The organism is Alteromonas lipotrueiana (assembly GCF_019249245.1).
In the GTDB taxonomy this organism is placed as follows: Bacteria; Pseudomonadota; Gammaproteobacteria; order Enterobacterales; family Alteromonadaceae; genus Alteromonas; species Alteromonas lipotrueiana.
Genome location: NZ_JAESDK010000007.1, coordinates 57672 through 115342, shown reverse-complemented (window position 1 = coordinate 115342; position 57671 = coordinate 57672). Strand labels below are relative to the sequence as shown.

The 57671-nt window shown below is 46.7% G+C and carries 52 protein-coding genes and 1 pseudogene (2 of these 53 cut by a window edge); 23 read left to right on the top strand and 30 right to left on the bottom strand.

Features of this window, described 5'->3' with window-relative positions:
- The 5 genes from JK130_RS06930 to JK130_RS06910 all read left to right on the top strand — a co-directional run.
- Window positions 1-1524, top strand: partial view of a carboxyl transferase domain-containing protein gene (locus JK130_RS06930; protein ID WP_218353587.1) — the 3' portion only. It extends 84 nt beyond the left edge of the window; only the last 1524 of its 1608 coding nucleotides appear in the window; its start codon lies off the left edge, out of view; it ends in the stop codon at window positions 1522-1524.
- Between the two features lie 14 nt (window positions 1525-1538).
- A complete protein-coding gene (locus tag JK130_RS06925) occupies window positions 1539-2348 on the top strand; it encodes an enoyl-CoA hydratase/isomerase family protein (RefSeq protein WP_218353586.1) in 810 nt (269 codons plus the stop codon).
- Window positions 2345-4345, top strand: coding sequence for an acetyl-CoA carboxylase biotin carboxylase subunit (locus tag JK130_RS06920; protein WP_218353585.1), 2001 nt, complete (start codon window positions 2345-2347; stop codon window positions 4343-4345). The genes JK130_RS06925 and JK130_RS06920 overlap by 4 nt, the downstream gene beginning before the upstream one ends.
- Window positions 4338-5237 carry a hydroxymethylglutaryl-CoA lyase gene (locus tag JK130_RS06915; protein WP_218353584.1) on the top strand — a complete coding sequence of 300 codons (900 nt, stop codon included), beginning with the start codon at window positions 4338-4340 and terminating at the stop codon, window positions 5235-5237. The genes JK130_RS06920 and JK130_RS06915 overlap by 8 nt, the downstream gene beginning before the upstream one ends.
- A gap of 616 nt (window positions 5238-5853) precedes the next feature.
- Window positions 5854-7734 carry a DUF885 domain-containing protein gene (locus JK130_RS06910; RefSeq protein WP_218353583.1) on the top strand — a complete coding sequence of 627 codons (1881 nt, stop codon included), beginning with the start codon at window positions 5854-5856 and terminating at the stop codon, window positions 7732-7734.
- A 156-nt stretch (window positions 7735-7890) separates the two neighbouring features.
- Here the strand turns inward: JK130_RS06910 and JK130_RS06905 are convergent, their stop codons facing one another.
- Window positions 7891-8601: a hypothetical protein gene (locus JK130_RS06905; protein ID WP_218353582.1), complete on the bottom strand. Its 711-nt coding sequence runs from the start codon at window positions 8599-8601 to the stop codon at window positions 7891-7893.
- 178 nt (window positions 8602-8779) lie between these two features.
- Window positions 8780-9313: an SRPBCC family protein gene (locus JK130_RS06900; protein ID WP_218353581.1), complete on the bottom strand. Its 534-nt coding sequence runs from the start codon at window positions 9311-9313 to the stop codon at window positions 8780-8782.
- A gap of 396 nt (window positions 9314-9709) precedes the next feature.
- Between JK130_RS06900 and glgC the strand changes: the two genes are divergently transcribed.
- On the top strand, window positions 9710-10999 hold the full coding sequence (gene glgC, locus JK130_RS06895; protein WP_218353580.1) for a glucose-1-phosphate adenylyltransferase: 1290 nt from the start codon (window positions 9710-9712) through the stop codon (window positions 10997-10999).
- A 4-nt stretch (window positions 11000-11003) separates the two neighbouring features.
- On the opposite strand, the gene JK130_RS06890 is transcribed toward glgC, so the two are convergent.
- Window positions 11004-11834: an alpha/beta fold hydrolase gene (locus JK130_RS06890; protein WP_218353579.1), complete on the bottom strand. Its 831-nt coding sequence runs from the start codon at window positions 11832-11834 to the stop codon at window positions 11004-11006.
- 87 nt (window positions 11835-11921) lie between these two features.
- On the opposite strand from JK130_RS06890, the gene JK130_RS06885 reads away from it, so the two are divergent.
- On the top strand, window positions 11922-12737 hold the full coding sequence (locus JK130_RS06885; RefSeq protein ID WP_218353578.1) for an acyl-CoA thioesterase: 816 nt from the start codon (window positions 11922-11924) through the stop codon (window positions 12735-12737).
- On the opposite strand, the gene JK130_RS06880 is transcribed toward JK130_RS06885, so the two are convergent.
- The gene (locus tag JK130_RS06880; RefSeq protein WP_218353577.1) at window positions 12734-13573 is read right to left on the bottom strand and encodes an HDOD domain-containing protein; all 840 of its coding nucleotides are present in this window, start codon (window positions 13571-13573) and stop codon (window positions 12734-12736) included. The genes JK130_RS06885 and JK130_RS06880 overlap by 4 nt on opposite strands.
- A 309-nt stretch (window positions 13574-13882) precedes the next feature.
- Between JK130_RS06880 and JK130_RS06875 the strand changes: the two genes are divergently transcribed.
- Window positions 13883-15037, top strand: coding sequence for a glycosyltransferase (locus tag JK130_RS06875; RefSeq protein WP_218353576.1), 1155 nt, complete (start codon window positions 13883-13885; stop codon window positions 15035-15037).
- A 78-nt stretch (window positions 15038-15115) separates the two neighbouring features.
- On the opposite strand, the gene JK130_RS06870 is transcribed toward JK130_RS06875, so the two are convergent.
- Window positions 15116-15511, bottom strand: a complete 396-nt coding sequence (locus JK130_RS06870) for a SufE family protein (protein ID WP_218353575.1) — start codon at window positions 15509-15511, stop codon at window positions 15116-15118.
- A 3-nt stretch (window positions 15512-15514) separates the two neighbouring features.
- Window positions 15515-15955, bottom strand: coding sequence for a DUF2750 domain-containing protein (locus JK130_RS06865; RefSeq protein ID WP_218353574.1), 441 nt, complete (start codon window positions 15953-15955; stop codon window positions 15515-15517).
- Window positions 15956-16118: 163 nt separating this feature from the next.
- Here JK130_RS06865 and JK130_RS06860 point away from each other — a divergent pair, with 163 nt between their 5' ends.
- Window positions 16119-17009, top strand: a complete 891-nt coding sequence (locus JK130_RS06860; protein WP_218353573.1) for a hypothetical protein — start codon at window positions 16119-16121, stop codon at window positions 17007-17009.
- On the top strand, window positions 17009-17461 hold the full coding sequence (locus JK130_RS06855) for a hypothetical protein (protein WP_218353572.1): 453 nt from the start codon (window positions 17009-17011) through the stop codon (window positions 17459-17461). The genes JK130_RS06860 and JK130_RS06855 overlap by 1 nt, the downstream gene beginning before the upstream one ends.
- Window positions 17462-17497: 36 nt before the next feature.
- On the opposite strand, the gene JK130_RS06850 is transcribed toward JK130_RS06855, so the two are convergent.
- Window positions 17498-19867, bottom strand: coding sequence for a GGDEF domain-containing response regulator (locus JK130_RS06850; RefSeq protein WP_218353571.1), 2370 nt, complete (start codon window positions 19865-19867; stop codon window positions 17498-17500).
- A gap of 13 nt (window positions 19868-19880) precedes the next feature.
- On the bottom strand, window positions 19881-22466 hold the full coding sequence (locus JK130_RS06845) for an HWE histidine kinase domain-containing protein (protein WP_218353570.1): 2586 nt from the start codon (window positions 22464-22466) through the stop codon (window positions 19881-19883).
- Between the two features lie 75 nt (window positions 22467-22541).
- Between JK130_RS06845 and JK130_RS06840 the strand changes: the two genes are divergently transcribed.
- Genes JK130_RS06840 through JK130_RS06830 form a run of 3 tightly spaced genes read left to right on the top strand, consistent with a single transcriptional unit; the run spans window position 22542 to window position 24654 of the window.
- Window positions 22542-23129: a biliverdin-producing heme oxygenase gene (locus tag JK130_RS06840; protein WP_218353569.1), complete on the top strand. Its 588-nt coding sequence runs from the start codon at window positions 22542-22544 to the stop codon at window positions 23127-23129.
- A 49-nt stretch (window positions 23130-23178) separates the two neighbouring features.
- Entirely contained in the window at window positions 23179-23988 is an 810-nt protein-coding gene (gene xthA / locus JK130_RS06835) for an exodeoxyribonuclease III (RefSeq protein WP_218353568.1), read from the top strand.
- 18 nt (window positions 23989-24006) lie between these two features.
- Window positions 24007-24654, top strand: coding sequence for an energy-coupling factor ABC transporter permease (locus tag JK130_RS06830; protein WP_218353567.1), 648 nt, complete (start codon window positions 24007-24009; stop codon window positions 24652-24654).
- Between the two features lie 101 nt (window positions 24655-24755).
- Here the strand turns inward: JK130_RS06830 and JK130_RS06825 are convergent, their stop codons facing one another.
- Entirely contained in the window at window positions 24756-25316 is a 561-nt protein-coding gene (locus tag JK130_RS06825; RefSeq protein WP_218353566.1) for a phosphoribosyltransferase, read from the bottom strand.
- Window positions 25317-25451: 135 nt separating this feature from the next.
- On the bottom strand, window positions 25452-26684 hold the full coding sequence (locus JK130_RS06820; protein ID WP_218353565.1) for a lipoprotein-releasing ABC transporter permease subunit: 1233 nt from the start codon (window positions 26682-26684) through the stop codon (window positions 25452-25454).
- Window positions 26685-26896: 212 nt separating this feature from the next.
- Between JK130_RS06820 and JK130_RS06815 the strand changes: the two genes are divergently transcribed.
- The 4 genes from JK130_RS06815 to JK130_RS06800 are packed head-to-tail and all read left to right on the top strand — an operon-like array spanning window position 26897 to window position 32953.
- Window positions 26897-27496: a PilZ domain-containing protein gene (locus JK130_RS06815; protein ID WP_218353564.1), complete on the top strand. Its 600-nt coding sequence runs from the start codon at window positions 26897-26899 to the stop codon at window positions 27494-27496.
- A 53-nt stretch (window positions 27497-27549) separates the two neighbouring features.
- Window positions 27550-31041, top strand: coding sequence for a transcription-repair coupling factor (gene mfd, locus JK130_RS06810; protein WP_218353563.1), 3492 nt, complete (start codon window positions 27550-27552; stop codon window positions 31039-31041).
- A complete protein-coding gene (locus JK130_RS06805) occupies window positions 31042-32400 on the top strand; it encodes a CsiV family protein (RefSeq protein ID WP_218353562.1) in 1359 nt (452 codons plus the stop codon).
- 1 nt (window position 32401) lies between these two features.
- The gene (locus tag JK130_RS06800; protein ID WP_218353561.1) at window positions 32402-32953 is read left to right on the top strand and encodes a cob(I)yrinic acid a,c-diamide adenosyltransferase; all 552 of its coding nucleotides are present in this window, start codon (window positions 32402-32404) and stop codon (window positions 32951-32953) included.
- Window positions 32954-33011: 58 nt separating this feature from the next.
- On the opposite strand, the gene JK130_RS06795 is transcribed toward JK130_RS06800, so the two are convergent.
- Window positions 33012-34382, bottom strand: a complete 1371-nt coding sequence (locus JK130_RS06795) for an SLC13 family permease (protein WP_218353560.1) — start codon at window positions 34380-34382, stop codon at window positions 33012-33014.
- Window positions 34379-35383: a beta-N-acetylhexosaminidase gene (nagZ, locus tag JK130_RS06790; protein WP_246587716.1), complete on the bottom strand. Its 1005-nt coding sequence runs from the start codon at window positions 35381-35383 to the stop codon at window positions 34379-34381. Before nagZ ends, JK130_RS06795 begins: the two co-directional genes overlap by 4 nt.
- A 76-nt stretch (window positions 35384-35459) precedes the next feature.
- On the opposite strand from nagZ, the gene JK130_RS06785 reads away from it, so the two are divergent.
- Together JK130_RS06785 and ybaK are read left to right on the top strand one after the other, a co-directional pair.
- Entirely contained in the window at window positions 35460-37748 is a 2289-nt protein-coding gene (locus JK130_RS06785; RefSeq protein WP_218353559.1) for a penicillin acylase family protein, read from the top strand.
- A gap of 52 nt (window positions 37749-37800) precedes the next feature.
- On the top strand, window positions 37801-38271 hold the full coding sequence (ybaK, locus tag JK130_RS06780) for a Cys-tRNA(Pro) deacylase (protein ID WP_218353558.1): 471 nt from the start codon (window positions 37801-37803) through the stop codon (window positions 38269-38271).
- Here the strand turns inward: ybaK and JK130_RS06775 are convergent.
- Together JK130_RS06775 and JK130_RS06770 are read right to left on the bottom strand one after the other, a co-directional pair.
- Entirely contained in the window at window positions 38245-38631 is a 387-nt protein-coding gene (locus JK130_RS06775) for a rhodanese-like domain-containing protein (RefSeq protein WP_218353557.1), read from the bottom strand. The genes ybaK and JK130_RS06775 overlap by 27 nt on opposite strands.
- A gap of 19 nt (window positions 38632-38650) precedes the next feature.
- Complete coding sequence (locus tag JK130_RS06770) at window positions 38651-39406, bottom strand: sulfite exporter TauE/SafE family protein (RefSeq protein WP_218353556.1); 756 nt, start codon at window positions 39404-39406, stop codon at window positions 38651-38653.
- Between the two features lie 90 nt (window positions 39407-39496).
- Here JK130_RS06770 and JK130_RS06765 point away from each other — a divergent pair, with 90 nt between their 5' ends.
- Genes JK130_RS06765 through JK130_RS06750 form a run of 4 tightly spaced genes read left to right on the top strand, consistent with a single transcriptional unit; the run spans window position 39497 to window position 41518 of the window.
- Window positions 39497-40372 carry an MBL fold metallo-hydrolase gene (locus JK130_RS06765; RefSeq protein WP_218353555.1) on the top strand — a complete coding sequence of 292 codons (876 nt, stop codon included), beginning with the start codon at window positions 39497-39499 and terminating at the stop codon, window positions 40370-40372.
- On the top strand, window positions 40359-40772 hold the full coding sequence (locus tag JK130_RS06760; protein WP_246587715.1) for a YeeE/YedE family protein: 414 nt from the start codon (window positions 40359-40361) through the stop codon (window positions 40770-40772). Before JK130_RS06765 ends, JK130_RS06760 begins: the two co-directional genes overlap by 14 nt.
- A 12-nt stretch (window positions 40773-40784) precedes the next feature.
- A complete protein-coding gene (locus JK130_RS06755; protein ID WP_218353553.1) occupies window positions 40785-41201 on the top strand; it encodes a YeeE/YedE family protein in 417 nt (138 codons plus the stop codon).
- 14 nt (window positions 41202-41215) lie between these two features.
- Window positions 41216-41518, top strand: coding sequence for an ArsR/SmtB family transcription factor (locus tag JK130_RS06750; protein WP_218353552.1), 303 nt, complete (start codon window positions 41216-41218; stop codon window positions 41516-41518).
- Between the two features lie 850 nt (window positions 41519-42368).
- On the opposite strand, the gene JK130_RS06745 is transcribed toward JK130_RS06750, so the two are convergent.
- The 16 genes and pseudogenes from JK130_RS06745 to thrS all read right to left on the bottom strand — a co-directional run.
- Window positions 42369-43628, bottom strand: coding sequence for an MFS transporter (locus tag JK130_RS06745; protein ID WP_218353551.1), 1260 nt, complete (start codon window positions 43626-43628; stop codon window positions 42369-42371).
- 194 nt (window positions 43629-43822) lie between these two features.
- Window positions 43823-44674 (bottom strand): universal stress protein, encoded by an 852-nt coding sequence (locus tag JK130_RS06740; RefSeq protein WP_218353550.1) that lies wholly within the window; start codon window positions 44672-44674, stop codon window positions 43823-43825.
- Window positions 44675-44684: 10 nt separating this feature from the next.
- On the bottom strand, window positions 44685-46175 hold the full coding sequence (locus JK130_RS06735; protein ID WP_218353549.1) for a SulP family inorganic anion transporter: 1491 nt from the start codon (window positions 46173-46175) through the stop codon (window positions 44685-44687).
- A gap of 335 nt (window positions 46176-46510) precedes the next feature.
- Entirely contained in the window at window positions 46511-46921 is a 411-nt protein-coding gene (locus JK130_RS06730) for a hypothetical protein (protein ID WP_218353548.1), read from the bottom strand.
- A gap of 75 nt (window positions 46922-46996) precedes the next feature.
- Window positions 46997-47302, bottom strand: coding sequence for a hypothetical protein (locus tag JK130_RS06725; protein ID WP_218353547.1), 306 nt, complete (start codon window positions 47300-47302; stop codon window positions 46997-46999).
- Window positions 47303-47585: 283 nt separating this feature from the next.
- Window positions 47586-48305, bottom strand: coding sequence for a hypothetical protein (locus JK130_RS06720; RefSeq protein WP_218353546.1), 720 nt, complete (start codon window positions 48303-48305; stop codon window positions 47586-47588).
- Window positions 48306-48428: 123 nt separating this feature from the next.
- Window positions 48429-48812, bottom strand: a complete 384-nt coding sequence (locus tag JK130_RS06715; RefSeq protein WP_218353545.1) for a VOC family protein — start codon at window positions 48810-48812, stop codon at window positions 48429-48431.
- Between the two features lie 372 nt (window positions 48813-49184).
- Window positions 49185-49517, bottom strand: coding sequence for a YnfA family protein (locus tag JK130_RS06710; RefSeq protein WP_218353544.1), 333 nt, complete (start codon window positions 49515-49517; stop codon window positions 49185-49187).
- A 537-nt stretch (window positions 49518-50054) separates the two neighbouring features.
- Window positions 50055-50636, bottom strand: a complete 582-nt coding sequence (locus JK130_RS06705) for a hypothetical protein (RefSeq protein WP_218353543.1) — start codon at window positions 50634-50636, stop codon at window positions 50055-50057.
- A 195-nt stretch (window positions 50637-50831) separates the two neighbouring features.
- Window positions 50832-51131, bottom strand: a pseudogene (gene ihfA / locus JK130_RS06700) (integration host factor subunit alpha).
- Between the two features lie 3 nt (window positions 51132-51134).
- Window positions 51135-53522 carry a phenylalanine--tRNA ligase subunit beta gene (gene pheT / locus JK130_RS06695; protein ID WP_218353542.1) on the bottom strand — a complete coding sequence of 796 codons (2388 nt, stop codon included), beginning with the start codon at window positions 53520-53522 and terminating at the stop codon, window positions 51135-51137.
- An 18-nt stretch (window positions 53523-53540) separates the two neighbouring features.
- The gene (gene pheS, locus JK130_RS06690; protein WP_218353541.1) at window positions 53541-54521 is read right to left on the bottom strand and encodes a phenylalanine--tRNA ligase subunit alpha; all 981 of its coding nucleotides are present in this window, start codon (window positions 54519-54521) and stop codon (window positions 53541-53543) included.
- A gap of 336 nt (window positions 54522-54857) precedes the next feature.
- Window positions 54858-55214 carry a 50S ribosomal protein L20 gene (gene rplT, locus JK130_RS06685; protein ID WP_218353540.1) on the bottom strand — a complete coding sequence of 119 codons (357 nt, stop codon included), beginning with the start codon at window positions 55212-55214 and terminating at the stop codon, window positions 54858-54860.
- A gap of 18 nt (window positions 55215-55232) precedes the next feature.
- A complete protein-coding gene (gene rpmI / locus JK130_RS06680; RefSeq protein WP_108566247.1) occupies window positions 55233-55430 on the bottom strand; it encodes a 50S ribosomal protein L35 in 198 nt (65 codons plus the stop codon).
- A 115-nt stretch (window positions 55431-55545) separates the two neighbouring features.
- Window positions 55546-56088, bottom strand: coding sequence for a translation initiation factor IF-3 (gene infC, locus JK130_RS06675; protein ID WP_218353610.1), 543 nt, complete (start codon window positions 56086-56088; stop codon window positions 55546-55548).
- A gap of 84 nt (window positions 56089-56172) precedes the next feature.
- Window positions 56173-57671: the 3' portion of a threonine--tRNA ligase gene (thrS, locus tag JK130_RS06670; protein WP_218353539.1), read on the bottom strand. Its footprint extends 418 nt past the window's final position; the window shows 1499 of its 1917 coding nt (coding positions 419-1917); its start codon lies off the right edge, out of view — the gene reads right to left on this strand; the stop codon is at window positions 56173-56175.

Genomic DNA, 57671 nt, shown 5'->3' with positions numbered 1-57671 from the left:
CTTAATGAAAAAGTTACGCAAATTATGCAAGGTGGCGGTCAGCAGTCGGCTGAACGGCATATCTCACGGGGAAAATTACTTCCGCGCGAACGCATAGAAGCCCTACTGGACCCCTGCACCCCTTTTCTGGAAATCAGCCAGCTTGCAGCCTGGGAGGTGTACGATGACTATGTACCGGGCGCCGGGGTTATTGCCGGTATTGGCCGGGTTGAAGGCGTAGAATGTATGGTGGTGGCTAACGATGCTACGGTAAAAGGCGGAACGTACTATCCCCTGACTGTGAAAAAGCATCTGCGGGCCCAGGCTATTGCTGAAGAAAACAATTTACCGTGTATTTACCTGGTTGACTCTGGTGGCGCGAATCTTCCGCGTCAGGATGAAGTTTTTCCCGACAAAGACCATTTTGGCCGAATCTTTTTTAATCAGGCAAATATGTCGGCCAAAAACATTCCACAAATTGCAGTAGTTATGGGATCGTGCACGGCCGGGGGCGCCTATGTGCCAGCAATGGCCGATGTCAGCATAATAGTAAAAGAACAAGGTACCATCTTTTTAGGTGGCCCACCCCTGGTAAAAGCAGCCACCGGTGAGGTAGTCAGCGCAGAAGAGTTAGGCGGTGGTGATGTTCATACCCGTACCTCGGGCGTGGCCGACCAATTGGCCAATAATGACCATCATGCATTGACCCTGGCCCGCGATGCGGTAGCCAGACTTAACCGGGTAAAACCTAAACAGTTAGATACAAAGCCGGCTCAGGAGCCTCTTTACGGTGCCAGTGAAATTTATGGCATTATTCCTAAAGATACACGCAAAACCTTTGATGTACGTGACGTTATTGCCCGTATTACAGATGGCTCAGAATTTGATGAATTTAAGCCGCTTTACGGAACCACTCTGATTTGTGGTTTTGCCCGACTGTACGGTATGCCTGTAGGTATTGTCGCCAACAATGGTATTTTATTTGGTGAAAGCGCCCTAAAAGGGGCGCACTTTATCGAGCTTTGCGCCACCCGCAATATTCCGCTTATTTTCTTGCAAAATATCACTGGCTTTATGGTGGGTAAACAGTATGAGGCTGGTGGCATTGCCAAACATGGCGCCAAAATGGTTACCGCAGTGGCCTGCGCCAATGTTCCAAAGCTTACCGTATTAATCGGCGGTAGTTTTGGTGCCGGAAACTACGGAATGTGTGGCCGGGCTTATGACCCCAGATTCTTGTTTATGTGGCCTAACGCCCGAATCTCAGTTATGGGTGGCGAGCAGGCAGCGGGTGTACTGGCGCAGGTAAAACGCGACCAGAAAGCCCGTAAAGGCGAAGACTGGTCAGCCGAAGAAGAAGCCAGCTTTAAGCAACCGGTAATAGATACCTATGAGCATCAGGGCCACCCCTACTTTGCTTCTGCCAGACTGTGGGACGATGGGGTTATAGACCCCGCCGACACCCGGCTTGTGCTTGGGTTGTCATTGTCTGCTGCGCTCAATAAACCTATTGAACCGACTAAGTTCGGCATATTCAGAATGTAAGGAGCACATTTAACATGTCTACTTCTTCAACACCATCGACAGTATTATACGATGTCGATGCTCGCGGCGTTGCCACGGTAACGCTGAATAATCCCCAAAAGCACAATGCTTTTGATGATGCCATGATTGAAACCCTCACCGGTTATTTTAAACAAGCCGGCGCTGATAACAAAGTACGGGCTTTAATTCTAAAAGCCGAAGGTAAAAGTTTTAGTGCCGGAGCCAACTTGCAGTGGATGCAACGTATGGCCGAATATTCTGAGTCGCAAAATCAGCAGGATGCTATGGCTCTGGCTACTATGCTGCAAACATTATACAGCCTGCCAAAACCCACCATCGCCCGTGTTCAGGGTGCCGCTTTTGGGGGCGCCGTAGGGTTGATTGCTTGTTGCGATATTGCCATAGGCAGTCGCTTAAGTAAGTTTTGTCTTAGCGAGGTGCGTATTGGTTTAATTCCTGCGACTATCGCCCCGTATGTCATTGAAGCTATGGGTGCCAGAGTATGCCGTCGCTATTTTCAAACAGCTGAGGTGTTTTCATCGCACCGGGCCCGCCGGTTAGGGCTGCTGTCAGAGGCCGTAACTGAAGACGAGCTGGACACCACCATTGATGATGTTATCTCGCAAATACTTAAAAATGGTCCGCAAGCGGTAGGTGAGGCAAAAACGTTAGTCGAATACGTTGCTGGTGTTCCCATTGACGAGTCTCTTATGAAAACAACCAGCCAGTGGATTGCTAAAGTCAGGGTCAGTGAAGAAGGTCAGCAAGGTTTAAATGCTTTTCTTCAAAAACAACCCGCCCCGTGGCTGGAGAATAACGCATGATCAATAAACTTCTAATTGCTAATCGTGGTGAAATAGCCTGCCGCGTGATTCGCACCGCTCGAAAATTAGGCATCAGTACGGTAGCGGTGTATTCAAGCGCTGATGCCAATGCCTTGCACGTCAGTATGGCCGATGAGGCCGTACACATAGGCCCGGCCCCGTCGAAAGAAAGTTATCTTAAAGGTGAGGTGATTCTAAAGCACGCCAAAGCGTTAAATGTGGATGCGATTCATCCCGGCTACGGCTTTTTATCAGAAAATGCCAAATTTGCCCGGGCCTGCGACGAAGCAGGTATTATTTTTATAGGTCCGCCAGAGCAAGCCATTGCGGCGATGGGCTCTAAGTCGGCCGCCAAAAACATCATGCAGGATGCGGGTGTCCCTCTTGTGCCCGGCTATCACGGCGACGAGCAGTCTAGCGAAACATTAAAACACCATGCTAACGATATGGGCTATCCGGTGCTATTGAAAGCCGCGGCCGGTGGTGGTGGTAAAGGCATGCGCCAGGTGTGGAGTGAAGACGAATTTGACGATGCACTAAATGCGGCGAAGCGTGAAGCCATGGCCAGTTTCAGTGATGACATCATGCTCATCGAAAAGTATCTGACCCAACCCCGACATGTCGAAATTCAGGTGTTTTGTGATACGCAGGGCAATGGAGTGTACTTATTTGAACGCGACTGCTCGGTTCAGCGCCGCCACCAGAAAATTATTGAAGAAGCCCCTGCTCCGGGGATCAGCGATGACCTACGTCAAAATATGGGTGAGGCCGCACTTAAAGCCGCGCATGCGATTAACTACGTAGGTGCAGGTACCGTCGAGTTTCTACTTGATGCCGATGGTCGCTTTTATTTCATGGAGATGAATACCCGCTTACAGGTTGAGCACCCTGTAACCGAAAAAATTACCGGCGAAGATTTGGTTGAGTGGCAAATAACTGTTGCTGATGGCCAGCCGCTTCCAAAGGGCCAGGCCGACCTCAAACTTACGGGCCATGCGTTTGAGGCGCGTCTGTATGCCGAAGACCCTCAACACGACTTTTTACCGGCCACGGGGAATCTTAAGCTTCTCAGGCCGCCGGCAGAGTCTGAGCATATCCGGGTAGATACCGGTGTGGTTCAGGGCGATGAAGTTAGTGTTTACTACGACCCTATGATTGCTAAACTTATAGTGTGGGATACAAATCGTGAAAAAGCACTGCAACGTCTGCTATCAGCTTTGCGCGATTATCATGTTGCAGGGGTCACCACTAACCTTTCGTTTTTGTACAACGTTGCGTCTCACCCAGCCTTTCGCAAAGCAGAATTGGTAACAACATTTATCGAAACACACCACGATAGTTTGTTTAATCAGCCAGGGCAAAACGACGACAGTTTGGTTCCGGCGGCTGCGTTGTTAATTTTGCTGACTCAGGAGAAGCGCGATCCGTCTGAAAATATACGCTCTACACCGTGGGATATACCTTTGGCATGGCGCGCTAATCATCAGCTTAGACAAAAACTTGAGCTGGTGATCAATCAGCAAACTTACGAGTTGACAGTCACCCATACCGGCTCTACTGAAAAACCTAACCAGTGGCAGGTTGAGCACCAGGATAAAGTTTATAACTTAACGGGTCACCTTGAGGCGCATACGCTGCATGCGCACGTCGATGGCTATCAACAGCGTATTGGCTTTAGTCAGGATGCTGCTCATTATACGTTGTTCAGCGCTGATGGCACGATTGATGTTCACTATGTTGCCCCTGATTTAGGTGAAACCGACGATGCCGGTGCGCACAGCGATTTTGCTGCGCCCATGAACGGGACAGTGGTAGATACCATGGTGAGCACAGGCGAAAAAGTGAAAAAAGGCACCACCCTGATTGTAATGGAAGCCATGAAAATGGAACATGCGATTAAAGCCCCTGCCGATGGTGTTGTCACTGAGTTTTTCTTTGCCGGCGGTGATTTGGTTGATGGTGGCGCCCAGCTACTGGAGTTTAAAATTGATGAGTAAGCTGCCACAAAGGGTAAGTATTGTTGAAGTGGGCCCACGCGATGGGCTGCAAAACGAAGCGGTAAAGTTAGACGCTGCGATCAAAGCAAAACTGGTAGAAAAGTTAGCTGAAGCCGGTTTAAAACGTATTGAAACCGGAAGCTTTGTGTCGCCTAAGTGGGTGCCACAAATGGCTGATTCAGATAAAGTTTTTGAACTGGTGAATCGTCGCGACGATGTAAACTATAGCGCGCTTACCCCGAATATGCGCGGTTTTGAAGGCGCCGTTGCCGCCAAGGCTGATGAAGTGGCTATATTTGGCGCGGCTTCACAAACCTTTAGCCAAAAAAACATTAACTGTTCTATAGAAGAAAGTCTGGAGCGGTTTGCTCCGGTCTGTGCAGCAGCCCGTGACGCTAACATGCCGGTACGTGGTTATGTGTCGTGCGTCCTTGGGTGCCCGTATGAGGGCGATATAGCCCCCCAACAGGTTGCCGACGTAGCCGCAAAAATGCTGGAGATGGGCTGCTATGAAATATCCCTGGGGGATACGATTGGGACAGGCACCCCGGTTAAAACCGCGCAGATGTTAGAAGCCGTACTGAGCAAAGTACCTGCCGATAAGCTGGCAGTACACTTCCACGATACGTATGGGCAGGCACTGGTCAATATTTACGTGGCCCTGACCCTGGGAGTTCGGGTTATAGACAGTGCTTTAGCGGGTTTAGGCGGCTGCCCTTATGCCAAAGGTGCCAGCGGAAACGTGGCGACCGAAGATGTTTTGTACATGCTTAACGGCATGCATATCGAGACCGGTGTGGATATGTCCAGCTTATTAAAAGCAAGCGCTTTTATCAGCGAACACCTACAGCGAAAACCCGCTTCTAAAGCGGCTAACGCATTATTAAGTTAAGACTATCTGTGGCAGTAAACGAATAGTTTGAAAAGGAGCCCGGGGGCTCCTTTTTTATTACCCCTATATCATGCTGTATTGACTGAATTATATTTATAGGGAGTTTTACCAAAAAAGGGGTACAGAATAGGCCACGATGCACTTAGGTGTTGCGATAACTCATTTTACACTGACCCGCGCTTTAGGCTGAAAGCGTGCTTACGGTTATCGACAAAGCACAATATTGCCGTCGGGCTGTTATTATTATTGGTTTGCTCAGCCGATAATGCCGCGATATAAAACTGCTCGCGAGAAATGGTTCCTATTTATGGTGCTATGCGTTCTTTTGTCTTGCGCTGACATCCCAGGCGTTAGCACTGCTTTACTTACTAAGGTAACTATCACCCTTATCTCACCATCTATAGGTTCGCTGATAGAAAAGTGGTTGCTTTTCAGCCTGCTCAAACAAGTCTGATTTACGGTACATGGGTTTGGCCTATTGGGCACGATTAAAGCCACCCTTGTTGCTTAAATGCCGTTTACGACCGATTACCGGTAAACGCTGTTCAAACTTAATGTAATCATTAAGTTAACAAGGCACAATGGCAGGACAGTTTAACTAAAAGGTTCTAACGACATGAAATCATCATTTGGAATATTGGCCCTGGCGATTGCCGGTGCGCTGGCTGGCTGCTCGAACGGCACTACCGGCCCTTCTCAGTCTGATAATACCACTGCAAAAAACACGGTATTATCAACTTCTGCTATGAGCTCTTTAAAACAAGCCGAACAACAGGCTACCGCTGAATTTGTTACTCAACAACCTACCCTGGCCACCATGTTAGCGTTACCTTCTGAGCTTGCCGGTGAACATTACAATAGCCGGTTTCCCGATTACTCGCCGGCAGGTATGAATCGCTTTCAGGAAGCGATGAGTAATGCGGCAAAGGCTTTTGAGCAACAGAACTTTGAAGACCTTTCAAGTGATGAAAAAATGCATCGTGAGATACTCGCGAATATTTTTGAATACTACGCCGGAGACAAAGATTTTCCTGCTGGCTATATTGATACCTGGGGCGGTCATCTACCTTATATTATTAATCAGATTTCAGGCCCGCTTATTGATATCCCTAAACTCATGCAGGTACAGCAAGCCGTGACTACCGAAGCTGAAGCTCAGGATTATCTGGCGCGGCTGGCCAATATGGGTCAACTGGTAGATAACGTGGTCGCTAAATTTGATGCTGATGCTCAAAAAGGCATTATTTTACCCGCTAACCTGCACCCAAAAGCGTTGGCATTCTTTGACCGCTTTTTACAAAGCAAGCCAGCTGAGCATGAGCTGGTCACGTCGTTTGAAAAGAGACTAGATAAAATTACGGTATTGTCTGATGAAACACGTAATGCCCTGGTTGAGCAAGCCGAACAACATGTAAAAGACGTGGTTTACCCTGCTTACAGAAATGCGCGCCAGGCGGTGGCAAACAACGAATTACGTGCCCGTGATGCTGATGGTATCTGGTCACAGCCAGGAGGCGCTGACTTTTACGCGCATGCCATCAAGAAGCTGGGCGACTCAACTTACAGCGCTGAAAAAATTCATCAAATTGGGTTGGATGAAGTTTCGCGTATATCACTGCAGATGGATAAAATTTTACAGGCAAACGGTTATACAGAAGGCAGTGTAGGCGAACGCATGGTAAATCTGACTGATATTGATGGTCAAATTTATCCAGATACCGACGCAGGTCGCGAGCAACTGCTTAATTACCTACGCGAAGAAACCGACGCCATTATGCAAAAGGCACCGGAATACTTTGGTACGTTACCAGAACAGTCTGTTGAAGTTCGTCGTATTCCCGAGGTGTCTCAGGCAGGTGAAGCAGGAGGTTTTTATACCCCCCCTTCACTTGACGGCACTCGCCCGGGTATTTACTGGATCAATTTAAGAGACATGCAAGCCGTGCCCAAGTTTGGTTTGAAAACACTGACCTATCACGAAGCAGTTCCTGGTCATCACTTTCAGATAGCCTTAAACATGGCGCAGCAAGATATTGGTTTAATGCGTCAGAATGCACCGTATAACGCGTATGTTGAAGGCTGGGCTTTGTATTCCGAGTACGTTGCCAGCCAGTATATGAATATGTACGAAAACGACTGGCTTGGAGATTTAGGCCGGTTACAGGCAGAGCTGTACCGCGCTGTGCGCTTGGTTGTTGATACCGGCTTGCACCATAAAAAATGGCCACGCCAAAAGGCAATCGATTATTTTCATAACACTACCGGCACCTCGTTATCTGATGTAATACCCGAGATAGAACGCTACATGGCGTGGCCGGGACAAGCTTTGGGTTATAAACTCGGTATGCTTACCTTTGTTGATTTAGAACAACAGGCTCGTACCGCATTAGGCGATAAATTTGATATCAGAGCCTTTCATGATGCTATTTTACTACCTGGAGCCCGGCCCATGGCTATGGTGAAAAAAGATATTAAACAGTGGATAGCCGAGCAGTAAGTCTGACCGCCTGGTCTTGTTAGCAAGTCTTGTCAGCCGGTTAATAAAACCGACCGGCTGATAAATCAGTCTTAATAAAATAACCCAGTGTATTGGTTTGTCTGCACAGCAAGTCGGCTTAAGAAACACTTCTGTCTGCCAATAAGCTAAAAACGTTTATGGCCGCCAATGCATAGGAGGCTGAAGTTTTCTAAGGGTAAAACGGCCGAAATATAACAAAGTATCGTCGATATAAGTAAACGAATTTCCCCTTAATGGCCTACCCTTGCGCCAATGTACTATCAGTGTTGTAGCTGTAATATCATGGGCTGTATTAAAGACCAAAGCGTGCCCGAGCTTGTCTGCTTCACTAAACTCGAACGTTGCTTCATATTTTGACGCGGTTCCTAAGGACGACCTTACCCAGCGTGACTGACCCTGTTCTTTTAAGTCCATCATAACCAGTTCGGGTCCTTCAGGCCTATTTAGGGTGCCTATCCATAGACCATGTATTTTATCGTCCGAGTTCCGGTTCGGTTCTTCTGATAACTCTATAAACGATTTTTTGAACATGCCCATCATCTCTCTTAAAGATGACCTATCTGACTTTCGATTAAGAATATACTGCTTGGTCAAAATAGCACCGTCTTGTAAATCATAGACAGTTTGAAAAATCTCTAATGGCATGCCGTCACTAAACTTTGAAGTGATCAGCTCAATGGTTTCGTCTTCGGTGGGCGTTTCTATTTTTATTCGCCAGGTACCACGGTTGTACTCAATGTTCTTATCGGTAAACGGGTATTGCCTGATACTCAGGTTATCTCCTAAATACACATTATGTAGCACATGAGCGCCGTCTTCTCTGACCTCCAGTATAATATACGTCATGTGATCTTCGTACAGGCCCTCCCAAATACCTCTTGGTAAAACCGACGAGTCATTGGCGTACACTTTAGGTGTAATGATTGTAAAGATAAAAAGCAAAAGCCATAGACGTGGCTTCAGAAAATGAGACGTCATAAAAAGTAAGACTCTTTTATTTATTAACCTGACTGTCATGCCAGGTTCACTGTTTGTTTTCTACAACCGTTTTAAGATTTTCAAGACCCATTTCAAAATCTGGTCCTATCATATCGTCGATGAACAAAACAAAATAACGATTAACCGGGTTGTTACCTACTTCGCCCGAATCGCTCCAGACAACTTTGGTACCCTCAACGGTAGGTTCTAATTTCACTTCGCCGGTAGAACCCATATCAAAGTCAGGAAAATACAGGCTGTAGGATATTTCTTTGTTGTGTTGTAAGTTGATGATACGCATCTCACCATCACCCTGGGTTTCACTTTGCCACTTTGAATACATGCCTATAGCACGGTCGGGGCCACCATATTCAATTTGCATATCAGGATCTTTTTGAAACCATACCCCCCAGTTTTGCCATGCACGCAAATCGACCACTTCAGGATATACCTCTTCTGGCTGGGCTTTTATTATTATATTTCTTTTTACTTCATATTCTGAGGGCAGTAGAAAACCAATAACCACAAACGCCACCAATATCGAACTGACAATAAAAAGCGTTTTTTTAAGAAATCCCATATTTATGTTCCTTCGTACACTATGAAACGACCATTACACTTTATTAACATTTTCAAAAGAAAGAAAGAGGCATGTTAACGCTTTATTGAAGCCACTGAAGGTATTACTTAAAAAACGTCGTATTACGTATAGCTATCTGTGATATACATTACGATAGCCGGGCGAGGTATCTCGCTACTACAATCATGTTGTATTACCTTTGCCCTCGTGGATAAGGGTAGTCGTAAACCAGCTTTAAGCATTGTTTTTTTGTAGAACAGTTGGATTTTCGTATCGTAATATTATGATTTGTATATATTAAACAAGGCGGCTGTAGTGTTCACTATAGGCCACGTTTTGACGGCAAGCTCAGCGCGATAGCATCACCGGTGCAAAAAGGGAAAGGAGATTCAAAAAATGGCAGACAACAGTTCGCGTTACATCAGTAATTTAACCCGTGATACCTATGCTCTTATATTAGCGGGTGGCAAAGGTTCCCGTCTCCACGAGCTTACAAATTGGCGGGCAAAACCCGCCCTGTATTTTGGCGGAAAGTTTCGAATTATCGATTTTCCTTTATCTAACTGCATCAATTCGGGTATTCGTCGGGTTGGGGTTGTTACTCAGTACAAATCACACTCTTTGATTCGACATCTGGTCCGGGGTTGGGGACATTTTAAAAAGGAATTAGGCGAGTCAATTGAAATTCTGCCTGCTTCACAACGCTTTTCTGACAGCTGGTATGAAGGCACTGCCGATGCGGTATTTCAAAATGTGGATATTATTCGAGACGAGTTACCCAAGTATGTCATGATTCTATCGGGTGACCATATTTACCGCATGGACTACGGGCCGCTCCTGGCACATCATGTTGAAACCGGTGCTAAAATGACCGTATCCTGTATGCCTGTACCGGTAGAAGAAGCCGCGGGGGCATTTGGTGTTTTATCAGTTGAAGATGATTACCGCATCAATGGATTTGAAGAAAAGCCTGAACATCCTACTCCTCTACCTGACGACCCGACCATGTGTCTTGCCTCAATGGGCAACTACGTGTTTGACACCGAATTTTTGTTCGAACAATTAAAGCGTGACGCCGAAACGTCAGGCTCTCAGCGCGACTTTGGTAAAGATATCATTCCTTCTATTATTGCTGATCAAAAAGTTTTTGCCTTTCCATGTGGGAATAACGAAGACGGCTCTTCTTACTGGCGTGATGTTGGTACCATAGATTCGTTCTGGGAAGCCAATATGGAAATGGTTGCTCCGGTTCCCCAGCTAAATTTATACGACCAAAAATGGCCTATCTGGACATATCAGGAACAACTGCCTCCCGCTAAGTTTGTCTGGGAAGATCACGATCGCCGTGGCGAGGCAATCAATTCGGTGGTCTCGGGTGGGTGCATTATTTCTGGCTCTACCTTACGTCAAAGTTTGGTGTTTTCTAATGTCCGTGTACATTCGTACGGACTCATTGAAGAGGCGGTAATTTTGCCTGATGTTGAAATTAAACGACATTGTAAGCTGCGCAAAGTCATTATAGATCGCGGCTGTGTAATTCCTGAAGGTACCGTTATTGGCTACAACCATGATGAAGACAGAGCCCGGGGATTCAGAGTATCTGAAAATGGCGTAGTGCTGGTTACCCGAGAAATGCTCGACCTGCCCATGGGCGGTTTAATCTCAACAAAGCAACCGGAAAGTTAATGGCTTAGGCATTGGCGAAACTTTTTACACAAGACACATCGGCCCACTGACTCAATGTGGTGGTGAGTTGGGCCGCAACATCTTGAGGATGCTCTAAAGGCAGCATATGTCCGCCGGGCAACTCGGTGTGCTCTATTGAATTGATACTTACAAACCGGCGCCAATGCTTACTTTTGCACACCTGGGATTCTGCGCCCGTTATCAGCAGGCCCGGGCACTTAAGTTTGCCCTTAAAGCTGCCTAAGTTGTGAGGCACATTTCTAAATATTTCGGCTTCAATTTCAGGATTAAAAACCAGGTTGATATTTTCATGGCTGCGCTTAGTCGCGCACTCTACATAATCGGCAATGCACTCAGGCGTCATATTAGAAAATAACTGCTTTTGCTGAAAATAGTTCACCATATCCTGGCCAGCCGGCCACTGCTTTTTTCGATATTCAGCCAACCGCGCAGGGGTAATTTTATTAATATAATTTGTATGCTTAGCCGTACGTAACAATAATCTTTTGGCCCCTAAAACTAAAGGCGGGTCGATGGCAATTAATCCGGCAAAAAGATCGGGGCGCTGGCACGCCGCCATAAATGAAATGATGGCCCCAAAAGAATGTCCCACGGCAAATACTTTTTGCTGACTACGATTTTTCTCTACGTAATCGATAAGCTCTATTACCTGATTGCCCCAGTTTGTATTCACCGGCAAATTCGGTTCATGGCCAAACATAGGTTTTGCCAGAATATCCCAGTGTGACGGAAGCTGTTCAAAAAGCTGGCGGTAACTGCCCGCCGGAAAACCATTTGCATGTGCAAAATGCAGAGTAAGAGAAGTGGATGCCACGTTTTTCCTTAAGACTTTAATTTCATAATTGGCGTTTTAGATTGATTAGGTTAGGATATCACATACTACTCATCTGACCAGAAACTCATGCATATTGATGACTTGCTTACTTTGCCTGAAGCAACAATACAACCTGATAATAGCAAACTGTTCAATCACCTGCAGATCCCTGCTAATTGGGCTCAGGGACGCACCGCTTTCGGGGGTGTCAGTGCCGCGATGATTTACCGCGCGATAAGCCAGTTTGTGAGCAGCGATCGAGTGCTACGCGCTTTTAATACCAACTTTATCGGGCCTATAAATATAGATGAGCCATTTGAGATTGAAGTTAAACCGCTGCGTGAAGGTAAAAGTGTTAGTCATTTCTCTGGGCAGATAATTCAAAATGGCAAAATTTGCGTGGCAAGTCAGGCTTGTTTTGGAGTAGCTCGCAGCTCTAAAGTACAGGTTGAAAATCATCAGGTGCACGCCATGCCGGCGCCTAAAAAAGCGCAGTTTATTCCTCAGATACCCAAAGTGACCCCAAAGTTTCTACGTCATTTTGACCTGGCGATTTCTGATGGTGGCGTACCATTTACAGGTAGAAAAAGCAGCCATTACCATGGCTTCATGCGCTTTTCTCAACCGCCGGCCATTTTTTCAGACGCACATTTAATAACAATTATCGATGCGTGGCCGCCTACGTTGCTACAAATGATGAAGTGGCCTGCCCCTGCCAGTACGGTTACCTGGAACCTTGAGTTTATTCACCCTCACCGGGAAGTAAGCTCAGGCGACTGGTTCGCTTATCAGGCACATACGCGTCAGGCTGCGGATGGTTATGGTCATACCGAAGCGACCATTTGGGATAAAGACAACGAAGTGGTCGCCATTAGTCGGCAAACCGTTGCGATTTTTGACTAATAGATTATAAAAGAGCCCGGGTTAAATAACGCTAACACACTGATGCACTGAAGATTTGTAATATCAAGTGCATCATCCAGCTCGTTAATATCGATACTCAGGCCTTCGTGCAAAGCTGGGTCAATATTCGACAAATCGTGATAAATATCAGGGTGTACGTTATTCAAGGCCAGGGTGTAGCTCAGTTGTAGGATACGAGCATCATTGGTCTCAGGTGTGGCATCGTGAAGGCTACCTACAGTTTGGTAAATCGTTGGCGGGATACCCCACTCTTTTAACAATTCAGCAGAAAGCTCTGCGTAAGTGAACCCCAGCAATGCTGATTGTAACTGCGCAGGCGACACTCTGGAATTATACGCCAGACAACGACGAGCCTGTTCAGGCACGGTCGATACTACGACCAGCTCGCCGATATTATGCAGCAAGCCACATACAAACGAGCGCTCAGGCTCACGCTCGCGACGACATTCAGCAAAATACTTGGCCAATAACGCACAACTTACGCTTTGTTCCCAAAATTTATCAATATCAATAACCTGAGACTCAATATTACTGAACGCACGGGTTACCCCATATCCCAGTGCCAGATCATAGGCCGAGCGCGTACCAATGATTTGTAATGCTTTGCTAATTGTTTCAATTTGTTTTGGAAAGCGGTACAGCGCACTGTTTGCCACTTTGAGTATTTGTGCAGTTAAGCCTGGGTCGAAAGAGATTATCTCGGCAACATCATCGATACTTGCTGCACTGTCATCCATGCACTCTTTTAATCGGGTTACCGCTTCGGGCAGTACAAACAACTCACTTGCACTGAGCGCTAATTCCTGAACATTCATTTTTCAACTCCCTTGGGGATGAAAGAATCCCATCCCAATACATTACCGACCCGGCAAAAAAATGATTTATAGAACAGATTTCTCTACAAAACCAGTATACTATCGACTAACGACACCAAAAATAGGGGTAAACCACTAGATTTTGCTTTACCCCCATCGCTCTGGCTTATGTAGTCCCTTTTGCGATAATTTTGATACACTGCAGCGTTTCAACCTTTGTCTTAGGAATCTCTTTTCGTGACCTCCCTGTCTATCGTTGTAATTGGGTATGTTTGGCCTGAACCGTGCTCTTCGGCCGCGGGTGAAAATATGTATAACTTGCTGGGTGCATTAACCGACAAAGGCTGGAACACTATTTTTTTAAGTGCAGCAAGCGATAGTGCCCACAAAGCAGACTTACAACAGATAAACGTCGAAAGTCAGTCTATCGCATTAAATTGCAGCTCATTCGACACCTTAATAGAAAGTATCGACCCCCACATTGTGATATTCGATCGGTTTATGATTGAGGAGCAATTTTCGTGGCGAGTCAAAAAAGCATGTCCAAACGCACTAAGGGTTCTTAATACCGAAGACTTACATAGCCTTCGACATACCCGGCAGCAGGCCTTGAAAAAAAGTTCAGGCTCACATTCTGAAGCCACTGACCCGATGGTGCTACGTGAAGTTGCAGCTATTTTGCGATGCGACCTTACTCTCATTATTTCTAAACCCGAGTTTGATTTATTGGTAACCAGGTATGGGGTTTCGGCCCAGCAGTTGCTTTATCTGCCGCTTTTAATCAGTACTTGTGATTTACAACCGCCGCCCTTTTCTGAGCGCCATGGCTTTGTTTTTATCGGTAATTTTCGGCATGCGCCTAACTGGGATGCCTTGTTACAGTTAAAAGAACAGCTTTGGCCTGCCATACGTGCAAAAATGCCGGGCGCACAATTGTCGGTTTATGGGGCCTACCCTGCTAAAAAAGTAACGAACTTACACAATCCCGCTCAGGGATTTATGGTAGAAGGTTGGGTAGATAATGCGCGCACAGCGGTGAGCAAACATCGAGTCATGTTGGCACCCATCCGTTTTGGCGCAGGCGTTAAAGGCAAACTGGTCACGGCTATGCAATGCGCTACACCCAGTGTAACCACCGAATCAGGCGCTGAAGGTATTGACCATACAAACCACTGGCCGGGCGTTATCAGCAATGAGATAAAAACAATGGCCGATGCCGCCGTGTTATTACATGACGATGCGCAGTTATGGCAGGCCGCCAGCGACAAATCATCTGCGGTATTGCGCAGGCAGTTCGATACACCAGATCACCAGTATCAGCTAACATTGCACCTTGAAAATCTGGTTACTCAACTTAGTGCCCATCGCAGTACGCTTATAATGCAGCAATTGCTTTGGCACGAAACGTTGCGCAGTACCCAGTATATGTCGCAATGGATAGAGGCAAAAAACCGGCAAATATAGTCACATAACCGCGCTTAGCAATGTGTGTATATCAGTATCAAACATTTTATAATGCTCACTATTAACCGAGCCGCTATTTCAGCTAGTCATCTGGTTAATCTGCCGGATTATCTGCGCCACTCCATCGGCCCGAGACTGGCTTATATTGCGACTGACTCCCAGTATCTTCAGATATTCTTCAAAGTCATATTCACCACGCGCTGCCACGGGTAAGCTGTTGGCTTTTTCTAGTAATATCGCCAATACACCGCGAATGATCTTTGCTTCACTAAAACCGCACAACGCCGGTGGAGATACCGGATCATACGTCAGCCATACCCGGCTTTGACAACCCGGCACCTGGTTTTCTGCAACTTTAAGTTCTGGGGGTATATCAGGTAATGCTTTGCCCGCCAACATCAACTGCCGGGTAAGCTCATCCCAGCCGCTGGCAGCAACTATTTGCTGCGCGACGGGTAATGTGTGGGTATTCACAGTTTATTGCGCTTCTTGTAAACTTTGCTGCAGTTCCTGGGCACTGAGCACCATGCCGGTTTGCTTTGCCCCCACTGGAAACACGACTAAGTCTACCTGATTGTTTGCCAGCCCCGGCAGCCAGGTTTCGGTGAATTCATCAAGCGCAATAGCCGTTGGCTCGGCCCCGGTTTCTTCTGCCCGGGTCCACAGACCAATTAAATCTTTGTGAGGCCAGATGGGTAGCAATACGTTGACCTGAGACTGCGCATTGGTTTCACTTTCAGATTCAGTTTCAGCGTCGGGCTCGAGCATGACAAAGCCTGACTCACCGGCCAGGGTCCACACTTCGCCCGACTTGCCTGTGTATTGCAAAAGCAGCTCTAAACGCTCTTCTGCATCTAATTTTCCGGCTTGCTCTACAACAGAGTCGGGCAATGATGGGGTAACAGTTTCTGGAAACATTCTGGCTCCAAGATATTCAGATAATGGCAGCGATTATAATGGGCGTGATGTTATTTACCAGCGTTGATTAAAGCAAGTATTCCTCTTGGCAAACAAAAACACGGTGCGGTCACCAGGCAAACCAAGATAAGGGTTTAAAGTAAATCAAATTGCGTGTTAATCTATGCCGATTCGCGTACCAGACCGCTATCCAATGGACTCAGAGTTTTATCTAACCACACGAGATCAGGACCTGTCGCTGCCGCTATCTGAAGAACAATTTCGGGAGTTAAAGCGTGGCAGAAAACGCCTTTCGCTTATCAATGCTATTTCACATAAGTTTAAGTTAGTTAAAAGTAATTTTGAGCTTATTGAACAGTTGATGGGCCAGCTTGGCGCTCTGTATAGCGGCCAGCGCGATATTCAAAAAATAGAAGCGCTGAAGCCTCAGTTTAACGCGGCCATCAATAATTACATTCTTAGTGCCCGTATATTCACCAGCCAGCTTAAACGTCATGTACAAGGCTGCTTACCCCTGGAACGCGAACTTATCCTTGAGTTGACTGAAGCCATGGACCAGGAATATCAGAAGTCTTTTTCTTATCGGTTTGTAGATGCCCTGTATGATTATGTCACGTACTACGGTTTGGGATGTCATGCGTTTCAGTCGCGTACCACCCTGGTTGAGGAAGAGGGACAAATTATTCGACGTTACGACTTTCATGCTTACGTCGAACGTGATTTTATAGGCGGCCCATCCAATTTTCGTGCTGCGATATTAGCAGAAACGCCTGACCGTGTAGAAATCAGCGCATTGCTCGACGACTATAATGGTTCATTACAGCGTTTACATGACCGAGCCATTAGCATGACGTCAGAGGTTTATATCGACGCACATCAAATTGTATCCGAGTTCGTAAACGTCTTTATTGCTAAGTATGGCCATGAACACGCCGATGTATTTGTGGTGCACAAAACCCGGGCGTTTGGAGATAAAATTTACGATCGTTTTCCTATTTCAATGTATGTAAACAATCATAGTTTGTCTGATGAAGATTTACTGAGAACTTATTGATGCGTATCACCCCGCCTGCCGATACAATGGCTATTCCGGATGATTATGAAAGCTGTGACATAGTCAGTATTAACTATCGCCACTTTTCTGTGTGGCTAAAATCACAAGTGGTCGAAACGCTGAAAGGAGTGGTCACCGAGGTGCGCTTTCCCTGGAGTCAGACCGTCAACGCCGATAACTATCGCACTCGGCTTAACCGCCTTCCAGAGTACGCTCTAGAAGCCATGGAACTACTTCAAAGTACGGTACAAACCGATACATGTCGAATTATAAGCTGCGAAGCCGACAAATTTTGCTGCACGCTGGCGCTGGTTGCGCCATTGCCTCAGGTAGTTTATCAGGGATTACAAAGCATGCCCTGCCCCGACCTTTTTGCAATGCCGCATATGGAAAACCTGGATAAATCGGCCGCTGAGTATGTTTTTGCCCATCGCCAGCGACATCAGCATTAAGCAACGATTAAGACTGACCGTATTATGCGGGGTTGCTTATGCACTGGCTTGTTTTTGAAAGTGACTGATAAGCTCTGATATGGTCATAGGTTCATGGTAATAAAAGCCCTGCATCAGGTCACACCCTGCATGGCGTGCAAAGTCAGCCTGTTCTGCGTTTTCAATACCCTCTAGTAACACTGACTTACCCAGCTTGCTACACATCTGAATTAAACTGTCGACCACTATCCGCTTTGATTCAGGCCCGTACTTCCCTGGCATCAGGGTTTTATCAAGCTTTACTATGTGCGTGTAGGCTTCGGTAAGTTCGGCAACTGAGGCATAACCCGAGCCAAAATCATCTACGGCAATTGTAAAGCCACTGGACGCAAGCTGACGCAATATGCGGCGAGTGCCTATATCGTGCATCGCCGACTCGGTAACCTCTAGTACAATATCCTGGGCACACACATTAAACTCGTTCAAAAAGGCAACAAATTTACTAACCAAAGCATTTGAGTTTAGTTGTAAAATCGACACATTCAAATGCACCCGAATATGGTTCAAGCCTGCTTCTTTGAGTAAATTACGGGCAATGCACACTTCGCGCAACATCTTCAGGCCCAGCTCGTTTATAAGCCCGGTTTCTTCGGCAATAGGAATAAACGAAGAAGGATGAATGTCGCCTAAATCCTGATTACGCCACCGGCATAGGGCTTCTAATGCAACAATTTCGCCACCCGTATTTACAATAGGCTGATAGGTTGCGTATAGCTCGTGGTTGGTGATTGCCTCTAACAAGCCTTGTTCTACAAACAGACGATACTCAATCGCCTCATTATGAGAGTCGCTGTAAAATACTACCCGGTTTTTCCCCTGCTTTTTTGCCTCGTACATGGCAATGTCAGCACGTTTTAATAATTCGTTGGCATCACTTTTTAATCGACTGTGTGCAATACCAATGCTTGCACCTACCGACAAATCTAAATCCTGAACATGAATTGGATCTTCAAAGGCTTTTAACAGCCTTTCACCAAAAATCTGCAAGTCTTCACTTTGCTGAACCAACACCACAAACTCATCACCACCGTGACGAATAAGCGTGTCGGCTTCGCGAATAATATCGTGCAGACGGTTAGCACATTCACATAAAACTTCATCACCTATATCGTGGCCGTAGGTGTCGTTTATTGCTTTAAAGCCATCTAAGTCAATAAATACAAGCGCTTCAATGGCATCTTGGTAGACACGGTCATTAAGCAGGAGCTTCATGTAATTGCGATTGCCGGTACCGGTAAGCGTATCGGTAAATGCCAATGCTTCCAGCTTTTTTTCGGCCTGATTCAGCTCGGTTATATCTGACAGTGTCATGATATAACCTGCGCGGGAGCTTTTCGGTTCAAGTGCACTTATTGTAACCAGCGCCGGAAATTCGTCGCCATTACCGTCCAGCAGGCCAAGTTGCTCGCGAACCACGCCCGCAGTTACTTCAGGATTACAGGCCGCCAATACCGCATCGCTGATACCCAAATCAGACAGCCTCTTACCGACCATCGTATTTTTCTGTATTTTTAATAAGGTAGCCAACTCATCGTTTGCCTGCAAAATAACAAATTTGTCTGAGAGGACCGCTACGCCCTCAGCCAACTGTTTTAGCATTAAGCTTGATAATCCTAGCTTATGACGGGGGCGTTTACGGGCGGTTACATCAACCACACTGCCAATTTGATATGTGTCTTCGCTTTCCTGAATATCATTAAACATGACATCCACCCACACATCATGCTCTGTATCAATGCAAAACGCCTGACGCACGGTAGTTGCGTGGGCAATTTGTGACTTAATTTTTTGCTGTTTTTTCTGTTCAAAAAGGTCAATAAAGGTTTGCTTAGGGATCACCGTGCTGCAGCCAAATCTATTTTGCAAACTACTGGCATCAACAAACTCGAACGATTCGCCTTCGTTAGATAACTCATCAACCCCAAGCTCTAACGCCTGAGCCGTGTTCTGAAAACTTTTTTCGCTGGCCTGGCCGGTATGTTCTAATTCAATTCTACGAAAAGCGGTTTCGCATGTTACTTTCAATGTATCGGTGCTATAAGGCTTAACTAAATATCCGTAGGGTGACGTGTTTAAAGCCAGTGCAAGCGTTTCATCATCTGAATAAGATGTCGTATAAATAATAGGAACACCATACTGAGCAGTAATAAGCCGGGCAGTTTCAATACCCGAAGCGCCATTAGCCAAATGGATGTCCATTAAAATAAGATCAGGCGAATGTTTAGCAGTCAGCTCTAAAGCCTCTTGGTCTGAACGAGCCAAGCCCACAACCAATGCACGTAACGCCGATAGCTCTCGAGCCAGAAAAGTGGCAGCAATGGTGGTATCTTCAACTACCAGAATTCGCTTATTTTTTAGTAGACTCATATTATACTTCTTATTATTCAGCTGCTGCAGCGACTCGGTAATTACGCAGTGTTTGCAATAAAAGTTTAGATGGTACCGGTTTGGTCAATACCGGAACGTCTTTCAAAATCGCTGTTTTTTGCAGGTTTTCACCATAACCACTTATGATTATACAGGGAATACCGGCCTGAGTCGCTCGCTCTAATAACGCGAAAGTGGTCACATCACCAAGATGAACATCAGAAACAATAACGGCGGGCGGCGTTTTTTGAATATAGGCTTCTGCGGCCTGCAGACTGCCAACCACCGCTACGTTCTTAATCCCCCCCGCACGCAGTTTTTTCTGTGTATCAAGAGCAATAATAAGGTTATCTTCAATAACCAATGCTGAGTGAGGTAGAGGCCCTTGCTCTGCTAAGGGGACTTCGTATTGTAAATCGCCGTTCTCCACTTGCTGTATAGGCATACCCACATAGCGCGCAGGTATAGTCAGTCTTACCCGTAACCCCTCTGACGTAAACTTTACATCGACCAAGCCACTGAGTTCGTGAGGAATAATTCGTTGTATCAGTGTCATTCCGAACCCGTTTTGGTCAGGCTCGCTCAGTTCACGGTCTATCTGTTCTCGCCAGTCTATATACAGGCTTTCGTTGGCCAGACGCTGCCACGAAATCGACAGCTCACCTTCAACAGAAGCCGACAATGCACCATATTTAGCCGCATTAGTAAGCAGTTCGTGCAAAACCAATACTACCGGGGTCGTTGCTTCTGGAGACAGCATAACCTCAGGCCCGTCCAGATTTATATTTTTAGTAATATAAGCCTGTATTTCGTTATTCAATAGCTGTCTGAATGAAATTTCTTGCCAACGTGAGGCGGTTAGCTGGTCGTGGGCAGAGGCCAAAGCGGTAATGCGTTTTGACAAAACGTCGGCGTATTCATCCACCGTTCTGTCTTGTTGCCCGGTTTGTTCAATAATTGCGCTCACTAAGCTTAGGATATTCCTGACCCTGTGATTTAGTTCACTGATGAGGATTTCATGAGTGCGTGACGCTTTTTGCTGAACATCATCACGATCCTGAAAGTTATAAATGATCACCTCTAGTAAAGTAATTCGCAATGATTCGGCGCTACGTATATCAGATTCAACCCAAGGTTCAGCCCTATCATGATAAGTTTGCTGCCAGGCGGCAAAGCTTGTGCGCGGCATTAGTGCATTGGCTTGGTTTGGCGGTCCCTCTTTAGTAGTAGTTTCACTTAGTTTAGATGGCTGGCCGGCCCAGGTTACAATCTGAGGCTGAGCTTTGCGATAGAAAATAAGATAACTTAGCGGCGCATGCGATAGCGGAATAGCAAGCAATCCAGCTATCTGAGTATAGCTGGTGTCATAGCCGGGAAGTTGCGTCGCTAAGCAATCAATATGGACTATTGTGCTTGATTGCTGCCGGTCTAAATATTCCAGGGTGCGTAGTAACGGCTGACCAGATAAGTACGTACCTTCCCCCTGCGACTGCCCGTCGACCACGGCTGCTATTCCGTCACAGTGTACCAACGTTTTAAAAACAGGCAGTTGTTCAGCCAGTACGTCTTGCAGATTACCCTTTCGCGACATTGTACTAACAATCTTGTCATGCGTATCGCGAACCTGCTGCGCGTTTGCTTCACGCTCGCGGGATATTCTTGCGTTCAGCTCTAATGACAATACTTCAGCAAACAGTTCTAAGTCGGTACGCATTGAGTAAGACGGTACTTTGGCAGTTTGATGGTGACAGGCAATAAGCCCCCATAGCTTGCCTTCTATTACCAGGCTGACCGACAGCGAAGCCCCGACATCCATATTCTTCAGGTATTGAATATGTACCGGGGACACCGCCCGTAGTGTCGAAAAACTCAAATCCAGAGTAGCACTTTCGCCGTGGGTAACCGGCAATATAGGTATGGGATTGCTGTTAACGTCATGAATAACCCGCAATAGATTTTTAACGTACAGCTCGCGGGCTTGTTTAGGAATGTCTGAGGCCGGAAAGCGCAGCCCTGAAAAAGACTCCAGCTCTGGCGAAGCCGCTTCGGCGACTACCTCCCCAGCCCCATCAGGCAAAAACTGATAAATCATGACGCGATCGTAGCCTGTTACAAAACGCAGCTGCTGGGCCATATCTTCAAGCAACGCCCGGGTGTCCGCGGCTCGATAAAACTGACTAATAAGAGCTCGTACAAATGAGTCTTTGCTATAGCCACCCGCCGGAATATGCTCAAATTCAACAATAATATAGGTACCGTCAAAGTGTACCGAAATATCAACCGTGACTTGCGTGGGTGTGAGCAACCGAGAAAACAGACGCTCGTTGCGACTGGTTATCATTGCTGATTGGTACGCTGAGCGCAAATCATGAAGCATTTGGGGGTCGAGCCATTGTTTGAAAGCGGTGCCGATGATTTTGTCTGGTGAGGTCTTAAAATAGTCCTGTGTATTAGCAGAACAAAACGCTACAATCCAGTCAACGTTCAGGGCAATAAAACACCCGAAGTGCTGTATATGACCCAGTTTATGTATAGGCTCACGTTCACACACTGACAAGTCGATATGCTCGGCGGCAGGTGCCGTATCGGTAATATTCATTAGCAGACTACGTGCTGTATATTATTTTTACCTAGCCGGGATAACGCAAAAAACAGGTTCAAGATACTTTTCCCTATGACAGATTTATTCAGCGAGCTAAAACACCAAACCAGCGCGGCGCATCAAACATTAGAGGCTACAGCACCTTTTAATACTATGCTGAAATCAGATAGTTTCAGTTCGCAATCTTATAAAAACAATTTAACAATTCTAGCCAGTTTTCATCAGTATGTCGCCCAATTAATAGAGCATAACCCAAGGGTTTGTGAGCTTAGCGCGCTATTACAACCCCAGACTACTTTACAGGCAATACACACTGACCTTCGTTCTTTAACAGATTTGCAACCGATACCCCAGTACAATGCCGGTCTTGAAAAACAAAATATGGGCGATCTTATTGCCGCCGGATATGTTTGGATGGGGTCTTCTATGGGAGCAAAGATGCTGCATCGCTGGCTGTTACAACATAACTATAGCCACCTCCCCATCCATTATTATGCGCATATGGCAAGCATTGGCCGTAACTGGCGTGCGTTTCAGCAATTAGCACTTCAGTTGGCCGAGACTCATCAAATATCGCATCAACGCTGTGCTCATAGCGCTAAAACTTTATTTGAAGAGCTTATCCACTGCGCTAATCGGGTTAACCAGGTAGTGGAATAATCAACTTGTGCTACCCTGTTTCCTATTATTTTTAACGAGTTAAGTAAGTATGAAAATAATCTCATTTAATATTAATGGTATTCGCGCTCGCCTGCATCAGTTACAGGCAATTATCGATAAGCATCAGCCTGATATTATTGGTTTGCAGGAAATCAAGGTGCATAACGAGCAGTTTCCTGAACAAGCCGTAAAAGATATGGGCTATCAGGTTTATTATCATGGTCAGAAAAGCCATTATGGTGTGGCATTTTTATCAAAAACCAAGCCCGACTTTGTTCAGTATGGATTTCCCAGTGACGATGACGATGCTCAGCGCAGAATGATAATGATGCGCTTTGAACAGGATAAAAACTCACCTATAACCGTGTTGAACGGCTATTTTCCGCAAGGCGAAAACCGCGATCATGAAACCAAGTTTCCGGCTAAACGCAAGTTTTACCAAGATTTGATGCAATACCTCGATGACAACCATACGCCTGAAGACAACGTGGTAATAATGGGCGACCTGAACATTTCTCCTACGAATGAAGATATCGGGATTGGCGAGCAAAATGCTAAGCGTTGGTTGCGAACAGGAAAGTGCAGCTTTTTACCTGAAGAACGAGAATGGATTAACCGTCTGTATGACTGGGGTTTTACCGACAGTTTTCGGGCGGCTAACCCTTCTGTTGATGATCAGTTCAGCTGGTTTGACTACCGCTCAAAGGGGTTTTTAGACAATCGTGGTTTACGCATTGATCATGTTCTGGCAACGCCAGGTGTACACGCTAAACTTGCTGAAACCGGAATAGATTATGAACTTCGGGGCATTGAAAAGCCTTCCGATCATGCGCCCATATGGGCAACCTATAAACTGTAATCATCCAAAACAGCACCCATGACCACCTGGCAATGGATTTGTGTAGTATTTTATTTTACCGCGGCGCTGCTTATTATCCGGCGGTTGCCGCTTGCCTTATGGTTAGATAATCGTCACCGCAAAGCCGCTTTTGTCAATAGTTTCGCATTGTTGCTGCTTATGTGGCTGTTCAAAGTGCGTACGGATATCGGCCCAGATATCCACTTTTTGTTGATGAGCGCCCTTACGCTCACATTAGGCTTTCGGGGCGCGGTTACCTGCGCTTCGCTAACACTTTTAATTTTAACCCTGACCGGGCAACAAAGCTGGCAACTGTTTGGCGTGCATGGTGTGGCAATGATTATAGTACCCTGCGTGGTCACTTACAGTATCTATGCCCTGTCCTTTCATTATATTTCTCGCCATTTTATGGTCTATATTTTTGTCTGTGCTTTTTTGCCCGCGGCACTCACCATTGCATTACAAATGGTACTGACAGCAGGTTATCTGATAGCCGATGGCCTGTTTCCGGCTTATCAGGTAATCGATAATTATTTACTGATTATGCCACTGCTATTGTTTCCTGAAGCATTACTTAACGGAGTGGCAATGACGCTTCTGGTAATTTACAAACCCGACTGGGTATACACGTTTAGTGACAGACATTATTTCGATTCTGATAAATAAGGTTAATCGCCTTCTCGATTTCTGGATCAATTTCTTGTGCCGTCACTCAATAACACGCACAAAAAAACCGGCGGGTGCCGGCTTTTAAAGATTTTGTCAGTTTACTTAAACAGGGTATCCATAACCCCCGACAATTCTGACTTTCCTTCTCTGATTTCTTGCTCTGAAAGACCGGCAATTTCATGTGGGAAAACCAACCATTCGTCACTCTGATTAATATAGTAATCTGGTTCTATGTCGGTCTTGTTGTTTTGAGGTTTGTACCACGGACACGCGATTCGAATTTCTTTAGGCATGTTCAGGCGCATCAATTTTTCAATCTGCGCGATCAATGCTTCGACACTACGACCTGAATCAAACACGTCATCAACAATAAGCAGCTTGTCACCTGCATTGGCGTTTTCTACTAAATAGTGCAAACCGTGCACACGAATCTCTTTACTTTGCTGATTGATACCGTAGTAAGAAGAGGTACGTACTGCGATATGATCAGTAGGGGTATCTTTAAATTCGAAAAATTCCTGAACCGCAATACCGATTGGAGCACCACCCCGCCAGATTCCAATAATGAAGTCTGGGCGAAAACCATCTTCATAGACCTTTGCGGCCAGGCGAAATGAGTCCTCTAAAAGCGATTGCGAGGTAATAAAATTCTTTTTCATACGATTTTCCGGCCACTTTTAAAAAGAGTTGAATTATAGAGAATTTAGGCCCTACTTGCACGGTTATTTCATTACAATACACACGCTTACCTGACACTTTGTGCTGATGTGTAGCAACTTACTTACGCATCGCCGTTAATCGTTTTGCAAGGCCCGGGCCGGATGAGTCTGCATAGCTCGGTAGGCTGGATACAAACTGGCTAAAAAACACAGAGCTAGTGAAAGCACTGTATACACAGCCACCTGCTGCCAGCGCAAATCAATAGGTATCATCGCACCCTGTACACCCATAACCAGGCTGACACCTAAAAACTCAAGCAACGCGTTTAGCTGCGTGGTTAACACAACACCCAGCAGCAGCCCTATCAATGCGCCTTTTACACCATTAAACACGCCATTTAACATAAAAATGCGCATAATCCTTCCTTTTGACAAACCCTGAGTTTGCAAAATGGCAATATCACCTTGTTTCTCTGTTACTACCATAACCAGCGCGGATACAATGTTAAAAGCAGCCACCGCGATAATAAGCGTCAGCATCAAAAACATCATATTGCCTTCCATTTTCACCGCGTCAAACAAAGGTCCCTGACGTTCTCGCCAGTTATCGGTTTTAAGATTAAGCTGGTTCAGGTGGGTCAGAGTTTGCTGATATTCAAATGCATCGTTTAAAAACAACCGATAGTCGTGGCTGGCATTTGCAGGCCGGCGCAAAAGACGATTTAGATCTGCCAGATTCATAAAAATGATTTTGTCGTCCAGTCTGGAGCCTACATCATGAAGCCCCGAAATGGTGACCAGTTTTTGGCTGGGCAAACGCCCGAAAGGCGTATAAACCGTAGCTCCGGCAATAAGCACCCGCAGCGTATCGCCGGTAGTCACCTTTAGCTGGCCGGCTAAAGCCTGACTAATGATTACCCGAAACGAACCTGCAGATAAGTCCGATAATCGTCCAATTTTAAGCTCTTGTTCAAGCACACTGTCGGTCATACTTGTGGGGGTGATGCCCTGCAACTGAACACCGCGTAATGCGGTACGCGATTGTAATACTCCTTCAGTCTCAAGGTATGGCGTAACCTTTTCAACATGAGGAAGTTGCTGCAACATAGCGGGTTCGGGGCCGTTCAGATTACTGCCCGTTGCGCCGCTATTATCGCCCTGGTAAACCACAATATGTGGTACCAGTCCTAAAATTCGGGACTTCAGCTGAGCTTCAAACCCGTTCATGACCGACACTACAACGATTAACGCCATCAGCCCTAACGCGATACCTGCTACCGAAACCCGGTTAATAAATGAGATAAAACTATTGTGTTTACCGGCCAGGGAATAGCGCCAGGCAATAAAAGCAGAAATTGGATGAAACATACATTTTTCGTTGTCTGATCGAGATGAATAGACCACACTTATTAAATAGGAACAAGTGCGCAGGGTGCGTACAGTCATGCTACAGTGCAAAGGTTTCTGCATAGGTTCAGTATCACAATGTAATACTGATTTACCGTAACAGCACTGGTTTACTACAACAGCGGGTATACTACGTGTAAGCGTATCTGCGCACAAGAATTGGTGGTAAAAATATGGACACATTATCGTTAGCTGAAAAACAAGCTCAATTTGATGAGTTTTTCATTATTAGTCACAAACTTAATGTCAACGTAAAGCCTTTAGATGCCGATACGCCTCTGCCTGCACACAGCCAGCTTGAAGAGGTAATGCCTTATGCGTTTCGCATTGCCAGCGAAATGTCGTCTTTAGATGCCGCAGCCATCCGCCCTTTAAGAAATTTAAGTGATCATGCATCAACGCTGGCAGAGTATTTAACCCACCAGTCGAAAAAGATAGACCTGATGATGTCGTTTATCTTGCAACAGCAAGACGATCCCGATTATCGTCTATCAACAGTAAAATTTGGTGGTGGAGGTGTAGTCGTTAATACGTCTGAGCCAATAAATATAGGTACCCACGCTCAAATCAAACTGTTTTTAACTGAAGAAGCCGCAGCAATTTTTTGTTTTGGTGAAGTTATCGCTTGTCAGGAAGACAAGGATGGCTACCATATAGCTTTTATTTTTAACCGTATTCGCGAACAGGATCAGGAGCTTCTGGTCAGGGCTAGTCTGCATTTACAAACTTTGCAGCTGCGTAAACGTGCCCAGTCCAGAGATGATGACGCCTGACCCGGTGGCCACCAGGCCAGCTTTGTTGCGTTTCTCAACCGAATTCAGGTGACATGACAGCCACTACCACAGTCTTGCCTCTTCCAAAATCCAGAACCAACAAACATGTTGAAGATCATCAACATTGGGGACATTTGCAGGGCAGCAGTTCAGCACTTGCCATCGCCAGAGCGTATCAGCAAGCCAAAGGCCCGGTAGTTTTACTGACCGCTGATACCCCGTCTGCGTTAAAGCTGCAGCGTGAAATTGCCTTCTTTTTAAATTCAAATGCTGCCCAGGTGCCTTTATTTCCTGATTGGGAAACATTGCCCTATGACATGTTTTCGCCCCACCAGGATATTGTGTCGCAGCGTTTAGAAACGTTGTTTCATTTTTCAAGCCAGCGGCAGGGATTATTCATTGTTCCGGTAAATACGTTGATGCAGCGCCTGGCACCAGTCGATTACCTGAATAAATACCTGCTGATGCTTAATCAGGGTCAAACACTGGATCGCGAACAGTTCAGACGAAATCTGGAACAAGCCGGTTATTTGCATGTTAGCCAGGTCATGAGTCACAGTGAGTTTTCGGTTCGTGGCTCGGTTATCGATTTATTTCCTATGGGCAGCGAACGCCCGTTCCGGTTAGATTTATTTGACGATGAAATCGAATCTATTCGATACTTTGATCCTGAATCGCAGCGTTCCAGCGATACTGTATCTGAGATTCGCCTATTACCGGCGCGGGAGTTTCCCACAGACAAAGATGCCATAACGTTATTTCGGCAGCAGTTTTTAGACCGTTTTGATTCAAGCCAGGCGCAGGAGTCGGTTTTTGCGCAGGTCAGCAAAGGCACAATGCCCAGCGGTATAGAGTATTACCTGCCTTTGTTTTTTGAACACACCGCAACATTGTTTGATTATCTGCACCCTGATACACAACTAATGCTGCATGGCGATTTGCAGCAGGCCAGTGAATTTTTCTGGTCCGATGTAAACGAGCGCTACGAACAACACCGCTATAACATCACCCGGCCTTTGCTTAAACCTGATGAGCTGTTTTTGCCCATGAACGCCCTGTTCGAGCAAATCAAAAAGTGGCCCCGGGTTACTTTGCTTGAAACGCCGGTAGAGGATAAACCAGGCTATACCAATGCGCCCAGCATCAAACTTAACGAGATTGCGCTAAACCCTCAGAAAAAACAACCGGCTGAAGCGCTGCTTACCACATTAAAAAATGCCGGTAACGCAGACGGGCGTATGTTGTTTGTGGCTGAATCTCAGGGCCGGCGTGAAAACATGCTGGAGATTCTCAAAAAAGCCGACATTAAACCTAAAGCATTTGACAATTTTGCGCAGTTTTGTGAGGCCGATGTTCCGGTAGGTATTACTGTGGGTCTGGTCGAAAACAGTTTCAGCTGGTCAACAGATGGCAAAGCGCTGCTGATCGTTACCGAAACCGAACTGCTGGGTTACAAAATCAGTCAGCGCCGGTTGCGCGAAAAACGCACGGCTACAGATGAAAACGCAATTATACGCAATCTGGCCGAGCTTAATGTCGGTCAGCCAGTAGTACATCTGGATCACGGTGTAGGTCGCTATATTGGTATGCAAACCTTAGACGCAGGAGGCGTGACCACCGAATATCTGTGTATTGAATATGCTAAACAATCTAAGCTTTATGTGCCGGTGGCCTCGCTGCATTTAATCTCTCGCTATACCGGCGGCGACGTAGATCATGCGCCGTTACACGCATTAGGTTCAGATGCCTGGACAAAAGCCAGACAAAAAGCCGCCGAACGGGTTCGCGATGTAGCTGCTGAATTGCTCGACGTTTATGCCAAGCGTGCCGCTAATCCGGGTTTTTCTTATCCAATCGAATGGCAGGAATACCAGACTTTTGCTGATAGTTTTCCCTTTGAGGAAACCCCCGACCAACAGCAGGCCATTAATGCGGTTATTCAGGATATGGGCAGCCCGAACGCTATGGACAGACTGGTATGCGGAGATGTGGGCTTTGGTAAAACCGAAGTCGCGATGCGCGCAGCCTACTTAGCCGCTAACCAGGGCAAACAGGTCGCTATTTTGGTCCCCACCACATTGCTGGCCCAGCAACACTACGAAAATTTTAAAGACCGCTTTGCCCAATGGCCATTTAACATTCAGGTGATAAGCCGGTTTGTGGGCACCAAAGCTCAAAAATCGGTCACTGAAGGTCTTACCGATGGCACGGTCGATATTGTTGTCGGTACGCATAAACTATTAAGCAAAGATATTCGCTTTAAAGATTTAGGGTTAGTGATTATTGATGAAGAGCACCGCTTTGGTGTGCGTCAGAAAGAAAAATTTAAAGCGTTGCGCGCTGATGTCGACATTTTAACCTTAACCGCGACACCTATTCCCCGAACGCTGAACATGTCGTTGTCTGGAATGCGAGACTTGTCGATTATTGCCACCCCACCGGCTAAGCGTTTATCTATAAAAACCTTTGTTCAGCAACGTAATAAGGCCGTTATTCGTGAAGCCATAATGCGCGAAATACTTCGGGGTGGGCAGGTGTATTTTTTGCACAACGAAGTAGAAACCATTGAGCGCACCGCTGAAGAAATCGGCGAGATTGTGCCTGAGGCACGAGTTGCTATTGGTCATGGCCAAATGCGCGAGCGTGAGTTGGAAGGGGTAATGAGCGACTTTTATCATCAGCGCTACAATGTGCTGGTATGCTCTACCATTATTGAAACCGGTATTGATGTGCCCACTGCCAATACCATTATCATGGACCGCGCTGACAAGCTGGGTCTGGCTCAGTTGCATCAGCTTCGTGGCCGGGTAGGTCGTTCGCATCATCAGGCATATGCTTATCTGCTGACACCTCATCCAAAACGTATGACCAAAGATGCGGGCAAGCGACTTGATGCAATTGCTAATTTAGAAGACTTAGGTGCAGGGTTTGCCCTGGCCACGCACGATCTCGAAATACGCGGTGCGGGTGAACTGCTGGGCGATGAACAAACAGGCCAGATTGCGACGATCGGATTTTCGTTGTACATGGATATGCTTGATAAAGCCGTAACAGCCTTAAAAGAAGGGCGCGAGCCTTCACTGGAAGATTCCTTTAGTGGTCAAACCGAGGTTGAGTTGCGTATCGCCGCACTATTACCTGATGATTACATCGCTGATGTAAACACCCGCTTGTCGTTGTACAAACAATTAGCCAGTTGTAACAGCAAAGCTGAAATTGATGAATTTCAGGTTGAATGTATCGACCGTTTCGGCTTATTACCCGACCCGGCAAAAAATCTGGTACGGGTAGCTGAGCTAAAAATTATGGCCAAATCACTGGGTATCAGTAAAATTGATTTATCTGCAATTGGTGGAAGCATCGAATTTAAAGCCGACACGGTTGTAGACCCGGGCTATATAATTCAATTGGTGCAAACTCAGCCAAAAACCTTCAAATTTGAAGGCAGCAATAAGCTTAAAATTGTGAAGCAGACTGAAACGGCGAAACAGCGTATTGAGCTCACACAAACCATTTTGAACGATTTTTCCAGGGAGACGCGCTAAATGACATTTGCGCAAAAAACCTTACTGGCCACCAGTAGTTTGTTGCTTAGTCACGCCGCGATGGCCAGTTCAGACTGGTGGTTTGATGTCGAGGTATTAATTTTTGATCGGGGTCAGGCCATTTCGCAAACCAAAGAGCAGTTTGAGTATGCCCAGACACTGGCGCCTGTCGGTGCCGACTGGGATTTGCTCGATGCTTTATTGCGCCCCGATATAAGCGGGCTTAAGCAAAATATGCCCGTTTGTGGACAAACCGGCTCACCGCTGTATGCACAGAAGCTTTCTGTAGATGAAATTGTGGCTACACACCAGCGCTGGCAACAAGACAATAATGCTATGTTAGCCGATACCGAACAGGCACCCGCCCCTGACGCGCCAGCGTTACCGGTAACCCCTTACGCTACCGGGTCGCTGTCTACACCGGTTAAAAACGATGAACATGATAATGTACCGGATCCCTGGCAAATTGCGGGTTACTGGTTAGAGTTTCACTGGCCACAGGTTTCTCCGGTAACGGTGCCTGCTACTACGTACTGTGTTAAGCCTCAACCATGGATTGCATTTGAGAATAACCAATGGCAGGTTGCCATGCCGGATAATGCGCTGCCCTCGCCTGATGAGGTACCTATTACCCCTCAGGGGGCTGTTAGTCCAGACGAGGACACTACCAGTAACGACGAAAGTGGTACGGCGCGAATTCTTGGTGCACAAGCCAATGAGCTGACCAAATTGTCAGCGCAGGTGCGTAATACTCGAGGCTTGACCCGACTGCTGCATACCACCTGGCGCCAGCCCGTTGCTTTTGGTCAGAAAAAAGCCGCCTCGGTGCGGGTATTTGCGGGTAAAAATTATGCAAAGCAGTTTGAATTATCAGGACAACAGCGAGCTGATGAGCTTGTTACTCTTAATTTTGACGATAAACGTATCGACAACGAAGTAACGTCTGAAGCTGGTTTTTTTGAACGGCTCGATAAACAGCTGACCAGTAACGAAGATGTGTCATTTGCTCAAATGATGGCCGCCACCGAAGAACATACCACCTCGCTGCAACGCCAGGTTGAAAAAGCAAGCCTGGGGTACAATACCCCTATCTGGCAGGTTGATGGTTATATCAAGGTGTATCTTAAAAATATCAACCGTGTGCCTTACCTGCATATTGATTCAAAAATGTACTATCGCCAGCCAGTGCCTATGACCATCAATAATATCGCCAATGGCGCCGAACCGCAGTACGAACTGGTTTCTGTGCCGTTTCATCAAATACGGCGTGTCATCAGCAAGCAACTGCATTATTTTGATCATCCCCTATTTGGTATGGCGATAAAAATTCGTCGGGCCGAAGTTTCTGAAGAGCGCTGATATGAAAATATACACCCGTGGCGGTGATGGTGGCCAAACCCGAATTTATGCTGACAAACCTCTCAAAGTTGAAAAATCGGATATTATTCTAAATTGTTATGGCGATATTGATGAGCTGAACAGTCACGTGGGGTTGCTGGTAAGTCACTGTCAAACAGAACAGACACTGAATAATAACGTGGCGCAAGAAGCAAAGTGGCTGCAGCAAGTTCAACAAAATTTGTTTCAGCTTGGCTATGCTATTTCAGCTACCTCATCGTTAACTAATGATGATGTTACGGCTTTAGAGCAGCGAATTGACGTGTTAAGCGAATTGCTTGCCCCGCAGCGGCATTTTATTTTGCCCGGTGGTCATGTAAGCGCCGCGCAAGCTCATGTGTGCCGGACCGTTTGCCGACGTGCCGAGCGCACCCTGGTGGCCGCCAGCCAGCAACACCCGGTGCCCGCTACCACCCTTGCTTATATCAACCGGCTCTCGGATTACTTTTTTATCCTGGCCCGCAGTCTGAACCATGCATCGGGTACCAGCGATATTCAGGTACCATCGCGCTAACCTTTGTCCTGGTTGCAAGGGTGTCCAATCGCGGCTACCGGCAGCCAGAGCTAAAGCGTTAAAGCCGTGTAAGCGCAACCCCAGCGGTTATTACCAGCGCCAGCAAAATATTTAAAATGGCGCCTTCGCGCGCCATTACCGCAACGCTAAGTTTGCCACTGCTGTACACAATAGTGTTGGTAGGTGTAGCCACCGGCATCATAAAGGCACAGCTGGCGCTCATAGCAGCCGGCATCATCAACACCAGGGGATCAACATCCATCGCCACAGCTGCGCTGGCCAGTATGGGCATCAGTAAGGTAGCCGTAGCTGTATTTGAAGTGACCTCAGTAATAAAACTGACCGCCAGACACATCAGTAATATTACCCCTAATAAAGGCAGTACCGACAGTCCGCTAAATGCATCACCCAGTCGAACACTTAAGCCTGAGGCGACAAACGCTTTGGCTAAACAAATACCACCTGCATATACCAGCAGCAGCCCCCACGGAATTTGGGTGGCTGTGTCCCAATCCAGAATCTGGCCGGGCTTGTCTTTATTACCGTCAGGTATCAAACACATCAGCAGTACGCCGGCAATAGCAATGGTGCTATCTGCGACATTGGGCATATTGAGCCAGGCGGTCCAATAGGGCCTGAAAATCCAGGCCATCGCCACCACACAAAATGTAATCAGTACCCGTCGTTCGGCGCTGCTCCAGTCTCCGGATTTTGGCAAACTAACCTTTGGCATCGTACCTACCGAGCGGGTGAGCCACAGTGCCATCAACGGGATCCCTACCATTACAATAGGAATACCTGTAGACATCCAGTTTAAAAAACTGATTTCCTGTCCGCTTACCTGGGTGTAGACCTCCATAAAAATGATATTTGGAGGGGTTCCGATAGGTGTTCCTATGCCGCCAAGGCTGGCGGCATAGGCAATACCCAATAATAATGCTACGGCCAGGCGAGTGGACTGCATGGCATTGATAATAGCCATAGCGATAGGCAGTAACATTAACGCCGTCGCGGTATTTGAGATCCACATGCTAAGTATGGCCGAGGTTATCATAAACCCGTGCACCAACCGACGGGCGCTGCTGGCACCCGTCAGATTCAGCATATAAACGGCCAATCGTTGGTGTACGCCAGATTTTTCCAGCGACTTAGACAGCATAAATGCGCCCATCAGTAGCAAAATAACGTGGCTGCCCAGCGCTGATGCGGCGTTTTGATAGGTCATTACGCCTGCCATCGGAAAAGCTACAAATGGCACTAACGCTGTGAGTGCAATGGGCATGGCTTCTGTCACCCACAACATTGCAATAAGAATAGTCAACGCCCCGGTAATAGCCTGAGCACTGTTCAAACTCGTAGTCATTAGCCACAACCAGCTTCCTGTTGCGCTTATCAGGCTGATACCGATCCACTTGTAGTTGATGGTCATTGTGGTTCGCGCAATATAATAGGTTGAACAGCGCGTAATGCCCGTTCATAAGCACGTTTGGCGTCGGGCTCGGCAGTGCGCCGGTTAAAGTCAGTTAAGCGTCGGTTAGAGACTTTCGGATGTGATAATTTATCTAAAATATCAATGGCTCCGGCCGAATTATTACAGGCTAAAACCATATCACAGCCCGCGCTCAGGGCTTGCCGGGCGCGCTCTGGATAATCGCCAGCCACACTGGCCCCGTGCATCGATAAATCATCTGAAAAAATCACACCGTCAAACTGCAGCTGCTTGCGTAACACCGTTTGCAACCAGTAGTCAGAAAACCCTGCTGGCAGAGCATCGACTTGTTCGTAAATAACATGGGCAGGCATAACGGCATCAAGCTTTTCAATAAGCTGCCTGAATACCACCATATCAGTGCGCTCAATTTCGCTTAAGGGTCGCGAATCTACTGGCAGAGCCACATGAGAGTCGGCCACTACACTGCCATGGCCGGGGAAATGCTTGCCGGTAACCGGCATGCCCTGTGCCTGCATGCCCTCAATAAGCGCGCCAGCCAGGGTAATAACCTGCTCAAAATCGCTGGCAAATGCACGGTCGCCAATCACCGTAGAACATCCATCAATATCCAGCACCGGACCAAAGCTCATATCAATATCCAGCGTCTTTAATTCACTGGCAAGTATCTGACCGCAGGCGTTGGCCAATTCAGTGGCTTTTGCCAGATTGTTGTTCACCGCTGGTAATAATGCCCCCATGGCCGGTAGACCGGTAAAACCGTTACGAAAACGCTGAACCCGCCCTCCTTCGTGATCTACCGCAATTAATAGCGGGTGTCTGGCGGCTTTTCGTATCGATTTAACCAATGCATTTAGCTGCGGTTTATCGTAATAGTTGCGGCTAAATAAAATAACTCCACCAACCAACGGATGGTCCAGTATTTCACGTTCCTGAGCACTTAGCTCATACGCAGTACAGTCAAGCATTAACGGGCCCATGAAAACTCCTGGTTATTTATTCTTCAATTCATACGCTTAAACCGTTACGATAAAGAAAAACCAAGGAATATCGCACATGGCAAAATGGATAAAATGGTTGTTTTTCAGCGTATTGCTTATTGTATTAGTGACGTTAGGAAGCGCATTTTTTTTGTTAAACCAGAGCCTGCCACAGCTTGAAGGGACTGTACAGAGTCCATCGCTGTCAGCTGCGGTTAAATTACAACGTGATGATATGGGTCAGGCGGTTATTCATGCTTCTACCCGCCCTGATGCGGCTTACGCATTAGGCTATGCCCATGCCCAGGACCGGTTTTTTCAAATGGATTTACAGCGTAAGGTGGCCGCCGGCGAATTATCTGGGTGGCTGGGTGCAAAAGCTCTGAATGCTGATCGTAAAGCGCGGTTTCATCAGTTTCGTGCCCGGGCCCGCAATTTACTCACGACCCTGCCAACCGCTCAGCGCACCTTGCTCACACAGTACAGTGAAGGCGCCAACGCAGCCCTGAACGATGCCAAAACCCAGACCTTTGAATACTGGCTCACCGGGTATGAACCCGCCCCCTGGACACCAGAAGACAGCTTACTGGTGATTTTTTCGATGTACATGGACCTGCAACTGGGTCAGGTTGAACTGGATTTGGCGCGTACGGGTGTTCGCCGTTATTTTGGTGAAGACATGCTGCACTTTTTACAGCAAAGCTCTGACTATCAGGCGGCATTAGAGAGTTCTACCCTGCCCCCATACACCGGCGGTATTCCTGCGCTGGAGGCCAACACCACCGCTCGCTGGCAAGGGCTGCCGCCACCGGATATTGGCAGCAACAACTGGGCGGTATCCGGGCAGCTGACTTCTTCGGGTCACGGTATGTTAGCAAATGATATGCATTTGGGTCTGAGGGTACCGATTATCTGGTATCGGGCCCAGCTGAATTACACCCGCAATAACCAGCAAGTACAGGTAACCGGGGTCAGTTTACCAGGATTACCGGGCATTGTAGTAGGTACCAATGGCGCCGTCGCCTGGGGCTTTACCAATGCTAATCTGGATAATGTCGACTGGGTGGCGCTACCTGAAAACATCAAAACCTGGCAGGTTAACGAAACCCTTGCCACCACCGACCAGCCAGTGCAATTTCCAATCTCCATGAGCGACTATGGACCCGTGCGTGAACTGGATGGTCAGCAGTACGCGCTAAAATGGGTTGCTCACCAGCCTTATGCGGTTAATCTGGAGATTTTAAATTTAGATGTGGTGGCCACTATTGAGCAAGCCATTGATGTAGCTCACACTATCAGAATGCCGGTACAAAACATGGTGATGGTAGATGCCGACGGCGCTATTGCCTGGACCCCGGCCGGCGCAGTGACCGCCCGTCCCACCCCAAGTGCTACGGCTATTGCAGCAAATGAATTTTCAGCGCAATGGCAAAGTAACACCCGGGCTGCTGAATTGCCGCTGGTAAAAAATCCCACCAATCAACGTTTGTGGACCGCCAACGCTCGTGTAATTTCAGCCGAACAGCTTCAGCGCTTTGGCGATGGAGGCTATGCTCTTGGTGCCCGTGCTTTGCAAATAAAACAACGTCTGATGGCCCAGAACACATTTGACGAAGACGACTTCTATCAAATTCAATTAGACAACGAAGCGTTGTTTTTAAAACCGTGGCATCAGTTATTAACCCAAACACTTAAACAAAAGTCACAGCGGTATCAGGCCGAACTTGAGGCTCTGACAACCTGGCGACAGTGTGCCTGCGCCGACTCCGTAGGTTATACTTTAGTACAGCGCTACAGACAACATGTGGTCAATGCTCTGCTCTCGCCGGTGATGACCAGACTCGCAGATCAAAATTATCGACCCAATGGCCTGTTACGACAAGCCGAACCCGCCATCTGGCAATTGCTTAATAACCAACCTGAAAGCTGGCTTCCCGCGGGTTATAACAGCTGGTCAGAATTTTTACTGACGTCCTGGGATGAAACCCGTACGGCGCTAAACAACCAGCTGCAAACCGAGTCGCTAGCAGGGCTGAACTGGGGCGCAGTGAACACCCTAACGGTTAAACACCCGTTTGCCGCCAATGTACCGCTGGTGGGCGATTATCTGAACCGACCTGCCATAGCCGGGTATGGCGACAGTTACATGCCGGCAGTACAGCAACCGGAATTTGGCGCTTCGCAAAGACTTTTTGTACAACCCGGACAGTTATCGGAGGCGGTGTTGACGCTTCCCGGCGCACAGTCGGGACATCCGTTGTCTCAATTTTATCGGGTGGGCTTTAGTGACTATGCTGAAAATAAAAGTACGCCATTGTTGCCTGGGCCCATTCGCTATACATTAACTTTACAACCAACGCTGTAACGCTACGGTTAGATCAGATGCTTCAGATGGGCCTGAGAAACGGAGCAATTATATGACACCGGCAATTAATGTACTTAAAAAAGGCGGCTATGCGTATCGGGTGCATCAGTTTGAACATCGTTCCGGTGCAGTCAGTTACGGCCGTGAAGCTGCTCAGCAGTTACAGATAGCAGAACAACAAATCTTTAAAACCTTACTGGCCAGGTTAGAGCCGCACACGTTTGCTGTGGTGTTGGTACCAGTATCTCACCAGCTGGATTTGAAGCGACTGGCGCAGGCCGCCGGGGTGCGCAAAGCCGCCATGGCCTCATTACAAGATGTGCCCCGGATTACCGGGTACTTGCCAGGAGGGGTCAGCCCGGTGGGCTTAAAAAAAAACCTCAACGTACTTATCGATGAGCAGGCACGGCGATTCGATAATATATTTATAAGTGCAGGCAAACGCGGGGTAGAAATTTCGTTGTCGCCCATCACTCTGGCAAAGGTTACCCATGCCTCATTCTGTCTTTTGTGCCGGCAATAATTTGCTTAACGGGTATCCCTGCTCTTGCCACGCCGTAATGCCTCCGGCCATAGAATACACCCGTGAAAACTGCATTTGTGAAAGCGAATAAGCTGCCAGCGCCGAGCGGGCCCCTGAACGACAATACAAAATAACGTCGGGATCGGGTGATATAAAATCACTCATCAGGGTTTCGATACGGCTTTCCAGCAATCCCCGGGCGCAGCATATCGCTGTGGGCAAAATACCAGCTTGCCATTCCTGCGGCTCGCGAATATCAATCAATAGTGGCAGGTTGCCTTGCCTGCAAAAAACCTCCTGCACCGAAAGTTCATTAATTTGCTTTTTGATATCCGTAAGGTAATTCGTAAAAGATAACATTCGTCATAGTCTCCCTGAATTAAGCGGCCAGTAAGCGGGTGCCGATCAGCACCGACGCAATAACAATAAGACACATAGCAAAGCCTTTCTTTAAACGCGCAGGGCTGATCTTATGGCTAATCAGAACGGCCCCTAACGTACCCGCCACGCCCCCGGCAGCCATAATAATAAGTACCGGCAAGTCCCATTCGATCTGCTCCTGACTAACAGACAGTGCTAAAATTGCAACGGCGGTATTCAATACAATTAATCCCAGACTGGTCACCGTGGCGCTTTTTAGGGGGAGCCCGGCGAGCAAATGCAAAGCGGGCACCATCAGAAAACCGCCACCTACTCCCACCAGCCCGGTCATGGCACCGGTCCCAAAACCGGCGGGTAACAGCACAGGTAGGCTGGAGTGCCGATCGGCTACGTTTTGCTTTTTACCGAGCATTTTATAAGCACTGATAAACATGATCGTAACCAGCAAGGTCAGTTGTACACCACCAGGGAGCCGGGTGCCGGCAATAGCACCCATCGCCGCGCCAGGTAAACTGGTCAAAGCAAAAATGCCAAACAGACGCCAGCTAAAGTTGCCCGGGTTACGCACGCTGTTTAATACCCAGCCGGCCAGTGCAATCAGGCCTACAATAACCAGGGAGTGTGCGACGGCCGTTTTTTCATCCATCGCGGTAAAGAACAATAGCGCTGGCATGGTTAAAATAGCGCCGCCGGCGCCCAGCACGCCCAGGGTGGCACCTATCAATAGCGCGCTTACAATAATCATTCCCAGCATAATCTTTTACTCATCTATTATTTCGTATATTCACAATATACGATCTATGCTAGCATAATAACAGCCATCTAATGGAAAAAGAGTACAAAGATGATTAAGGTTGAACCCTTCTATGACAAAAATACCGGCACCGGTAGCTATGTGGTGTACGATGACACCAGCCGGGCCGCCCTCATTATTGATGCCGTGCTGAATTTTGATGTTGCCAGCGGCCGGCTTGAATTTGCGTTGGCTAACCAGCAGCTTCAGTTTATTGAGGCGCAAAAGCTGCACCTTGACTATATTTGCGAAACCCATGCCCATGCTGACCACCTTAGCGCCGCGGCGTACTTACGTCAGCATAGCAAGGCTCGTACGGTTATAAGCCAGGGGATTGGCGAGGTTCAGCAACAATTTTCAAGGCGCTTTAATAAACCCGTAACCGAAGACCAAACCCTGCTTTACGATATTCTGGTCCACGACGGTGACACCTTAATGCTGGGCAAGCATACACTGACGGTAATGACCACACCGGGCCATACTCCTGACAGTGTCAGTTACCTCATTGAGGGCAATATTTTTGTGGGTGACACGTTATTTATGCCAGATATAGGTACCGCACGGTGCGATTTCCCCGGCGGTGATGCCCATCAGCTTTATCAGAGCATTCAGAAAATTCATGCCCTGCCCGATGAGACTCGCATCTGGGTTTGTCATGATTATCCACCACCAAATAGAAAGGTGCAGTTGAACACACTGGTAAAAACAAGCCGTAATGAAAATATTCACGTAAACCAGAGTATGAGCGAAGCCGATTTTGTAACGCTTCGTACTCAGCGTGATGCGACGCTGAATGTTCCGCGCTTATTATATCCGGCCTTACAGGTTAATCTTTGGGGAGCGCTGCTGCCTGAAAAAGAAGCCGGCGGTCAGCGCTTTATTAAAATTCCATTGATAGTAGATGAGGACAGTTATGCTACCCAGTGATTGGATTCAAGGCTTTGCCGGCGGCATGTTAATTGGCGCCGGTGCAATTGTACTAATGCTGTTTAATGGTCGTATTGCCGGTATCTCGGGCATAACCGCCTCGGCGCTTACCCAGTTTAAGCAATCGGCCTGGCGATGGGCGTTTCTGGTAGGGCTGATAGCGGCGCCGCTAGTGACGGCTTTGGCTGGTTTTACGCTACCTGAAAACATTCCGGCCAGTTTGCCGACGATGGCGGTGGCGGGGTTACTGGTGGGAATCGGTACCCGAATTGGTTCGGGCTGTACCAGTGGCCATGGCATTTGCGGGTTGTCGCGCTGGTCACTACGTTCTTTATTCGCCACGCTAATATTTATGGGCACCGCGGTGCTTACCGTATCCATTGTTCGCCATGTAATGTAAAAGGAAAGCATTATGCGTTTTATATTAACCGCTTTACTGGCCGGCTTTTTATTCGGTGCCGGGCTGACGATTTCGATGATGACCGATCCCGCACGTGTGTTAGGCTTTCTGGATATTTTTGGGGCCTGGGACCCAACCCTTGCGTTTGTGATGGCCGGCGCGCTGGCGATATACATGCCCATCTATCAGTTTTATATTAAACCGCGCGGTCGCACCATATTTAATGAGCCGTGTCAGTTACCAGAAAAAAAGCAGGTGGATCAGCCTCTCATCACAGGCGCGATATTATTTGGTCTTGGCTGGGGGTTAAGTGGCATTTGCCCCGGGCCCGGACTGGCCAACCTGAGCGGCGGACAGCCGGCAATTTATGTATTCATCCTGACCATGTTGCTTGGTATGATAGGTGCTACTATGTATCAGAAAAAATAATGTAAGGAATGTCTATGAGCCCGGAAGAGATGGCCGCCAATGCCGAGACTGCCGCGCGGTTATTACGGGCTATGGCTAATCGTCACCGCTTAATGCTGCTGTGTCTGCTGAACGATGGTGAGCAATCAGTTGGGCAATTGAATGAGGTATTGCAGTTGCCACAGTCCAGTTTGTCACAGCAGTTAAGTGTACTGCGTAAAGACGAGCTGGTGAAAATCCGGCGCGATGCCCAGACCATCTATTATTCTTTGGCCAGCGCCGAGGTAAAAACCATCATCGCCACGCTGTACCAACTTTATTGTACTGAAGACACTTAAGGGCTGTGCTAGACCCCGTGCTTGCAGAGCTTTTCGGTGCTGCTGTCAACTCACTCTGAAAATCGTCTTTACTGTTGCGCAACAACACGGTGAATTTCACCCAACCTTCCCTCGCATACACAATGTAATTGTAACATAGGCAGGGTTGTATCCGGTCTTCCTCCTCAAACCCTACCAACGCTATGGCAAACTTCCGCATTGTAGTGGTCTAATGAACCCGCACACCTATATAACCGCCTGTGTTTTCGCTGTAAACAGAACGAAGACTACCCCAATTCAGAGTCACCCACTCCAGCTGGCTTTTAAAACTGGAGTTTATGCAGCCGTGACGTTCAGACGTATACCACTCCAGCCCTTGAAGTCATCCCATCAGCTTCCATCGCTTTTGTTTTTTATCTTCGGTGTTGGTGTAAGGTAGGTCATGGGGGCAAAGATCTAATTTTATGGACACCCACATTTTGCACCCTCTAGAAAGTCTGACCAATTTTCATGGACACTCACATCCTTTTTCTCACCAAAAGACCGGAGTATCCTGAATTGAACAGGTTGGGCGAAACTTGTTCTACAACTAATCAGCGTATTAAAGGTGGGTGTCCAATTTAATTTTAAAGGTGGGTGTCCAGGGTAGTTTTCTGAAGGTTTACGCGTATCAAACCGACAACAAGACAAGGTTTATAAGCACGTTTATATGTGGCTAACAATCTTCATGGACACCCACATTCTGTACCCCCAAAAAACCTGGCCAATCTTCATGAATCTTCATGGACACCCACCCTTTTTCTCACCAAAAAACCGGAGTATCTTGAATTGAACAGGTTGGGCGAAACTTGTTCTACAACTAATCAGAGTATTAAAGGTGGGTGTCCAGGGTAATTTCCGGCTCAGAGTCGAGGAATTTTATTATTTTACGACTTAAGCTTATCCCTATTGTTAAGCCGCTTATACACACGGCCAATATACTAAAAATTGTTGATGTATCTTCTGAGGTCAATTCACCCCACAAGCCTCCGGCTAAAGAACCTAATGGTAAAAAAATTGCTGACACTGTCATGATAAAACCAAGTACTCTTGCGCGTATCGCAGGTTTTGAAGCAGTTTGAAAAAGCGTAATTCCCTGGAGGTTAAAGACACCCAAGCAAATACCTGCTGTAAAAAAGCTGATCAATGAAAAGTAAACATTATTACTCAGACTGAAAATAAGCAGGCTGAAAGCACAGCAATGAAGAGTAAATAACATCAGCGCAGAACGTTTCTTGATTATCAGTTTGAGGTAGTTTGAAAGGAAGTACCCGATGATGCTTCCCATAGCCAGGCTTGCGAGCAGAAACCCATACCACTCAGCCCCTGCGGAAATTTGTTCGGCAACATAAAATGGCAACAATAGCATCAGGGGAGCGAGGAAGAAGTTAATAGACGCAAAAAACAATGCCGCTGGTAACATACCTGAAGTACCTGAAAGGTATTGCCAACCTGTAAGTAAATCATCCTTATAATTCGTAACCGATGCTTTTAGACCAATAGCCTTATCGACGTCATTTTTTGCTTCTTGTTTAATAAAAAACTCCGAGAAAGCCGACAGAAAATAGGAAATCGCGTCTATTAGCAACAATATTGGGGCGCCTAAAATAGTAAACAGCATACCTCCTGACGCCTGTCCTAATACCATGGTTGCTTGGGTAGTTGAGCCAAACGTCGCCATCACTTGAGGCAGTTTTTCCCGGGCCGTCAGGTCAGGGATCCACGCGTCAATTGCAGGCTGAAAAAACGCTTTACACCCACCGTTTATACACGCAGTCACCGCGAAAAAGATAACCACTTGGGCGGTGCTAAATAAGTCGCTAAACAGAACGGCAGACATAAACAGCACGGTGCTGCCTCTGATCAAATCACACCAAATAATAATTCTTCGGTTGGAGTGCCGGTCAGCTATAACACCCGCTATCGGCCCCAAAATTATTTGCGGAAGCGTTGATAAAGCAAATATCACACTCATTGCGGCAGATGAGCCAGATGATTCCATTATCCAGAACATCATAGCGATAGTATAAGCCTGCATTCCGAGCTGGCTTATTACCTGACCTTGCCAGAGTAAGAAAAGGTTCTTGTTCATTTGCATCCCTGCTACGCCAAACTGGCGGTGGTTGTTCTGCGGTACTAGCCCGGCGGTACTAAATATAAATATGAAATAGATTCAGCCTACAGAACTGCTGATCCGGCTACCTGAAAAATCAGGTTACTAACAACATTACAAAGGTAATCAATCACGTGCGCAATAGGTCTTCGCCGTCATGCGCACAGTCCTTATCAGCGTAAAATAATAAGTGGAATATCACTTTTTTCGAGCATTTTCAGCGTATTGCTGCCAACAAAGAACTGTCGCAGCCGGGAGTGCCCAAATGCGCCCATTACCATCAGACCGATATTGTTGTTTTGTTGATACTTCACTAACTCAGTATTGATATTGCCTTCTAAAAATGCCGCTGTCACATTTAGCCCGCGTTCAGCCAGTTTCCCCGCTGCCCGGTCAAACTTTGTTTTAAGATCGGCTTCATTATTTTTTATCGTCACCAGGTGACAATCGATACCGTGCAACAGACCCCCATCCAATACCTTTTGCAGCGCCCGGTCCGCTGATTCACGGCCATCATAAGCAATCATAAAAGAGGTGGGTGACGAAAAGGATTGCGGCACCACCAGGACCGGCTGACATGCTTTGCGCAACAAGGTTTCGATATGTGACCCGAGCGCTTTAAATTCATTGTCGTGACTGATGCCCTGACGCCCGATAACCACTAACCGGGTTTGATCCTGTAGTGTCATCAGGGCCTCTACCACATCTCCATGCCGTTGCAGCGACTCCACAGCCGCCACCCCGTCAGCCCGAGCTTCAGCCAGCATAGATTCAAGTAACTCATTGCTTAGTTGCAGGGCAAGTTTGCTTTTTTGTTCATCCAGCCTGGTCATCTCTTCCAATAAGGAGGAGCGAGCGCCCAGTCCTATAGCGCCGGTATAATCATCGGCGCCATGCTGAGGCGTTTTCTCGATTGTGTGCAGAAAACACAATGGTTTGTTAAGCTTTTTGGCAGCCCATTTACCAGCTTGTGTCACCGCCGGTGTCATTGCCGAGCCATCCACACAGGTGATTATTTTATCCATCGTTAGTCTCCTAGTGACCACCCATTAGCTTATCGACTTCAGCCGGGTCATTATACACACCAAATTTATCGACCACCGTCTCGGTCGCTTCATTCATACCCACGACGCTGACCGTAGCCCCCTCTCGCCGAAACTTAATCACGACTTTATCCAGCGAGTTTACCGCTGTTATATCCCAAAAATGCGCATGGGTCAGATCAATAACCACCGTGCTAACGGCTTCTTTAAAGTCAAATGCCGCGATGAACTGCTCTGCAGAGGCAAAGAATACCTGCCCTATCACCTGGTAAGTGCGTGTTTTTTCAACTTCGCTATAGTGGGATTTTACCGCCATAAAGCGGCCAATTTTGTTGGCAAAAAACAGGGTTGCCAACAGCAGCCCCACCAGCACACCGATGGCTAAGTTGTGCGTTGCTACCACTACCACTACGGTGCTAATCATCACAATATTGGAAGAGAGTGGATGCTTGCCCAAATCTTTTACCGAGGTCCAGGAAAATGTACCAATCGCTACCATTATCATTACCGCCACAAGTGCCGCCATAGGAATCTGGCGCAGCCATTCGTCCAAAACCAGCACCATAAACAGCAAGAATGCCCCCGCGACAAAACTGGACAGCCTGCCGCGACCGCCAGATTTAACATTAATGATAGACTGACCAATCATGGCACAGCCGGCCATTCCGCCAAATAGCCCGGCACCAATATCGGCAATACCCTGACCTTTGCATTCTTTGTTTCTGTCACTGGAGGTATCAGTCAGGTCATCAACAATCGTCGCCGTCATCATAGATTCCAGTAAACCCACCACCGCCAGACCAGCAGCATAAGGGAATATAATCGACAGGGTTTCAAAGTTTAGTGGCAGTTCCGGCCATAGGAATATAGGCAAGGTGTCAGGAAGCTCACCCATATCCCCTACCGTGCGTATATCCAGGCCGGTAGCAATCGCAATAATGGTGAGGGTGACAATGCATACCAGCGGTGAAGGAATGGTTTTACCTATCACCGGCAAGTAAGGAAACAGATAAATAATGCCCAGCCCTGCGGCGGTCATTACATAAACATGATAAGTCACATTGGTCAGCTCCGGCAGCTGGGCCATAAATATTAATATGGCTAATGCATTCACAAAACCGGTCACCACAGAGCGGGAAACAAAGCGCATCAGCTCGCCCAGGCGAAACATTCCTGCCGCAATTTGTAATACGCCGGTAAGCAACGTGGCGGCCAGCAAATACTCAAGACCATGCTCTTTAACCAGAGTGACCATTAATAAGGCCATAGCGCCGGTGGCTGCCGAGATCATACCCGGCCTGCCGCCGACAAAGGAAATAATGACGGCGATGCAAAAAGAGGCGTACAAGCCTATTTTGGGATCGACTCCAGCAATAATAGAAAAGGCAATGGCTTCGGGAATGAGGGCTAACGCCACCACAATACCCGCAAGCACATCACCACGGATATTGGATAGCCAATCTCTTTTTACGTGTTCGAACATGCACAATTACCCAGATGTTTTCCTCTGGAAGAGGAGTAGAAAATTACGTATCAGTAAGTCTCGCGAGGGCCGCGATAAAATGGCTCATAGCGTTGAGCAAAATCAAGCAAGAGGGGATGCCTAGGGCGGCGTGAACGTCAAAACTGACTCTGTGTTAATTGGCGATTTTTGCATCATACACCAATGCGTTAACCACATCTATGTCAGTACGCCAAAGGCGATAAAAGTAAATGATGATGCGGCAGAGCCCTTAGGGCAATAGAGCTGGACTATTGCCGCTCAGTTTGTATCAGCCGCTCACTTTGGTGGCAGTCTTACCATGCGCTGCCGGATAATCACACGACAAACCCCTGGATAACTGTAATAACCAGTAATGCTACGTAGGGAAATGCGATGGTGGGACGTGCTGCTTGTTTTGCGTATTCCAGAACTTTCGATAGCCCGCCGGTTTCCAGTAACTGATAGTCGCTATTAAACTGAAATTCACAAGCCGGAATATCTTCTTTTATGCTTTTCTCAATTTTCAATAAGCGGGGCTCAAGGCGTGACTGAAAGGTTTTCCAGATGGCATCCTGTAGCCACAACACCAGTAATAGCAAAAACATGAAGGTCGAACTGACACCGAGTGCCACGCTTAAGAAAACCAAAACAATGCTACTGAGCTTTATATACAAAGAATGCTTTTCGTAGCTTTCAAACTGGTTTTGCAACAAACACCACTCAGCTTCGAAGTTCTTTTTTTCCATATTTTTTCCTGAAAGTAGGTTGGATTTTTCATATAACAGACCCGCTACCGTTCCAAGGGGCTAATGGCAGCCCCCCTAAGACGCCGCAACTGTATTACCAGATGTCGTTTGTTCCGGACCACATACAATACGCTCTTCTCCCAGGTTATAAATGTTGTTTACTGCCACATACGTACCCGACACCACCCCCGACAGAGGTAGCAGCACAAGGCCACTCACGGAGTAAAATGTATTAGTGTCTTTAAAACCATTGATGACTTTCAGGGTTTTACGATCAGAAGAGATTTCACAACGATTGACTTTGCCCAGGTCAGTTTCGGGCACGATTACGCATCCTGACAAAAATAAAAAACCTGCGCTCAATAAAATTAACTGTTTCATAGAAATTTCCCTTTCTTATTTATTTCAAAGGCTGCGGTTTAAAGGCAGCGGTTTAAAGCTAACGGCTCCTGGTCATATATAAAAATGATATGACCGCACTGAAGAGGTATGCACACCTGGCAAATTCTGGCCATTCTGTCTTGCTAAGTGACTGTCCTTATGGTCTAAAACTATACCATCCTATTGGCCATACACCGGTACTAAAAGTTCCCTTATATCGATTATGGACCGTAAAAAGTAAGCCTGCCTGAATTTTGCCCGCGTGCCGACAGCGCTCGATGATTTAATTAGCTTGTTGCAGGTCGCTAACTTTGACCCTGAAAAACTTCACTTTTTCGCTTAGTGGTTTATAGGACCAGGGCGGGTCGGTAACTTCAATATTGTTCACCCCAAGCCTAGCCATATCTTCTATCGAATAATACCAACCGAAGAATTCACCTTGGTTTGGTATAGCATCATATTGGGTCGATTGCCCTAACGTGGTAATTCGCTGCTCCACTCCAATCTTTTCGAAAAATTGTTTTTCACGAGATAAAGCGGCTTGCATGTAGCTTCGCAGGTTTGCCTCGGTAGCGTCCTGTTCCTGCGCTGGAAGCGATGAAATAAGAGTAGCGATTTGGTGCTTCATGCCTGAAACCCCACCATGAAAGCCAATCAGTGCATGTTTGGAAATTCGGTGGGCAGGAGCGGCTGAAAACACGTAGTTTGCGCATGAGGAAAGACAATATTTGTCTACCGCAACTTTAAGCTTATGGTCAAAAACAATACTACCCAGGCTCATGCCTTCGTTTACTTCCCCGCCTTTGCTGGTAATAGACAGCCATTTAATCGAATTTTCGGGCTGTTCGATAAAAGACAGTAGCTTGCTATTGGCTTCATTCGTCACAGTGCCTTCGTATGTCACCGTATTACCAGCCAGACTCACGCTGGTTTCAGTATCGGCCGTGGCCTGGAAGACAAACGTTACTGAGACAAAAAAATACAATATTAATGATTTATACATACCCTTCCCTGGCGTATTTTAGTTTTAAAGATTGATGCAGCCAGATAAGGCGCATCGGCGATGTTTTCGGATATTAACCATTATAAAGATGAGTGGCTGGTGTCGCCTGCGTCTGTGTTTTTGCTACAACTCATCTTGTGTAGGATCACCGATATTCATGAACTCCCGAATTTGAATATGGTTGCCATCACAATCTGCAATATTTGCCACTTTAAATATCGGATTAGCCCACTCACCATCAAATATTTTACCACCGAGTTCCAGCGCTTCTTTTTTGGTAGCCTCTATATTTTGCACTGTCAAAAAAAGCTTTATTGTACAAAATGACTCCTTAGATGTTTCAAATGGCGGTATATGGATAATAAGATTGAAACCGTCTTTTTCCAGGCTAATGAACTCTTTGGTTTGTCTGGTAATCGACAAGTCAAAAAGTTGTTGGTAAAACTCTGCTAGCGAACGAAAATTCCCTGAGTAGATAAGCACACCATTTTGAGCAGGTTTTGGCATTTTAACTTCCTTTACTTTTGCTGGCAGCGAGAAGCCGGTGAAAATGATCCAGTGCGGAATAGACAGGTTCGAGTTCAGACTCGGTGTCATAGCCAGAACAATAACCCTCTGACCAAAGAGTACCGTATTGGTATTTCTTATTCATTCTGTGTTTAACTGAGCAGTCCGCATAAACGGCCCTGGCACCTTATTTCAATAATCTTAAGTGCGAAGATGGAAGATATTTTAATTGCTGAATCACACTTGTGTTAACTCATTTTTTAGTCTGACTTGAATTGATAAAAGAAGTCAAAACATTATCCTCCTATTTCGCATTACCTGATACCAGGGTAAGGCCCTACTTTCCTGAAAGATGCGAAAAAGGCGGTCGCTTTAGATGCCGCGGGGGGCAAACATAATAATCGCCATTCCTAACAGTGCGACACCTGAACCAACAAAATCCCAGACTGTGGGTTTGATGCCATCTATTGTCCATAACCACACAATAGCCGTAAATATATAAACCCCGCCATAAGCAGCGTACACCCGGCCTGCGGCGGTAGGGTGCAAAGATAACAGCCACGCAAATGCAGCAAGGCATAACGCAGCAGGAACCAATAGCCAGACCGACTTTCCTTCACGTAGCCATAGGTACGGTAAATAACAACCTATAATTTCGGCCAAAGCAGTGATTAAAAACAGGCCCACCGTTTTTAGTTCGGGCAAAAAGTGATTCCTTTAATGGATTGCAAAGTACATCTGTTCAAGGGTAGCAAACATAGACAGTGAAAAAGAGGGAAATAAGTATCTTGTTGTTTGCCAGAACCTAAGAGTAAGCGGTTGAAGACGATTGATACGTATCACCAACGCTTGTATTGGTTTTGCCTATTTCTTCCAGCCCATTAGCATTGGCACAAGCATGTCGGTTACCTGCCGCTTTTTAAGACTGTGTGATTCGGGATATTACATTCTATCAATCATGTGACCCACACCCGCCTCTGCTTCCAGTCAATATCAATAGCGCAACCATTATCGGTAAGCCTGCTTTGATTGCGGTTTAAGATACCAGCAGAGCTTTGCTAATAAAAAGCATTTCACATCATTGTGCTTTCAAATAGCTCGTACTTCAGGTAACTCGGTAAAAAGCCATTTATCTGCGGCTGGCTTTGCACTGAAAAGGCGGATCAGCAACCCTATTTCCCGCGATTTTGCGCCTCATTAAATAGCAGCCTATGTTTGACCAAAAGGCTATTGCGACTAATTTTATTCTGGTTTTGAATCTGAATTGGCAGTTTGACCTTGCTGCGCAGCTTTATGACGTTTCTGCCAAATTTCCTGGGCAGCCTGGCGATGAGCCTTGGTTACCGTTGCCCCTTCTGCCAGCGTTCCGGCAATTTGTTCAATAAGGCTGTCACGTTTGGTGATCAGTTCCTGCGCTTTTTCATACAACGTATTCGCTTCGGGGTAGCGCTGTTTTAAATCAGCGATACCTTTCAAATTTGCATAACGCTGTTCAAATTCTTCGTTAAAAAGATCGCGTTTGGCGTTGTATTCTACATAGCGTCTGGCTTTTTCCGACCCAAGATACTCGATATTCTCATCTGACAAACCGGCCTCGCGGCCGACTTCCTGGCCCTTTTGCAGCCACAGCTCAATGGTTTTGTCATCATTTTGTTTTACCGCCTGCCTTACTCCAGCGCGCAAATCAGAGGCTTTGAGTATATCCATGACGTTGATAACCGGGACCGGTTCTTCCACGGTATCTGCCGAACGGTCAGACAACCAAACAAAATAGCCTGCAATCCCTACAATTATAAGAAGACCGATTAATAGCAGTTTTTTCATGAATACGCTCAGTTAATAGAATATTGGTCACCCAATGGTGAGCTAGAATTTTTTTGATACACAATAGATTACCGATAAGCATCGGATTTGAAAAGAGTGAAAGTTTGAAGGCGCACGCAGGCAAAACAGACGGTACGTTACGTTATATTACGTACCGTACCGTCTGTCGTTATTACTCGCGAATAAGAAAAAAGCTTATTCAGCGACAGGCTTAGAGTTTTCTACCCTGCTTTTCAACTTTTGACCCGGACGGAACGTCACCACCCGGCGCGCTTTGATAGGAATGTCCTCACCGGTTTTAGGATTACGGCCAGGACGTTCGTTTTTATCACGCTAATCAAAATTACCAAAACCTGACAACTTCACTTGTTCACCAGATTCCAGGGCTGTTTTGATTTCTTCAAAAAAGCCTTCCACTAAATCCTTAGCGTCTTTTTTATTAATACCCAGTTTTTCGAATAAGTGTTCAGCCATTTCGGCTTTGGTCAATGCCATAGTTTACTCTCTTAACGCTGCCCCGAACTCGGATTCTAAACTTTTTACCACGGTGTCCACTGCCTGTTGAATCTCAGCTTCTTCCAGTGTTTTCTCCGGATTCTGTAAAATGAGCGATAAAGCCAGGCTCTTATACCCCGGTTCTATCCCCTTACCTTTGTACACATCAAACAAGTTTAGGGCAACTAATTGATTTACGCTAATTTTTTCTACGTGAGAAAGAATTGCACCAACAGAAACTGCCTCTTTAACTGTAATTGCTATATCTCTACGGTTCGCAGGGTACTTAGAGATCGCTTTTGCCTGAGGTAAAGTTCTTTGAGATAAAGCAGTTAAGTCTATTTCAAACAAAAATAGACTTCCATTTACCCCAATCATTTTAGTAAATTGAGGGTGTAACGCCCCTACAAATCCAATGTTTTTGCCATCAAGTAATATAGCGGCTGACATACCCGGATGCAATGCACTGTGGCTTTGCGCAATAAAGGTAATTTCACCGTTTTGCGCCTTCATGGCAAGTAACGCTTCTACATCGCCTTTTACATCAAAAAAGTCGACCGCTTCATCCCCACCATGCCAGCTTTCAGCTGTACGACGACCGGCTATAACACCGGCAATGACCGACTCCTGACACACTCCACTTTCAGATTTTGCATCGGGTACAAATCGAAGGCCGGTTTCAAACAGCCGAACACGACTTTGCTGACGTTTTTGGTTATACGCCACCGCACCTAACAAGCCCGGCCACAAACTGACCCGCATCACCGACATGTCAGAGGAAATAGGATGTGGTAGGACCAAGCCTTTTTCATCAGGGAATAAGGCATCCTGCACTTTAGGATCAACGAATGAATAGGTAATGGCTTCTGAATAACCACGGGCGGTCAATTGTGATTTGAAGACTCGCGAATTAATGGTCGCTTCGCTGGCCGGTAACATCGCTAAGCTGGCCTTTGGCGCTACATTAGGAATATTGTTGTAACCGTATACTCGCGCTACTTCTTCAATTAAATCTTCTTCAATGGCAATATCGAACCGGTAACTGGGTACTTCAGCCTGCCAGTGATCTTCAAGTTCGGTCACCTGCATCCCTAGCCGGGTTAGTATTTCAGTAACCTTGGCTACGGCAATATTGATACCTAATACACGGCTAAGACGTTCCTGGCGCAATATCACGGTTTTTGAGGCTGGTAAGGCGTCTTGTTCAACAGCTTCAACTACTGGCCCGGCCTCACCGCCACAAATTGATAAAACAAGCCCAGTGGCACGTTCTATCGCATCGCGTTGTAATTGAGGGTCTACGCCCCGTTCATAACGGTGCGAGGCATCAGTATGTAAGCCATATTGACGAGCACGGCCCATAATAGCATCGCGGGCAAAAAAAGCGCTTTCCAATAAAATATCGGTGGTGTCGGTGGTTACGCCTGAATGCAGACCACCAAAAATTCCAGCCATAGCCAACGGTTTGTGATTATCGGCAATGACCAGAGTATCGCTGGCCAACTCAACCGTAGACTCATCAAGCAACGTTAAAGACTCGTCGGCGTAAGCCATGCGTACTTTAATGTTGCCGTCGATGCGGTTTAAGTTAAACGCGTGCATCGGTTGACCCAGCTCTAGCAATACATAGTTGGTCACATCCACGATGGGGTCGATGCTGCGAATGCCGCTGCGGCGCAACTTTTCAGTTAACCAAAGCGGTGAAGCCGCAGTTAAATCAACATTTTTTAGCACACGACCTAAATAACGCGGGCAGGCCTGAGGCGCATCTAAGTTAATTTCAATTTTATCATCAATGGTCGATTGAACAGGCTCGATAACCGGTTCGCGAACATCTTCGTTGTTCAGTACACCGACCTCACGGGCAATACCGCGAATGCCAAGGCAGTCGGCGCGGTTTGGCGTTAAATCTACATCAATACTGTAGTCGTCAAGGTTCAGATATTCCCGAATATCCTCGCCCACGGGGGCGTCGCCAGGCAGCTCAATTATACCGTCGTGATCGTCGCTTATGCCTAATTCAGAAAAACTACACAACATACCAAATGAAGGTTCACCGCGAAGTTTGGCCTTTTTGATTTTAAAATCGCCCGGCAGTACTGCACCCACTTTGGCTACCGCAACTTTGATGCCCTGACGACAATTGGGCGCGCCACATACGATATCAAGCAGTTCATCATCACCGGTGTTGATTTTGGTTACACGTAGTTTATCAGCATTTGGGTGTTGACCGCAGTCGACCACCTCGCCCACTACCACACCAGAAAATTCGCCTGCGACGCCAGCGAGTTCATCTACTTCCAGTCCTGCCATACTTAACTGCTCAGATAATTGCTGAGCATTCAGGGCAGGATTGACCCATTCTCTTAACCACTTTTCGCTAAATTTCATAGTAAACTCTGCCCTGCCCTAGTTAAATTGTTTAAGAAAACGTAAGTCGTTTTCAAAAAATGCACGAAGGTCGGTTACGCCGTAGCGCAACATGGTCAGGCGTTCAACACCCATACCAAAGGCAAAGCCGGTGTATTCTTCCGGATCAATATTAACCGCTTTTAATACATTAGGATGCACCATACCGCAGCCTAATACTTCCAGCCACTGACCGTTTTTGCCCATTACATCAACCTCGGCTGATGGCTCGGTAAACGGGAAATAAGAAGGCCGGAAACGAACTTCTAACGACTCTTCAAAGAAATGATGCAAGAAGTCATGCAAAATGCCTTTAAGCTCGGTGAAGCTTACATTTTTATCTACCATCAAACCTTCAACCTGATGAAACATCGGGGTGTGGGTCTGATCATAGTCGTTACGATAAACCCGACCAGGAGAGATAATACGCAGCGGCGGCTGCTCTACTTCCATAGTTCGAATTTGCACGCCTGAGGTCTGCGTACGTAGCATAACATCGGGATTGAAGTAAAAGGTGTCGTGATCAGCACGAGCCGGGTGATTCGCCGGAATGTTCAGCGCATCAAAGTTATGAAAGCCATCTTCAACCTCAGGGCCGGTTTTTACCGCAAAACCAAGTTCGCCAAAAAATTGCTCTATCCGGGCTATAGTGCGGCTTACCGGATGCAAATTACCGGGCTGTTCGACACGACCGGGTAATGTCACATCTATGGCTTCTTCTGCTAGCTTGCGGTTCATTTCTTCACTGTGCAGAGCTTCGCCTTTTGCCCCAATCGCCTGTTGTATAACTTGTTTGGCCTGATTAATTTTTTGACCGGCAGCGGGACGTTCTTCGTTCGACAATTTACCTAACCCTTTTAAAAGATCGGTTAACTTGCCCTTTTTCCCCATGTACTCAACTCTAACCTGGTCAAGTGTCGCTGCATCTTCGGCAGCGTCAATCTGGCTTTGTGCCTGACTAATGATCGCTTCAAGCTCCATGATTTCCTCAATATGGCATTTGGTATCGGATAGCTCTTTGCAACAAAGAGTTTGCCTGAATATAAAAGGCTATAGTCTACACGACACATAAAACCTGTCGCTACCCTAACGGGCTGATAAATCCCAACTATTATACGAATTTATTGATTTAATCTGAAAATTTTGAAGATGTGGACGGGTTTGCTTGGTATTAGCGCTGGCCGATATCAGTAATAAAAAGGTGTTAGAGCAGAAAAGAAAGTTTTGCGTGGGGGTTTTGGTCGACCAAAAAGAAAAACGGCGAGCATCCTGCTCGCCGTTTCCTGAAAGAACTTAAACTTAATTTGGTTTAAAAAATTAAGCTAATGCGCCTTTAGCCGCTTCGACTAATGCGCTAAATGCTACCTTGTCATGTACAGCGATGTCGGCAAGGATCTTACGATCGATTTCGACAGACGCTTTCTTAAGACCGTTAATGAAACGGCTGTAAGACATGCCATTTTGACGTGAAGCAGCATTAATACGTGCAATCCACAATTGGCGGAATTGACGTTTACGCTGACGACGGTCACGATATGCATATTGACCAGCTTTAGTTACTGCCTGTACCGCTACGCGAAATACGCGAGAACGAGCACCGTAATAACCTTTCGCCTGTTTTAAAACTTTTTTGTGACGGGCACGTGCAATCGTACCGCGTTTTACTCTAGCCATTCTTTAGTCTCCTGATCTTTAAACGTACGGCAACATGCGTTGTACCAACTTGGTATCCGCATCATGAACCAATTTTTTGCCACGCAAATGGCGTTTACGCTTAGAGCTCTTCTTGGTCAAAATATGACGCAAGTGAGACTGCTTGCTTTTAAAGCGGCCAGAGCCTGTCTTTTTAAAACGCTTGGCTGCACCACTGTTAGATTTGATTTTAGGCATTGCTAAAACTCCGCATTGTTAAGTTCGGTTTGAACGATGTGCAGTCATCACAAACCGGTTACATTATGCAGCAAGGTGTTTCGAAGGGGCAGAGTCTTCGAAAACTTTCAGACCATTACTGCTTCTTTGTTGGGGCTAATACCATGATCATTTGACGACCTTCCACTCGACGAGGGAAAGATTCGCAGATAGCGACTTCTTCTAAATCGGTTCTTACACGTTTTAAAAGATCGATACCAATGTCTTGGTGGGCCATTTCACGACCGCGGAAGCGGATAGTGACTTTGGCTTTGTCCCCACTTTCAAGAAAGCGACGCAGGTTGCGCAGTTTTACCTGGTAATCGCCTTCATCCGTGCCAGGGCGGAATTTAACCTCCTTGACCTGAATTTGCTTTTGCTTCTTCTTTTGCTCTTTTTGAGCTTTACTTTTTTCAAAGAGGAACTTGCCATAGTCCATAACTTTACAGACTGGCGGCTCGGCATTAGGACTAATTTCTACAAGATCCAGACTCGCTTCCTCAGCGGTTTGTGTTGCTTCGGCTAACGAAACTACACCAATCTGTTCACCCTCTTTGCCGATAAGTCTTACTTCTCTGGCTTTGATTTCATCGTTTATGCGGGCTTTTGCGCCCTGAGCCTGTTTGTTAGCGCCTTTAATGTGCTATTCCTCCAAAAATTAAAATCGTAATGTTAGCCTACCCAATATAGGGGCTATGCTAACACTTTCAAGACCCGTAACAATCTATTTGATTGTTTTTTCTGCGATTTCCTTCTGTGCTAATTCAATGAAAGCATCCAGATTCATCGTTCCCAGATCTTCACCACGTCTTGAACGCACAGCCACCTGGTTCGACTCAACTTCTTTGTCGCCGACCACCAGCATATAAGGAACACGCTTTAGGGTGTGCTCGCGGATTTTAAAGCCAATCTTCTCATTTCTCAAGTCAGACTTTGCTCTAAATCCTAATTGTTGCAATTTTTCTACGGTTTGACCCACATAATTCGCCTGATTATCAGTAATATTAAGTACCGATATTTGCTGCGGTGCCAACCAAAGCGGGAACGAACCGGCGTATTCTTCGGTTAAAATACCGATAAAACGCTCAAGCGACCCTAAAATAGCCCGGTGAATCATTACCGGAACCCTACGCTCGCCATCTTCAGCTACGTAAGTAGAGCCTAAACGACCCGGCATCGAAAAGTCGAGCTGTACAGTACCACACTGCCATGCACGATCCAGACAATCATGCAAAGTAAATTCAATCTTCGGACCATAGAATGCGCCTTCACCGGGCTGATAGTCAAATTCAATATCATTGGCTTTCAGCGCTTCGGCCAGGGCGGCTTCAGATTTGTCCCAAATTTCGTCTGAACCTACCCGCTTTTCAGGACGTGTAGAGAGCTTAACCGCAACCTTGTCAAAGCCAAAAGCTTCGTAGGTTTCGTAGACCATCTTAATACAGCCGCTCACTTCTTTTAGGATCTGCTCTTCGGTACAAAAAATATGAGCATCGTCCTGGGTAAAGCCACGCACACGCATAAGACCATGTAAGGCACCCGAAGGCTCATTACGATGGCAGCAACCAAATTCAGCCATACGTAAAGGCAGGTCACGGTAAGACTTTAAGCCCTGATTAAAAATTTGCACATGGCCCGGACAATTCATAGGCTTGATAGCATATTCACGCTTTTCAGATTCGGTGGTGAACATGTTTTCGGCATATTTATCCCAGTGACCTGATTTTTCCCACAATGAGCGGTCCATCATCAGCGGGCCTTTTACCTCGTCATAGCTGTACTGACGCAACTTACGACGAACAAAAGTTTCAAGCTCGGTGTAAATAGACCAGCCATCATTGTGCCAAAACACCATACCCGGTGCTTCTTCCTGCCAATGAAACAGGTCCAGCGTTTTACCAATTTTGCGGTGGTCACGCTTTTCAGCTTCTTCTAAACGGTTTAAATAGGCTTTAAGCTGTTTTTTGTCAGCCCATGCAGTGCCGTATATGCGTTGCAGCATTTTATTTTCACTGTTGCCTCGCCAGTAGGCACCCGCCACTTTCATCAGTTTAAAATGCTGACAAAACTTCATATTGGGTACATGGGGGCCCCGGCACATATCCACGTATTCTTCATGGTGATATAAAGCGGGCTCATCGTCTTTACTGATGTTTTCATCAAGAATTTGCATCTTGTACATCTCGCCGCGCTCTTCAAACGTGTCGCGCGCCTGTTGCCAGC

Coding starts and splice junctions, on each gene's coding strand:
- JK130_RS06925 (WP_218353586.1), top strand. CDS start 1,539: ATGTCTACTTCTTCAACACCATCGACAGTATTATACGATGTCGATGCT.
- JK130_RS06920 (WP_218353585.1), top strand. CDS start 2,345: ATGATCAATAAACTTCTAATTGCTAATCGTGGTGAAATAGCCTGCCGC.
- JK130_RS06915 (WP_218353584.1), top strand. CDS start 4,338: ATGAGTAAGCTGCCACAAAGGGTAAGTATTGTTGAAGTGGGCCCACGC.
- JK130_RS06910 (WP_218353583.1), top strand. CDS start 5,854: ATGAAATCATCATTTGGAATATTGGCCCTGGCGATTGCCGGTGCGCTG.
- JK130_RS06905 (WP_218353582.1), bottom strand. CDS start 8,601: ATGACGTATATTATACTGGAGGTCAGAGAAGACGGCGCTCATGTGCTA.
- JK130_RS06900 (WP_218353581.1), bottom strand. CDS start 9,313: ATGGGATTTCTTAAAAAAACGCTTTTTATTGTCAGTTCGATATTGGTG.
- glgC (WP_218353580.1), top strand. CDS start 9,710: ATGGCAGACAACAGTTCGCGTTACATCAGTAATTTAACCCGTGATACC.
- JK130_RS06885 (WP_218353578.1), top strand. CDS start 11,922: ATGCATATTGATGACTTGCTTACTTTGCCTGAAGCAACAATACAACCT.
- JK130_RS06880 (WP_218353577.1), bottom strand. CDS start 13,573: ATGAATGTTCAGGAATTAGCGCTCAGTGCAAGTGAGTTGTTTGTACTG.
- JK130_RS06875 (WP_218353576.1), top strand. CDS start 13,883: ATGTATAACTTGCTGGGTGCATTAACCGACAAAGGCTGGAACACTATT.
- JK130_RS06865 (WP_218353574.1), bottom strand. CDS start 15,955: ATGTTTCCAGAAACTGTTACCCCATCATTGCCCGACTCTGTTGTAGAG.
- JK130_RS06860 (WP_218353573.1), top strand. CDS start 16,119: ATGCCGATTCGCGTACCAGACCGCTATCCAATGGACTCAGAGTTTTAT.
- JK130_RS06855 (WP_218353572.1), top strand. CDS start 17,009: ATGCGTATCACCCCGCCTGCCGATACAATGGCTATTCCGGATGATTAT.
- JK130_RS06850 (WP_218353571.1), bottom strand. CDS start 19,867: ATGAGTCTACTAAAAAATAAGCGAATTCTGGTAGTTGAAGATACCACC.
- JK130_RS06845 (WP_218353570.1), bottom strand. CDS start 22,466: ATGAATATTACCGATACGGCACCTGCCGCCGAGCATATCGACTTGTCA.
- JK130_RS06840 (WP_218353569.1), top strand. CDS start 22,542: ATGACAGATTTATTCAGCGAGCTAAAACACCAAACCAGCGCGGCGCAT.
- xthA (WP_218353568.1), top strand. CDS start 23,179: ATGAAAATAATCTCATTTAATATTAATGGTATTCGCGCTCGCCTGCAT.
- JK130_RS06830 (WP_218353567.1), top strand. CDS start 24,007: ATGACCACCTGGCAATGGATTTGTGTAGTATTTTATTTTACCGCGGCG.
- JK130_RS06825 (WP_218353566.1), bottom strand. CDS start 25,316: ATGAAAAAGAATTTTATTACCTCGCAATCGCTTTTAGAGGACTCATTT.
- JK130_RS06820 (WP_218353565.1), bottom strand. CDS start 26,684: ATGTTTCATCCAATTTCTGCTTTTATTGCCTGGCGCTATTCCCTGGCC.
- JK130_RS06815 (WP_218353564.1), top strand. CDS start 26,897: ATGGACACATTATCGTTAGCTGAAAAACAAGCTCAATTTGATGAGTTT.
- mfd (WP_218353563.1), top strand. CDS start 27,550: ATGACAGCCACTACCACAGTCTTGCCTCTTCCAAAATCCAGAACCAAC.
- JK130_RS06805 (WP_218353562.1), top strand. CDS start 31,042: ATGACATTTGCGCAAAAAACCTTACTGGCCACCAGTAGTTTGTTGCTT.
- JK130_RS06800 (WP_218353561.1), top strand. CDS start 32,402: ATGAAAATATACACCCGTGGCGGTGATGGTGGCCAAACCCGAATTTAT.
- JK130_RS06795 (WP_218353560.1), bottom strand. CDS start 34,382: ATGACCATCAACTACAAGTGGATCGGTATCAGCCTGATAAGCGCAACA.
- nagZ (WP_246587716.1), bottom strand. CDS start 35,383: ATGGGCCCGTTAATGCTTGACTGTACTGCGTATGAGCTAAGTGCTCAG.
- JK130_RS06785 (WP_218353559.1), top strand. CDS start 35,460: ATGGCAAAATGGATAAAATGGTTGTTTTTCAGCGTATTGCTTATTGTA.
- ybaK (WP_218353558.1), top strand. CDS start 37,801: ATGACACCGGCAATTAATGTACTTAAAAAAGGCGGCTATGCGTATCGG.
- JK130_RS06775 (WP_218353557.1), bottom strand. CDS start 38,631: ATGTTATCTTTTACGAATTACCTTACGGATATCAAAAAGCAAATTAAT.
- JK130_RS06770 (WP_218353556.1), bottom strand. CDS start 39,406: ATGCTGGGAATGATTATTGTAAGCGCGCTATTGATAGGTGCCACCCTG.
- JK130_RS06765 (WP_218353555.1), top strand. CDS start 39,497: ATGATTAAGGTTGAACCCTTCTATGACAAAAATACCGGCACCGGTAGC.
- JK130_RS06760 (WP_246587715.1), top strand. CDS start 40,359: ATGCTACCCAGTGATTGGATTCAAGGCTTTGCCGGCGGCATGTTAATT.
- JK130_RS06755 (WP_218353553.1), top strand. CDS start 40,785: ATGCGTTTTATATTAACCGCTTTACTGGCCGGCTTTTTATTCGGTGCC.
- JK130_RS06750 (WP_218353552.1), top strand. CDS start 41,216: ATGAGCCCGGAAGAGATGGCCGCCAATGCCGAGACTGCCGCGCGGTTA.
- JK130_RS06745 (WP_218353551.1), bottom strand. CDS start 43,628: ATGAACAAGAACCTTTTCTTACTCTGGCAAGGTCAGGTAATAAGCCAG.
- JK130_RS06740 (WP_218353550.1), bottom strand. CDS start 44,674: ATGGATAAAATAATCACCTGTGTGGATGGCTCGGCAATGACACCGGCG.
- JK130_RS06735 (WP_218353549.1), bottom strand. CDS start 46,175: ATGTTCGAACACGTAAAAAGAGATTGGCTATCCAATATCCGTGGTGAT.
- JK130_RS06730 (WP_218353548.1), bottom strand. CDS start 46,921: ATGGAAAAAAAGAACTTCGAAGCTGAGTGGTGTTTGTTGCAAAACCAG.
- JK130_RS06725 (WP_218353547.1), bottom strand. CDS start 47,302: ATGAAACAGTTAATTTTATTGAGCGCAGGTTTTTTATTTTTGTCAGGA.
- JK130_RS06720 (WP_218353546.1), bottom strand. CDS start 48,305: ATGTATAAATCATTAATATTGTATTTTTTTGTCTCAGTAACGTTTGTC.
- JK130_RS06715 (WP_218353545.1), bottom strand. CDS start 48,812: ATGCCAAAACCTGCTCAAAATGGTGTGCTTATCTACTCAGGGAATTTT.
- JK130_RS06705 (WP_218353543.1), bottom strand. CDS start 50,636: ATGAAAAAACTGCTATTAATCGGTCTTCTTATAATTGTAGGGATTGCA.
- pheT (WP_218353542.1), bottom strand. CDS start 53,522: ATGAAATTTAGCGAAAAGTGGTTAAGAGAATGGGTCAATCCTGCCCTG.
- pheS (WP_218353541.1), bottom strand. CDS start 54,521: ATGGAGCTTGAAGCGATCATTAGTCAGGCACAAAGCCAGATTGACGCT.
- rplT (WP_218353540.1), bottom strand. CDS start 55,214: ATGGCTAGAGTAAAACGCGGTACGATTGCACGTGCCCGTCACAAAAAA.
- rpmI (WP_108566247.1), bottom strand. CDS start 55,430: ATGCCTAAAATCAAATCTAACAGTGGTGCAGCCAAGCGTTTTAAAAAG.